The organism is Vibrio sp. CCUG 15886 (assembly GCF_028570825.1).
GTDB classification, from domain to species: Bacteria; Pseudomonadota; Gammaproteobacteria; order Enterobacterales; family Vibrionaceae; genus Vibrio; species Vibrio vulnificus_B.
The window spans coordinates 1-57,671 of record NZ_JAQQBT010000003.1; the positions used below are offsets into that span (position 1 = coordinate 1).

At 46.1% G+C, this 57,671-nt stretch carries 48 protein-coding genes and 1 riboswitch (1 of these 49 running past the window's edge); of the genes, 24 read left to right on the plus strand and 24 right to left on the minus strand.

What is annotated here, in order from left to right; genetic code table 11:
* Nucleotides 1–125 precede the first annotated feature (125 nt).
* The 4 genes from PQQ36_RS08595 (at nucleotide 126) to PQQ36_RS08610 (ending at nucleotide 5,279) form a co-directional block, all read left to right on the plus strand.
* Nucleotides 126–896 (plus strand): ABC transporter substrate-binding protein, encoded by a 771-nt coding sequence (locus PQQ36_RS08595; protein ID WP_273660735.1) that lies wholly within the window; start codon nucleotides 126–128, stop codon nucleotides 894–896.
* Nucleotides 897–986: 90 nt separating this feature from the next.
* A complete protein-coding gene (locus PQQ36_RS08600; protein ID WP_011079989.1) occupies nucleotides 987–1,727 on the plus strand; it encodes an ABC transporter permease in 741 nt (246 codons plus the stop codon).
* A gap of 6 nt (nucleotides 1,728–1,733) precedes the next feature.
* Nucleotides 1,734–2,411 carry an ABC transporter permease gene (locus PQQ36_RS08605; protein WP_273660736.1) on the plus strand — a complete coding sequence of 226 codons (678 nt, stop codon included), beginning with the start codon at nucleotides 1,734–1,736 and terminating at the stop codon, nucleotides 2,409–2,411.
* A 147-nt stretch (nucleotides 2,412–2,558) separates the two neighbouring features.
* On the plus strand, nucleotides 2,559–5,279 hold the full coding sequence (locus PQQ36_RS08610) for an ImpA family metalloprotease (RefSeq protein ID WP_273660737.1): 2,721 nt from the start codon (nucleotides 2,559–2,561) through the stop codon (nucleotides 5,277–5,279).
* Nucleotides 5,280–5,360: 81 nt separating this feature from the next.
* On the opposite strand, the gene xthA is transcribed toward PQQ36_RS08610, so the two are convergent.
* Nucleotides 5,361–6,167 carry an exodeoxyribonuclease III gene (gene xthA, locus PQQ36_RS08615; protein ID WP_060531142.1) on the minus strand — a complete coding sequence of 269 codons (807 nt, stop codon included), beginning with the start codon at nucleotides 6,165–6,167 and terminating at the stop codon, nucleotides 5,361–5,363.
* A 215-nt stretch (nucleotides 6,168–6,382) separates the two neighbouring features.
* Between xthA and PQQ36_RS08620 the strand changes: the two genes are divergently transcribed.
* Complete coding sequence (locus tag PQQ36_RS08620; protein WP_273660738.1) at nucleotides 6,383–8,500, plus strand: methyl-accepting chemotaxis protein; 2,118 nt, start codon at nucleotides 6,383–6,385, stop codon at nucleotides 8,498–8,500.
* Nucleotides 8,501–8,562: 62 nt separating this feature from the next.
* Here PQQ36_RS08620 and rsmS read toward each other — a convergent pair whose 3' ends face one another.
* The 4 genes from rsmS to dinG are packed head-to-tail and all read right to left on the minus strand — an operon-like array spanning nucleotide 8,563 to nucleotide 12,175.
* A complete protein-coding gene (gene rsmS / locus PQQ36_RS08625; RefSeq protein WP_011079994.1) occupies nucleotides 8,563–8,730 on the minus strand; it encodes a pleiotropic regulatory protein RsmS in 168 nt (55 codons plus the stop codon).
* Nucleotides 8,730–9,275: a primosomal replication protein gene (locus tag PQQ36_RS08630; protein ID WP_039554264.1), complete on the minus strand. Its 546-nt coding sequence runs from the start codon at nucleotides 9,273–9,275 to the stop codon at nucleotides 8,730–8,732. Before PQQ36_RS08630 ends, rsmS begins: the two co-directional genes overlap by 1 nt.
* Nucleotides 9,272–10,054 (minus strand): TSUP family transporter, encoded by a 783-nt coding sequence (locus tag PQQ36_RS08635; protein WP_011079996.1) that lies wholly within the window; start codon nucleotides 10,052–10,054, stop codon nucleotides 9,272–9,274. Before PQQ36_RS08635 ends, PQQ36_RS08630 begins: the two co-directional genes overlap by 4 nt.
* A gap of 45 nt (nucleotides 10,055–10,099) precedes the next feature.
* A complete protein-coding gene (gene dinG / locus PQQ36_RS08640; RefSeq protein WP_108654240.1) occupies nucleotides 10,100–12,175 on the minus strand; it encodes an ATP-dependent DNA helicase DinG in 2,076 nt (691 codons plus the stop codon).
* Nucleotides 12,176–12,689: 514 nt separating this feature from the next.
* Here dinG and PQQ36_RS08645 point away from each other — a divergent pair.
* The gene (locus PQQ36_RS08645; protein ID WP_011150816.1) at nucleotides 12,690–13,613 is read left to right on the plus strand and encodes a porin; all 924 of its coding nucleotides are present in this window, start codon (nucleotides 12,690–12,692) and stop codon (nucleotides 13,611–13,613) included.
* Nucleotides 13,614–13,684: 71 nt separating this feature from the next.
* Nucleotides 13,685–14,308 (plus strand): YccT family protein, encoded by a 624-nt coding sequence (locus tag PQQ36_RS08650; RefSeq protein WP_273660739.1) that lies wholly within the window; start codon nucleotides 13,685–13,687, stop codon nucleotides 14,306–14,308.
* Nucleotides 14,309–14,345: 37 nt separating this feature from the next.
* Here PQQ36_RS08650 and PQQ36_RS08655 read toward each other — a convergent pair whose 3' ends face one another.
* The gene (locus tag PQQ36_RS08655; protein ID WP_273660740.1) at nucleotides 14,346–15,050 is read right to left on the minus strand and encodes a pseudouridine synthase; all 705 of its coding nucleotides are present in this window, start codon (nucleotides 15,048–15,050) and stop codon (nucleotides 14,346–14,348) included.
* Between the two features lie 300 nt (nucleotides 15,051–15,350).
* On the opposite strand from PQQ36_RS08655, the gene PQQ36_RS08660 reads away from it, so the two are divergent.
* A complete protein-coding gene (locus PQQ36_RS08660; protein ID WP_045596656.1) occupies nucleotides 15,351–17,576 on the plus strand; it encodes an NADP-dependent isocitrate dehydrogenase in 2,226 nt (741 codons plus the stop codon).
* Between the two features lie 86 nt (nucleotides 17,577–17,662).
* On the opposite strand, the gene cspD is transcribed toward PQQ36_RS08660, so the two are convergent.
* On the minus strand, nucleotides 17,663–17,884 hold the full coding sequence (gene cspD, locus PQQ36_RS08665) for a cold shock domain-containing protein CspD (RefSeq protein WP_013571399.1): 222 nt from the start codon (nucleotides 17,882–17,884) through the stop codon (nucleotides 17,663–17,665).
* A gap of 540 nt (nucleotides 17,885–18,424) precedes the next feature.
* Between cspD and clpS the strand changes: the two genes are divergently transcribed.
* Together clpS and clpA are read left to right on the plus strand one after the other, a co-directional pair.
* Nucleotides 18,425–18,745 carry an ATP-dependent Clp protease adapter ClpS gene (clpS, locus tag PQQ36_RS08670; protein WP_011080003.1) on the plus strand — a complete coding sequence of 107 codons (321 nt, stop codon included), beginning with the start codon at nucleotides 18,425–18,427 and terminating at the stop codon, nucleotides 18,743–18,745.
* 47 nt (nucleotides 18,746–18,792) lie between these two features.
* Nucleotides 18,793–21,066 (plus strand): ATP-dependent Clp protease ATP-binding subunit ClpA, encoded by a 2,274-nt coding sequence (gene clpA / locus PQQ36_RS08675; RefSeq protein ID WP_072603519.1) that lies wholly within the window; start codon nucleotides 18,793–18,795, stop codon nucleotides 21,064–21,066.
* Between the two features lie 150 nt (nucleotides 21,067–21,216).
* Here clpA and infA read toward each other — a convergent pair whose 3' ends face one another.
* The 3 genes from infA to aat all read right to left on the minus strand — a co-directional run bounded on the left by infA (nucleotide 21,217) and on the right by aat (nucleotide 22,923).
* Nucleotides 21,217–21,435, minus strand: coding sequence for a translation initiation factor IF-1 (infA, locus tag PQQ36_RS08680; RefSeq protein WP_001040192.1), 219 nt, complete (start codon nucleotides 21,433–21,435; stop codon nucleotides 21,217–21,219).
* A gap of 79 nt (nucleotides 21,436–21,514) precedes the next feature.
* A complete protein-coding gene (locus PQQ36_RS08685) occupies nucleotides 21,515–22,213 on the minus strand; it encodes an arginyltransferase (protein ID WP_011080005.1) in 699 nt (232 codons plus the stop codon).
* Entirely contained in the window at nucleotides 22,210–22,923 is a 714-nt protein-coding gene (aat, locus tag PQQ36_RS08690; RefSeq protein WP_072603521.1) for a leucyl/phenylalanyl-tRNA--protein transferase, read from the minus strand. Before aat ends, PQQ36_RS08685 begins: the two co-directional genes overlap by 4 nt.
* Before the next feature lie 30 nt (nucleotides 22,924–22,953).
* Here aat and PQQ36_RS08695 point away from each other — a divergent pair, with 30 nt between their 5' ends.
* On the plus strand, nucleotides 22,954–23,415 hold the full coding sequence (locus PQQ36_RS08695; protein WP_043921092.1) for a glycine zipper 2TM domain-containing protein: 462 nt from the start codon (nucleotides 22,954–22,956) through the stop codon (nucleotides 23,413–23,415).
* Nucleotides 23,416–23,539: 124 nt separating this feature from the next.
* Nucleotides 23,540–24,826 carry a 3-phosphoshikimate 1-carboxyvinyltransferase gene (aroA, locus tag PQQ36_RS08700; RefSeq protein WP_011150810.1) on the plus strand — a complete coding sequence of 429 codons (1,287 nt, stop codon included), beginning with the start codon at nucleotides 23,540–23,542 and terminating at the stop codon, nucleotides 24,824–24,826.
* 199 nt (nucleotides 24,827–25,025) lie between these two features.
* Here aroA and PQQ36_RS08705 read toward each other — a convergent pair whose 3' ends face one another.
* Nucleotides 25,026–25,274 carry a YciN family protein gene (locus tag PQQ36_RS08705; protein WP_072603523.1) on the minus strand — a complete coding sequence of 83 codons (249 nt, stop codon included), beginning with the start codon at nucleotides 25,272–25,274 and terminating at the stop codon, nucleotides 25,026–25,028.
* A gap of 414 nt (nucleotides 25,275–25,688) precedes the next feature.
* Between PQQ36_RS08705 and topA the strand changes: the two genes are divergently transcribed.
* The 4 genes from topA (at nucleotide 25,689) to PQQ36_RS08725 (ending at nucleotide 32,509) form a co-directional block, all read left to right on the plus strand.
* The gene (topA, locus tag PQQ36_RS08710; protein WP_045596646.1) at nucleotides 25,689–28,313 is read left to right on the plus strand and encodes a type I DNA topoisomerase; all 2,625 of its coding nucleotides are present in this window, start codon (nucleotides 25,689–25,691) and stop codon (nucleotides 28,311–28,313) included.
* A gap of 482 nt (nucleotides 28,314–28,795) precedes the next feature.
* Nucleotides 28,796–30,013, plus strand: coding sequence for a glucose-1-phosphate adenylyltransferase (gene glgC, locus PQQ36_RS08715; RefSeq protein ID WP_045596644.1), 1,218 nt, complete (start codon nucleotides 28,796–28,798; stop codon nucleotides 30,011–30,013).
* Complete coding sequence (glgA, locus tag PQQ36_RS08720; protein ID WP_155394033.1) at nucleotides 30,003–31,460, plus strand: glycogen synthase GlgA; 1,458 nt, start codon at nucleotides 30,003–30,005, stop codon at nucleotides 31,458–31,460. The genes glgC and glgA overlap by 11 nt, the downstream gene beginning before the upstream one ends.
* Before the next feature lie 254 nt (nucleotides 31,461–31,714).
* Entirely contained in the window at nucleotides 31,715–32,509 is a 795-nt protein-coding gene (locus PQQ36_RS08725; protein ID WP_017421987.1) for an alpha/beta fold hydrolase, read from the plus strand.
* Nucleotides 32,510–32,554: 45 nt separating this feature from the next.
* On the opposite strand, the gene PQQ36_RS08730 is transcribed toward PQQ36_RS08725, so the two are convergent.
* The 5 genes from PQQ36_RS08730 to torD form a co-directional block, all read right to left on the minus strand.
* Entirely contained in the window at nucleotides 32,555–32,863 is a 309-nt protein-coding gene (locus PQQ36_RS08730; protein ID WP_045596640.1) for a putative signal transducing protein, read from the minus strand.
* Nucleotides 32,864–32,876: 13 nt separating this feature from the next.
* On the minus strand, nucleotides 32,877–33,554 hold the full coding sequence (locus tag PQQ36_RS08735; protein ID WP_011080015.1) for a TVP38/TMEM64 family protein: 678 nt from the start codon (nucleotides 33,552–33,554) through the stop codon (nucleotides 32,877–32,879).
* 124 nt (nucleotides 33,555–33,678) lie between these two features.
* Nucleotides 33,679–34,272 (minus strand): TfoX/Sxy family DNA transformation protein, encoded by a 594-nt coding sequence (locus tag PQQ36_RS08740; RefSeq protein ID WP_011080016.1) that lies wholly within the window; start codon nucleotides 34,270–34,272, stop codon nucleotides 33,679–33,681.
* Between the two features lie 115 nt (nucleotides 34,273–34,387).
* Nucleotides 34,388–34,476, minus strand: a riboswitch (cyclic di-GMP riboswitch).
* Nucleotides 34,477–34,672: 196 nt separating this feature from the next.
* Nucleotides 34,673–35,677 carry an HTH-type transcriptional repressor PurR gene (purR, locus tag PQQ36_RS08745; RefSeq protein ID WP_039554244.1) on the minus strand — a complete coding sequence of 335 codons (1,005 nt, stop codon included), beginning with the start codon at nucleotides 35,675–35,677 and terminating at the stop codon, nucleotides 34,673–34,675.
* Nucleotides 35,678–35,987: 310 nt separating this feature from the next.
* The gene (torD, locus tag PQQ36_RS08750; protein ID WP_080933890.1) at nucleotides 35,988–36,635 is read right to left on the minus strand and encodes a molecular chaperone TorD; all 648 of its coding nucleotides are present in this window, start codon (nucleotides 36,633–36,635) and stop codon (nucleotides 35,988–35,990) included.
* 235 nt (nucleotides 36,636–36,870) lie between these two features.
* Here torD and torR point away from each other — a divergent pair, with 235 nt between their 5' ends.
* A complete protein-coding gene (gene torR / locus PQQ36_RS08755; RefSeq protein ID WP_011080019.1) occupies nucleotides 36,871–37,584 on the plus strand; it encodes a two-component system response regulator TorR in 714 nt (237 codons plus the stop codon).
* 80 nt (nucleotides 37,585–37,664) lie between these two features.
* On the opposite strand, the gene elyC is transcribed toward torR, so the two are convergent.
* The gene (elyC, locus tag PQQ36_RS08760) at nucleotides 37,665–38,465 is read right to left on the minus strand and encodes an envelope biogenesis factor ElyC (RefSeq protein WP_011080020.1); all 801 of its coding nucleotides are present in this window, start codon (nucleotides 38,463–38,465) and stop codon (nucleotides 37,665–37,667) included.
* Nucleotides 38,466–38,562: 97 nt separating this feature from the next.
* On the opposite strand from elyC, the gene cmoM reads away from it, so the two are divergent.
* The 4 genes from cmoM to mukB are packed head-to-tail and all read left to right on the plus strand — an operon-like array spanning nucleotide 38,563 to nucleotide 45,875.
* Nucleotides 38,563–39,372 carry a tRNA uridine 5-oxyacetic acid(34) methyltransferase CmoM gene (gene cmoM / locus PQQ36_RS08765; protein WP_045621559.1) on the plus strand — a complete coding sequence of 270 codons (810 nt, stop codon included), beginning with the start codon at nucleotides 38,563–38,565 and terminating at the stop codon, nucleotides 39,370–39,372.
* Between the two features lie 2 nt (nucleotides 39,373–39,374).
* Nucleotides 39,375–40,712 (plus strand): chromosome partition protein MukF, encoded by a 1,338-nt coding sequence (mukF, locus tag PQQ36_RS08770; RefSeq protein WP_011150799.1) that lies wholly within the window; start codon nucleotides 39,375–39,377, stop codon nucleotides 40,710–40,712.
* Nucleotides 40,693–41,415, plus strand: a complete 723-nt coding sequence (gene mukE, locus PQQ36_RS08775; protein ID WP_060531158.1) for a chromosome partition protein MukE — start codon at nucleotides 40,693–40,695, stop codon at nucleotides 41,413–41,415. Before mukF ends, mukE begins: the two co-directional genes overlap by 20 nt.
* Nucleotides 41,412–45,875, plus strand: a complete 4,464-nt coding sequence (gene mukB / locus PQQ36_RS08780) for a chromosome partition protein MukB (RefSeq protein WP_225470626.1) — start codon at nucleotides 41,412–41,414, stop codon at nucleotides 45,873–45,875. The genes mukE and mukB overlap by 4 nt, the downstream gene beginning before the upstream one ends.
* 51 nt (nucleotides 45,876–45,926) lie before the next feature.
* Here the strand turns inward: mukB and PQQ36_RS08785 are convergent, their stop codons facing one another.
* Nucleotides 45,927–46,976 carry an AraC family transcriptional regulator gene (locus tag PQQ36_RS08785; protein WP_013571411.1) on the minus strand — a complete coding sequence of 350 codons (1,050 nt, stop codon included), beginning with the start codon at nucleotides 46,974–46,976 and terminating at the stop codon, nucleotides 45,927–45,929.
* Nucleotides 46,977–47,137: 161 nt separating this feature from the next.
* Between PQQ36_RS08785 and PQQ36_RS08790 the strand changes: the two genes are divergently transcribed.
* Both PQQ36_RS08790 and PQQ36_RS08795 read left to right on the plus strand, forming a co-directional pair.
* A complete protein-coding gene (locus PQQ36_RS08790; RefSeq protein ID WP_225470627.1) occupies nucleotides 47,138–48,622 on the plus strand; it encodes a coniferyl aldehyde dehydrogenase in 1,485 nt (494 codons plus the stop codon).
* An 81-nt stretch (nucleotides 48,623–48,703) separates the two neighbouring features.
* Nucleotides 48,704–50,344, plus strand: a complete 1,641-nt coding sequence (locus PQQ36_RS08795; protein ID WP_072615308.1) for a GMC family oxidoreductase — start codon at nucleotides 48,704–48,706, stop codon at nucleotides 50,342–50,344.
* Nucleotides 50,345–50,468: 124 nt separating this feature from the next.
* Here the strand turns inward: PQQ36_RS08795 and PQQ36_RS08800 are convergent, their stop codons facing one another.
* From PQQ36_RS08800 to PQQ36_RS08825, 6 genes are all read right to left on the minus strand, one after another.
* The gene (locus PQQ36_RS08800; protein ID WP_108694368.1) at nucleotides 50,469–51,461 is read right to left on the minus strand and encodes an alpha-L-glutamate ligase-like protein; all 993 of its coding nucleotides are present in this window, start codon (nucleotides 51,459–51,461) and stop codon (nucleotides 50,469–50,471) included.
* 3 nt (nucleotides 51,462–51,464) lie between these two features.
* Nucleotides 51,465–52,970, minus strand: a complete 1,506-nt coding sequence (locus PQQ36_RS08805; RefSeq protein WP_273660948.1) for an inactive transglutaminase family protein — start codon at nucleotides 52,968–52,970, stop codon at nucleotides 51,465–51,467.
* 7 nt (nucleotides 52,971–52,977) lie between these two features.
* Nucleotides 52,978–53,724 carry an ATP-dependent zinc protease family protein gene (locus tag PQQ36_RS08810; RefSeq protein WP_011150793.1) on the minus strand — a complete coding sequence of 249 codons (747 nt, stop codon included), beginning with the start codon at nucleotides 53,722–53,724 and terminating at the stop codon, nucleotides 52,978–52,980.
* 132 nt (nucleotides 53,725–53,856) lie between these two features.
* Nucleotides 53,857–54,828: a tRNA 5-methoxyuridine(34)/uridine 5-oxyacetic acid(34) synthase CmoB gene (cmoB, locus tag PQQ36_RS08815; RefSeq protein WP_011080032.1), complete on the minus strand. Its 972-nt coding sequence runs from the start codon at nucleotides 54,826–54,828 to the stop codon at nucleotides 53,857–53,859.
* Between the two features lie 146 nt (nucleotides 54,829–54,974).
* Nucleotides 54,975–55,712: a carboxy-S-adenosyl-L-methionine synthase CmoA gene (gene cmoA / locus PQQ36_RS08820; RefSeq protein ID WP_013571414.1), complete on the minus strand. Its 738-nt coding sequence runs from the start codon at nucleotides 55,710–55,712 to the stop codon at nucleotides 54,975–54,977.
* 101 nt (nucleotides 55,713–55,813) lie between these two features.
* Nucleotides 55,814–56,680, minus strand: coding sequence for a DUF72 domain-containing protein (locus PQQ36_RS08825; protein ID WP_225470629.1), 867 nt, complete (start codon nucleotides 56,678–56,680; stop codon nucleotides 55,814–55,816).
* Nucleotides 56,681–56,951: 271 nt separating this feature from the next.
* Here PQQ36_RS08825 and aspS point away from each other — a divergent pair, with 271 nt between their 5' ends.
* On the plus strand, nucleotides 56,952–57,671 hold the beginning of the coding sequence (gene aspS, locus PQQ36_RS08830; protein WP_273660949.1) for an aspartate--tRNA ligase. The gene runs 1,059 nt beyond the window's last position; only the first 720 of its 1,779 coding nucleotides appear in the window; its start codon is at nucleotides 56,952–56,954; its stop codon lies beyond the right edge, outside the window.

The window sequence follows — 57,671 nt, forward strand, 5'->3', positions numbered from 1 at the left end:
AACCTAGAACCTAGAACCTAGAACCTAGAACCTAGAACCTAGAACCTAGAACCTAGAACCTAGAACCTAGAACCTAAAAACGAAACACAACATCGCAATACAAAAACAATCACAGGAGTATGGATATGAAGAAGTGGTTACTTGCAGCAACATTGGCCGCAACCGCAGTGTCGGGTATCGCTCAGTCGAAGGAATGGAAAACGGTTCGCTTTGGCATTGAAGGGGCGTACCCTCCATTTAGTTGGACAGAAGCCGATGGTTCCCTAAAAGGCTTTGACGTCGATATGGCGAATGCCTTGTGTGAAGAGATGAAAGTGCAATGTAAGATCGTCGCGCAAGATTGGGACGGCATTATCCCGTCACTATTGGCTCGTAAGTACGATGCAATCATTGCCGCTATGTCTATCACAGAAGAGCGCAAGCAAAAAGTCGATTTCACTGGAAAATACGCGCTGATCCCAAACAAATTCATCGCGAAGAAAGGCGCAGGCTTGAATTTTGACAAACTGAGCGGCGTAAAAATCGGTGTTCAACGCGCAACCACTCACGACAAATACCTAACCGATAACTATGGCAAGAACGTTGATATCGTACGCTACGGTTCATTTGATGAAGCGTATCTTGACCTAGCCAATGGCCGTATCGCCGCGGTTTTGGGTGATGCTTCGGCATTGGAAGAAGGCGTGCTGAACAAAGCGGGTGGTGAAGGCTACGAGTTTGTTGGCCCATCACTAACGGATCCAAAATGGTTTGGTGAAGGTTTTGGTATTGCGGTTCGTAAGCAAGATAAAGATCTTACCAAGCAATTGGATGCCGCTATTCTATCTCTTCGTGAAAAAGGCATTTATCAGCAGATCGCAGCAAAATACTTCAAATACGACGTATATGGCGAGTAATCACTGTTGAACTCTCTCCCTAATTGCCGGTTCGTTCCTGGATGTACCCGGCAATTAGGATTCTAGATTCTAGGGATTAGGAACTGACCTATGCTGGATTTACAAGGATATGAAGCCTCTATCTTTAAAGGGGCCGTGTTAACCATTGAAGTGGCATTACTTTCCCTTGTGCTCGCCATGTTACTTGGCATGTTGGGCGCGCTTGCTAAAATGGCGCCTTATCGTTGGGCGCGTGCTATCGCCACACTTTACACCACCATCATCAGAGGGATTCCTGATCTTGTCTTGATGATGCTGATTTTCTTCGGTGGCCAGATTTTTCTTAACAACTCTCTCTATGCCGTCAATGAATGGCTCAACGAGTGGTTTACATCAAGCGACCCCACGCATGAATGGGTCTCCTACCTTCCTGACTATGTAGACGTGAGCCCTTTTATTGCCGGTGTTCTGACCATAGGCTTTATCTTCGGCGCGTACATGGCGGAAACCTTCCGCGGTGCCATCATGGCGGTCGATAAGGGGGAGCTTGAGGCGGCAAAAGCGTACGGCATGAGCTCGGCGTTGGCGTTTCGCCGCATATTGTTGCCGCAAATGATTCGTCACGCGTTGCCTGGTTTTGGTAATAACTGGCTAGTGTTACTCAAAACGACCGCGTTAGTTTCCATCATCGGTTTAGAGGATATGGTTCGCGTCGGAGCGTTAGCCGCAGGATCAACCAAAATGCCATTTACCTTTTATATGGCGGTGGCTCTGATTTTCCTCTTCTTTACCAGCGTTTCTACGGGCTGTTTGAAAGTCCTAGAACGTAAATTCAGCATTCATACGAGGTAGATGATTATGGACTTTTCATTAATCGTAGAAAGTTTTCCTATCTACCTCGATGGTTTATGGACAACCGCTTGGCTGGTGGCTGTGTCACTGGTGCTTGGTTTAGGTATTGCCATACCGTTGGCAGTGGCAAGAAACAGCCGCAACTATGTGGTGAGTTTGCCTGCTTGGGGCTACATCTACTTTTTCCGTGGTACGCCGTTGTTGGTTCAGCTATATCTCATTTACTACGGTATGGATCAGTTTTTCCCCGTGAAAGATACGCTTTGGGAAAATGCTTGGTTCTGCGCTTTGGTGGCGTTTGTTTTGAATGCCTCTGCGTATACTGCCGAAATCATTCGTGGCGCGATCAACGGTTTGCCAAAAGGGGAAGTGGAAGCGGCAAAAGCCTATGGCATGAGCCATTGGATGACATATCGCCGTATCGTGTTGCCAAGTGCGTTGCGCCGCGCGCTGCCTGCGTACAGTAATGAAGTGATTTTTATGCTTCACGGTAGTGCGGTCGCCGGTATTGTGACGATTATCGATCTTACTGGTGCAGCTCGATTGGTCAACTCGCGTTACTACGCACCTTTCGAATCGTTTCTAACCGCGGGCCTATTCTACATGTCGCTGACGTTTTTGATCCTTTGGGTCTTCAAAAATGCGGAGAAACGCTTCCTCGCATACCTCAGACCATTGAGCTAATTTAGATGGTTCAACAAACTTATGAACGGCACCTATAGGGTGCCGTTATGTTAGGTTAGTTCAAAATCAATCATCGCAATGAGCTCGTTGGTTGTTGTTCTGAAGTCATTAATTACACTAAGAAAAACAAAAAGAACGAGCGAGAAAATGAACAAGATCTTTTATTCCAGCTTGCTGACGCTTGCGGTGACCGCATGCGGCGGTGGTAGTGGTGGCGGTGGTTCAACAGCACAAGTCAAAACGGATGTAGAGCGGGCGCTTGAAAGCGGAAATGCCTTGCTGGTGTCCGATCCAAATGAATTTATTCAAGCCAGTCAGCGTTATGTTGCGCAGACTCAACAACGAAGCGATGCATTGTGGCAGCAATTAGCGGCGAACACGTCCTCTCTTCATTGGGACCCTACCCACGATGCCGCCATTATTCAGTCCACCTACGGCTTTAACCAAGCGGTTTTACAGACAAACAAAGCAATGTCTGATGGATACAAAGACCAAGTATTGACGCTTGGTATTGCGGAAACAAGTTCATCTGGTCAGCGATACGCGTTTTTAGGGAGCAACCCATTTCGCACGGCTCAACGTTTCCCGACATCCGTGAACAGTGACATGGAGATTTGGCTGGATAACCTGTTGGTCTGGCTAAATGGTGGCTCATTGAAGCAAGGGGCCAACGCGGTGATCGCGCAGATGGATCAATCGCATTATTTCCCCGATGAGCAAGCAACACGATCTTGGTTAACCAACCGATACGGAGCGCAGCTTCGCTACAATGATGCCAACCAGTGTGACGGCGAAAAGCTGCTTGCGTGTGTCACGGCAAAGCCTGATTTGCTGATTTTATCCCAGCATACGAACAGTGGGGATTCAGTGGCGACTGTCAAAAGTGCCGTTGAGAAAGCGCAGGCTGACGGTATTCCCATCCTTTATTTGCATTGGGATGGAGGCATGACGGAGCTAGGTAACGCGTTGTTTGACCTTTTCCATGTCCGTTATGTCGGTGATAACTATTGGCGAAAATTGGGTATTAGCCAATGGAATGCCTTATCGCTTAAGGGCTCAATTCCTCAAGAAATTGTTGACCAACAAGCGTTGCTCACCCGTTTGGCCAATGACAGTTTCACTGTGGATCTTACGCAGTGCGATGATAAATCTTGCCCAGAGAGCGCCAAGATGGACAGTGAGTTCTACCTTGCGGCAAACGCGATTCGCAACCATTTATTGTCTTTGGATCGAAGCCAAGTCGATCTGTTTAAAACCGCAGACTACCAATACGAGAAACTGATGGTGCTGCTGGCGGACCGTTATCGTCAGGATGTGGTGTTTCCGATGGATAAATCGACCACCGCATCGCTTGATTTCCTAAAATCCTATTTTGCCGATTATGTCCAATATCATTCTCGCTCGCTCAACCCAAAACAGCCGAATATGGGTAATTTTAGCCGCAGTGAATTTGGTGCTGAGATCGCGCGGATCAGCAAAACGGTTCAGTTGGAATCGAAACGTAACTTCCGCTCTGCAGGCGTGTACGCCTTGCCTGGCGAAACGTTCCAAATCACGCGCCGTGATAGCAGCGCGGTGAAGGTGTCGATTGCGATTAACTCACTCCGCAGTGGGGCAACCCACGAGTTTTCAAAAAACGGTTATAGCCGCCCTAAACACCTCACCTCAACCACTTATGAGATTAAGAGCGGTGAAACGATTCGTTTGACCTCCGCTTACGGCGGGCCGATTCAAGTCCATTTTGATACCAACGATCTCCCCGTTGAATTGCGGTTCACCAATGTGGCGCAACATCCCGTTTGGCGAAGTGCTGAGGATAATGAGCCCTTTGCCGCGCAACTGAATCAAGACCAATTTGATTGGGCAGAGCTGATCACTCCGGGATTTGAAGTCCACTCAAAACGCGACAAAATGCTGCAGTCGATCTCAGCAACAGAGTGGGCGGGAAGTGCTGCTGCCATGGCGCAGGCGACAGAGCGATACATGCACAATTTTCCGCATGCGTTAGCAGGCTTTAAAGGCCCGGGTATTACGGTATTTGAGCAAGTGCAAACCTACGGCGAAAGCAAAGGTTGGCAGGTGGAAACCATCGATATGGTGAAACACATGAATGCCGATCAAGCCACCTGTGGGTATGGCTGCTCTGGCAATCCTTACGATGCGTATTGGGCATTTAGCCCTGTGGGTCATGGCGATTTGCATGAGCTTGGCCATGGGCTAGAAAAAGGCCGTTTTCGTTTTGCTGGTTGGGAAGGGCATTCCACCACCAACTATTACTCTTATTACAGCAAATCTCAGTATTTTATAGACACAGGCAAGGAGTCTCAGTGCCAGTCTCTAGATTTTAAAGGACAATATGAGCTGTTGCAGCAGAGCCGTCAGCAGGCGAATCCCAATGCCTTTATGGCCGCACAAAATCAAACCGGTTGGAGTTGGGGGGCGCGCGTTTACATTCAGATGATGATGGCGACTCAGCAACAAGGCATCTTAAACAATGGCTGGCACCTATTGGGTCGCTTGCACTTGATAGAGCGGGAATTTAATCGCTTGAAAGGAAGTGCTGACTTGTGGGACGCGAGGAAAGAGTCCATCGGTTTTAGCCAGTATTCGTTGGATGAAGCCAATGCGATTAGTAACAATGATTGGCTACTGGTCGCGCTGAGCTACATTACCGAGCGAGACATGCGGGCGTATCTCAATATGTGGGGGTTCACCTTCAGTGATAAAGCGAAGCAGCAAGTGATTACTCTCAATCATCCTGCGATGCCACTGAACTATTTCGTCTCAACTGATATGGGGTACTGCAAGGAGGAATTTGCCGCGCGCTTTGTGCCAGTCGATGGTGTAACCGCTTGGCCGTCGAACTAGCCAGCAGTAAAAAATCATAGAGGAGCCTTAGCTCCTCTATGATTTTAAGTCGATTGCTTTATGTCGATGAACGAATACGGGTTACTCAAAGGTTGCCCAAATAGGCGCATGATCTGAAGGTTTTTCAATGCCGCGCAGCTCGTAATCGATATCGGATTCGCGACACTTGGCCGCTAACGATGGTGTAGCAAGAATCACATCAATGCGCAGGCCACGATTATCGTCAAAGCCTTTTGAACGGTAGTCAAACCACGAGAACTTATCATCCACACTTGGGTGCAGTTTGCGGAACGTATCTTCTAATCCCCAATCCAGTAAGGTTTGTAACCACTCACGCTCCTCAGGCTGGAACGAACATTTGCCCGTTTTTAACCAGCGTTTACGATTCACTTCACCAATACCGATGTCGGCGTCGATCGGGCTGATATTGATGTCGCCCATCACAACTACTTGCTCACCGTTGTCTCTGTGAGTGGTTAGGTATCCCATCAAATCTTTGTAAAACTGGCGTTTATAAGGGAACTTGGTTTCGTGTGCTATGTTGTCCCCTTGCGGAAAATAGCCGTTCAACACCGTCACTTTTTCACCCTTCTCATCAAGAAAAGTCCCAATGATCATGCGCTTCTGATGTTCGTCATTATCGGTTGGGAACCCTTTTTGGATTTCGATTGGCTCTTGTTTACACAGCAGAGCCACGCCGTAATGCGCTTTTTGCCCGTGGAAATAGACTTTATAGCCCATCGCTTCGACGTCTTCGACAGGAAAGGCTTCGTCGTGGACTTTGATTTCTTGCAGACCAATAACATCAGGTTGATGTTTGTCGATCAATGCTTGCAGTTGATGAAGGCGAGCTCGTAACCCATTGATGTTGAAGCTGACGATTTTCATTCTTTATCCTGATTCGTGTTGTTTGACTTGATGTTACCACTCAACTCAATGACTTCAAGAAGAGATAAGTAATCACAGCGATTGATCACATTGATGGTTCGATAGTGTGCTACAACTTCGTAACATTTCTAATTGATATCGAGGTGAATTATGCTTTAATGGAAAGCAAATAAAACGAAAGTTTAGCTCTATTTGTTTGCGAATAAGGATGTACTATGCGAACTCTTTCTGTTCAGTGGAAGATTACCCTGCTGTCGGGTTTCTGCTTGCTAATCACTTCTCTCTCTTTAATTGGCTTTTCTGTCTATAACGCGATTGTAAATCAACAGACGTTGAAGCAACAAAGCACCGCATCTGTTACCTCCAAATCAGAGCAATTAGTGAAAACTCGTGCATTACTCAATGCTACTGAGGTTTCCGAGTTTCTGAATGAGTCGCTATATCGTGCTGAAATGTTAGCGGCGAGTGCTTTGTTTTATAAGACCAATAGTGAAGATAATTTTGGTGAGAGCGAAGTATTGCGCACTGCACTGGATGAAATGGTTCGTAAATCGGTCGTGAATTTCAAAACCATGCAAGGGGCTTATTTGGTTTTTAAACCCAATATGCTTGATGGTGAAGATGCCAATTATGTGAATGCAGAGTATGTGGGGTCAAATGAACGAGGCCAGTTTGCTCCTTACTGGGCCACGGCTAATAATGGCGAGAATGTCGTTGCGAATGTACTTTCGGAAGCGACTTTGAAATCGGATGAAAACGCTGAGCGTTTTTTGTGTCCTCTGAACTCAGCACAAGCGTGTATTACTTCCCCTCGCAAAATGACACAAGATGGTGGCAGCTTTTTGACCACCTCTTTGTCGGTTCCTATCCTCGTTGATGGTGATCCAATCGGTTTTATGGGTATTGATGTGCGACTCGATTCTTTACTGCAAATCGCAAACGATTCCGATAGCAGCCTTTTTAATGGGCAGGGACACATTAGCATTGTGAGTTTAGACGGCACTTTGATCGCCAGTGACGATCGCTCAAAAAGTATTGGTAGTGCTTTTGCCAGCTCCTACGTTTCAGCGAACACATTAACGGATTGGCTTTACAGTGGGGGAGAGCAAGTTTCATGGAGTGACGATGGCGAATGGCTACTTGTCTTTGCTCCCGTCGTCGTTGCCAACCAAACTTGGGGCGTGATCTTCGAAATGCCAAAATCGGCCGTACTCAAAGATGTCGAGACATTGGATCAAATCATCAGCGACAAGGTTTCCTCAGGCATTCAATTTGAGTTGCTGGTGGGGCTTGTATTAGTGGTGCTAGGGCTGTTTACCATCGCCTTTTCCGCCGCCAAGCTAGTGAAGCCGATCAAAGCCGTGGTGGACAGTTTACGTGACATTGAATCTGGTGAAGGTGATCTCACTCAGCGTTTAGTGGTGGGCAACAAAGATGAGATTGGCCAACTGGCAGAGAGTTTTAATGCTTTTTTAGAGAAACTGCAGCGAACCATTGGCAATGTGGCAAAAACGTCGCAACAGCTTGCCGAACAAACAGTGGGAGCCAAACGAGCAGCAGTGGCAACCCGCACTAGCAGCGAATCACAATTTAAAGAAGTCGATATGGTGGCCACGGCGGCTGAAGAGATGACACAAACCGCAAGTTTGGTTGTGCAAAATGCGGAAGTGGCGGTTGAGGCAGCGAATCGAGCCAGTCAATCCGCGAATAGTGGCCGTGAGGTCATTGAGCGTTCTGAACACGAGATGCTGAAGCTGGTGGAACAAATGACCCAAGCCGTTCCTGTGGTGGAAGAGTTAGCCCGCAACAATGGCAATATTACTGAGATCCTGACAGTCATTGAAGGTATTTCAGAGCAAACCAATCTTTTGGCACTCAATGCGGCGATAGAAGCCGCTCGCGCTGGCGAACAAGGCCGTGGCTTTGCCGTGGTTGCAGATGAAGTTAGAAAATTGGCGAGCAGCACTCAAGATTCTGTAGCAGAAATTCGCACTGTGATTGCTCAAGTACAAAATGGCACCACAGCAGTGGTGGATGCCATCAAGCAAGGTAACGTGTTTGCTCAGCATACCGCGACAGAAGTACAAAATGCGGTTGAGCAACTGCAAAGTGTCTTTGAGTCGATCTCTGCAATTAATGATATGAACAGCCAGATTGTAAAAGCGGCTGAAGAACAGATGGCGGTGTCTGCGGAAGTGAATCAGAGCGTGGTCAACATTCGCGATCTCAGCGGCCAGATTTTATCGCAAGCGCAAGAGTCACAATCGGCTGGTGAAACGATTGAAGCACTCTCAGCAGAGCAGCAACAATTGATGGGTCAGTTTAAAGTGTGATGAAAGGAATCAAGCCTCTAAATCAACAGTGCCAGTCATCTCGTTGACTGGCACTGACGTGTTTACGCTTGACGATTGAGCTTCGACTCTAAATCTTGCTGGACAATTTTCAGTGCCGCTAGGGCTGTTGCAGCATCAACGTCATTGCTTTCTAATAGATAGATCAAATCGACCGCCAGTTTAATTTCATCCGGTGCTTGTTCCAGTGGTGGAGGGGAAAGGTCATTCATTACTGATTTTTCTCTCTGTATGTGATCTGATTTTCTATCTTTAGCATCGCTGCCTGGCAACGCGCTAATCGTTGCTCTGTTGCTAATAACGCCTGTTGAGCTTGCGTACGAAGAAATGCAGGTGCGGTATCGAGTTCTTTCTGCTTTTCCAACACCATCTCTTTTAGTCTACGCGTCCACTCTTGATGCTGTGCCAACTCTTGATACAACACATTGATTGGTTTGCGATAATGGCTAGCATGTTTGATTTCATTCTTGCGAATGGTGGTTGTAGAGAGCTCACGTTGAATCGCAGAGAACTGAGCAACCAACTGTTCTGTCAGATATTCAGCACGTTGGGTTGTGAGTCTCTGATCTTTTTGCTCTCTCAGTAACGCATCCAAAGTGGCTTTGGTCTCTTTAACGCAGGGCACTAAGAGGCGCGCTCGGCAAGCAAACAATCGCTCATCAAACAAAGGGGTGTGATGTTCGCCTCTTTGTCTGTCTAACTGAGCGGCCTGAATAGCAAGCTCATCAAGCCGCTGCGCAATATCTTGTAGTTTCATAGCGTGACAAACCAAGCTTCATAGGCCAGTTTCATGGCAAGAATACTGACGACAGTAACAAAAACCGGACGAATAAACTTTGCGCCAAATCGAATCGCAGAGTGAGCACCCACAAACGCCCCTGCCATCAGGCAAACGCCCATGATTAATCCAAGCCCCCAGTTGATGTGCCCTAAGAAAGCGAACATGACCAACGAAGTTATGTTACTGGTAAAGTTCATGGCTTTTGCGAGGCCTGAGGCCAGAAGGATATTGAGTTTATAGAGTGCCATTGAGCTGACGGTCCAGAAAGCGCCAGTGCCTGGTCCCGCGACACCATCATAAAATCCTAGTGTGGCACCTTGCACAAATTGCTTTTTATTCAGCATTGGGCATGGCTCGGGAGTGGTGCTGTTGTGTGCCGATTCGGGCGTTTTATGCCAAATGGTATAGATAGCTGCGGCTAAAATGATCAGTGGCAGTATTTTCTCTAACCACTCGGTGCTGATGGCATCGACAAAGAGTGTGCCCAATGTGGCACCTACCAAAGTAGCTGCAAATGCGCGAAGCCAGCACTGAGGCTTAAACAGGCGTTTGCGATAGTAAGTAAATGCGGCAGTAGAAGAGGCAAACGTCGCGGCAAGTTTGTTTGTTCCTAGTGCAATATGTGGCGGTAAGCCCAGTGAAAGAAGGGCTGGAACGGTGAGCATTCCCCCTCCACCTGCAACGGCATCGATAAATCCAGCGATGAAAGCAACCAAAGCAAGGACAACAAGCATGGTTGGTTCTAATAATTCCATAGGGTTAACGTTCTTCTAGTTATTAATTGTGTAATGCAGCAAGTTCTATTTTTCAATGATTCGTTTAAAAGGAGGCAGGGAGTCCAGAATCGCTTTGCCATACCGCTTCGAAATCAACCTCTTGTCGAGGATGGTGACTGTACCAGAATCTCGCTCTTTGCGCAGTAATCGTCCTACCGATTGAATCATCTTCTTACTCGCTTCTGGGACAGTGATCTGCATAAATGGATTACCTCCACGAGACTCAATATATTCTGAATGCGCTTGTTCTACTGGTGAAGTTGGGACAGCAAAAGGTATTTTGGTGATCACCAAGTTTTCCAGAAGCTCGCCGGGCAAATCCAGCCCCTCTGAAAAGCTACCTGTACCAAAAAGAATGCTTGTTTCACCTTTTTCTACTAGTTCTTTATGTTTTTTTAGAATTTCTGTGCGTGATGTTTCGCCTTGCTTTTGCAAAGCCCATCCTCTTTTTACCAATTCTGTTGCTAAACCTTCCGCAACTTGGTTCATTTGCCAATAAGAAGAGAATAAAACCAAGTTTGCCTGTTTGTCTTTTAAATACTTAGGCAAAATCTCGATAAGATATTCCGTAAACTGCGGTGCTTGCGGTTCGTATTTGAGGGCAGGTAGGTGCAACTCTGCTTGGTTTTGATAATCGAAAGGTGAGGCCAAAGCTAGGAATTGGACTCCCGATTCCTCACGCATATCAATGCCTGCTTGATGACAGAAATATTGAAATGAGTTCAGTGCTCTCATGGTTGCAGAAACCAACAATGCGCCGACGCAGCGACTCCAGATTTGTTGGTCCAGTTGCCAGCCTACCTCTAAAGGAGAGACACTGACGATAACGTCACCTTCGCGATCCGGATGTTTTTCAAGCCAGCGAGCAAGAGGTGCACCTTTTTCACGGGTCGGTTCTGCCATCAATCGCCACACTTGTGACAGATTTTCAGTTCGTTGAATATAGAAACCCAATTCAGCCAAAGCGGGCTCGGCAGTTTTTGCGGAAAGTTCGCCATCTTTAACACGCTCGGCGACGAGATCGGCAATTTTAGCGACCGCTTGATGGGCTTTCTGGCTGAAAATTTTGAGCTCTTTTGCCTGCTCTTCTAGCCACGAAGGGAGTTGGCCATGCTCAAATCGATAGGTGCCTTCCTCAAAATTCGCTGGGTCGAACTGTTTTGCAAGCTGTAGTAAAGAGGGAATCACCACTTGCACGGATTCTTGAAGCTCATTGCGAAAGCGGCTAACGCGTTTTTCATCCGCCAAGGCTGCAAACTTGCTGCTGTTTTGGTTTAAACGTTCTAACCAAGCGGCCGCGCCTTTAAGGCTAGATGCGGCAGAGGCATGATCTCGAGCAACGTGAGGAAGGTGGTGCGCTTCATCAAAGACATAAATGGTATTTTCCGGTTCAGAGAGGATAACGCCGCCGCCCAAGTCTGCATCAGCCATGACTAAACTGTGATTGGCGATAATGACATCGTGCTTGTCGAGCTCTGAGCGTGCTTTTTGAAAAGGACAGTGGCGATGGATAGGTAAATTGTTATTGCAGCTATGTTTGTCGCTGACAATCAATTGCCAGAGGCTGTCATCAATCGGTTTTGGCCAACTGTCTCTATCGCCATCCCATTTCCCCTTGGCTAAGCTCTGATACATCGTGGTTAACAGCTCTATGTCTTTCTTTTTGGGTTTTGTTTCAAACATCGCTAGCTGGCCACCGTCGACGCCACTGGCGCTAGCGAGTTTTTCGGCACAGCAATAGCGTTGTCTACCTTTCGCTAAAACAAAAGAAAAGTTTAAGTCTGAAATTCTTCTGTACAAAGGCAGGTCTTTATTCAGCAATTGCTCTTGTAGAGCAATTGTTGCAGTTGAAATCACCACTTTACGGTTGTTAAGTACTGCCACTGGGATTGCAGCCATAAGGTAGGAGAGTGATTTCCCGATCCCCGTCCCGGCTTCCGCAACAAGAATGCGATTTTTTTTGTGATAGGAACCGCAAAGTGTTTTTGCCATCTCCGCAACGAGATAGTTTTGCGCTCGGCGAGGGATAAAGTTTTCAAGCTGGTTTTGAAGGTTTTGATAGCTGGTGCGAATAGAACTTTGAATTTTACTGGTTAGCATACTGTGACCCATGTTCAGACCCACGGATTCTAGCACACATCTCTAAGCGAGGCGTATCTCACGAAATTGGATCCTTTTAATTTAAACCTAGATCTCCTTCACAAAAAAAAACTGAACCTTCATAAGGTTAGATTTAATTCATCAAATAAAAAATATAAACCGCCGCTCTGGGGGATTGCTAAGAGTTTTATTCTTAAATTTGTCTTTAATTTTTAATATTTAAGGATTTTATTCCGAATATTTGCTTGTAACGATTTGTGTAAATTAGGCCTATTTTGCTTAGAAGTTACTCGAAAAAAAGCATGTAAACAATGCAAGTTGCTGTTTTTAAATGATTTGATATTTTTTTATGTTTGTTTTTTAGGAAATTTGACAGTCAGAATAATCTTTTGCAATCTAACAATCGAAATTTACAGGTGCTGGTTAGCTTTCTCAGGATAGGTAAATCAGTATCAAAAAAACAAAAGGGAACCGGGCAAGGAACTCCCAAACTAAGAAAAGGCAGTGGATTATTATGAAAAAGACTCTAGTAGCTCTAGCAGTTATGGCATTTGCGGGTTCTGCGAATGCAGGTTTTGAACTGTACAAGAAAGACGCAGTATCTGTAACAATGGGCGGCGATATCGAAGTTCGTTACGTTAAAGATAAAGCGAAAGACTCTGAAATGAAGCAACAGATTCACGACGCAGACGTTAGCTTTGATGTTCGTTACGCAGTAAACGACGAAGTACAATTTGGTGGTTTCTGGGAATTCCAAGACACTGGTTCAACCAACGGTGATGCATATGTTGCTGCTTACGCTGGTGCACACACTTTCAAAGTTGGTCGTCTATGTTCAGTTCTTGATGATGCAGGTATTGGTTCTGACTACGTGTTTGGTCTAGATGCTTTCTTTAACGGTACAGATCAATTCTGTGGTGAAGAAACGATGCGTTACGACTTTGATTCTTCCGATTTTTACGCATCAGCAGCAATTCGCCAGTTCCGTAATTCTAAAGAGTTGAACACAGACTCTCGCCTATTCGATGCTAAAGTAGGCTACCGTGGTCTTAAAGATTTCGATTTCACAGCGTTTGTAGGTTCTGCTGAGATCGGTAAAACAGCAGTAGCAACTCACGATGAGACTCTATGGTCACTACAAGCTCGTTACAACGGCGTAGAAAACCTAGGTCTAGCAGCTGCTTACTACGCAACTGAAAATGATGGCGTAGATGCTGATAACATCGCACTAGCTGCAACTTACAAGCTAGACGTAGTTAAACTAGCTGCTGGTGTTAACTTTGCAGATTCTGACGCAGCAAACAGCGACGTAACTAGCTGGTATGTAAACGCTGGTTACCCTCTAGCACCAAGCGCAACTCTTTACGCTGAAGTTGGTGGTAATGACGCAGATAACACAGAAACTGCTTATGCAGTTGGTGTTAAAGCATCATTCTAATCCACACGGATTTATTTATACTAAACACCCTCAGATGAGGGTGTTTTTTTTTGTAATAACCGGAGATAGTTATGCTTAGAGTACTAGGTTTAGCAGGCATGCTGATGTCGTTCAATATTCACGCAGCGATGATCTCGCCAGTTTCTGGAGTGAAGATTCTATTTGCTAATGGAACGGAAGTGGATGAGCCTTTAGAGCCGATGGAAGTGGATGCCAAAAGCGCTCAACTTGTTGTTCGCTATGCAGCAGAGCTTGGCTCAGGTAGTAACCAAAAGGTTTTTGACTCCGCTCCTTTCGTCATAACCATTGACAATCTCAGTGAAGATATCAAGTTGTATCCACCGAAAGTATTTAGTTATGAGCAAGCAAATCGTGAGTTCAACACATCACCTAAATGGCGCATTGAAGGCGTAAGTGGTAAAGAAATTTCCTACAGCCAAGAAAAGCTAAAAGGGAATGAAGGATTTATGCCGTACTATGGCATGGAAGCTCTAATCGCCAAGCACAATGAAGAGCGAGGAATCGTATTTTCAGCAGGGGTTGTAAAAGCAGAGGTAGTAACAATGGATAAGATGGTCGAAAAGCCCGCTACCACTAAAAATGCAGATGCATTAGTCCAACTCCAACACTGGTATAAACAAGCATCGACTGAAGAGCGCAAAGCTTTCCGCAAGTGGATGGTGGATCAAGAGTAATCGTATTTACGTTACTGCTTAAGTTAGGGCATTAGCCCTAACTTGGTAAGGAAATTTCCTTCCACTCGCCGGGTTGAAGATCTTGTAACGTCATTCCTCCCATCGAGTAACGTACTAGCCTTAAAGTCGGGAAGCCAATATGGGCCGTCATGCGTCGCACTTGACGATTTCTTCCTTCAATAATCGTAATGGCTAGCCAAGTGGTGGGGATTGCAGCACGAAATCGGACAGGGGGATTTCTTTCCCACAACTGAGGATCTTGGATAATCTCCACTTTAGCGGGTAACGTCAGCCCATCTTTCAGCTTAACACCACGGCGAAGAGGTTCGAGTTGTGCCTCGGTCGGAGCGCCTTCTACTTGTACCCAATAGGTTTTAGGCGATTTGGATTTTGGCTGAGTCAGTTTGGCTTGCAGTATGCCATCATTGGTTAACACCATCAGGCCTTCACTGTCACGATCTAATCTTCCCGCAGCGTATACTTCTTTGACAGGAATGAAGTCTGCTAACGTTTTTCTACCTTCACCATCGGTAAATTGGCTGAGCGTGTCATATGGCTTATTGAAGATAATGAGTTTACGCTCTGCCAACGACAAAGATTTTTTGCTCTGTTCATTGTTCTTCCGCTTTACACTATGTCTTTTTGGCGAGCCAACAGATTGAGCTTGTCCGCTTTGTTTAAATCGCTTGGTCGCTTTTTGCTTGTTCGAGCGTGGAGAAGTGCTGCTAGAACGGAATGACATGTTAAGTACCTTGCAAAAATGTAAATGAAGTGTGTGTATAAGTTTTAACTTTCGACGGAATCGGATATGATCTGCGCGCCTTATACTAACAATAGCGCACAGAATAATAGACTATTTTGCGTAATTTGTTTAATTATAAACGTGCACTCATGGATTTAGAGAAACTAACTCAAAGAGTAACAACAAAGAGTGCCAAACGGCGGTTTGCACTAGGGGAGATACTGATACTCAGTGAAAGTGCAAAGCGCGTCAATTCCACTCATCTCAGCTTGCTGAGGTGTTAAAAAATAGGGAAATTTCATGCCTACAGAAAAACCTACAATTATTTACACCATTACTGATGAAGCACCAGCGCTAGCAACGTACTCATTGCTGCCGATTATTCAATCTTTCACTGCTTCTTCAGGCATTAACGTTGAAACTCGCGACATTTCTCTAGCAGGGCGTATTATCGCCAACTTCCCAGAGCACCTAAAAGAAGAACAACGTATTGGCGACGCGCTTGCAGAACTTGGTGAGCTGGCTCAGACGCCAGAAGCGAACATCATCAAGCTGCCAAATATTTCAGCATCAATTCCTCAGTTGAAAGCAGCGATTAAAGAGCTTCAAGACAAAGGCTATGATCTGCCAAATTACCCAGAAGAGCCGAGCACTTATGAAGAAGAAGCAATTAAGGCGACTTATGATAAGATTAAAGGCAGTGCGGTAAACCCTGTACTTCGTGAAGGTAACTCGGATCGTCGTGCGCCGCTGTCAGTGAAGAACTATGCAAAGAAAAACCCGCATTCAATGGGGGCTTGGAGCTCAGATTCGAAGTCTCACGTCTCGAGCATGACGGAAAAAGATTTCTTTGGCAGTGAAAAGTCCGTGACAGTAAACGGTGCAACAAATGTGCAAATTGAATTTGTTGCTGAAGATGGTTCTAAGAAAGTCCTAAAGAAAGCATTTGCACTGCAAGATAAAGAGATCATCGACTCTGCCGTTCTAAACAAAAATGCACTTGTTGCGTTTTTCGAGAAAGAAATTGCAGAAGCTAAGCAACAAGATGTTTTGCTTTCGCTTCATATGAAGGCAACCATGATGAAGGTGTCAGATCCTGTCATTTTTGGTCATGCGGTCAAAGTTTACTATAAAGACGTTTTTGCTAAATACGGCGATCTTTTCGCTAAGTTGGGTGTTGATGTAAACAACGGACTTGGTGATGTATACGCGAAAATTGCAGCCTTGCCACAAGCACAAAAAGAAGAGATTGAAGCTGCAATTGCTGCGGTTTACGAATCTCAACCAGCGTTAGCAATGGTCGACTCTGACCGTGGTATTACCAACCTGCATGTACCGAGTGATGTGATCGTTGATGCATCTATGCCTGCAATGCTGCGTGCCTCTGGCCAAATGTGGGGTCCTGATGGCAAGCAAAAAGACACCAAAGCACTGATTCCAGATCGTTGCTATGCTGGCGTCTATCAAGCCGTTATCGATTTCTGTAAAGAGCATGGTGCATTTGATCCGACAACAATGGGCAGTGTACCAAACGTTGGTTTGATGGCACAAAAAGCAGAAGAGTACGGCTCACACGACAAGACCTTTATCCTCGATGCCGCAGGCACTGTTAAAGTCGTTACAACAGACGGCACTGTTCTGCTTGAACAAGCAGTCGAAGAAGGTGATATCTTCCGTATGTGCCAAGTTAAAGACGCTCCAATTCAAGATTGGGTGAAACTGGCTGTCACGCGCGCAAGAGCAAGTGGTGCTCCTGCGGTATTCTGGTTAGACGAAAATCGAGCTCACGACGCCGAGCTTATTAAGAAAGTGAATGCCTACTTACCGAATTATGATACAGCAGGTTTAGACATTAAGATCTTAGCACCGGTAGATGCGTGTAAGTTCTCACTAGAGCGTATCAAAGCAGGTCAAGACACCATTTCTGTGACTGGTAACGTACTACGTGACTACTTAACCGATTTGTTCCCAATTCTAGAATTAGGTACATCGGCAAAAATGCTCTCTATCGTTCCACTGATGAACGGTGGCGGCCTATTTGAAACCGGAGCTGGCGGTTCTGCACCTAAGCACGTACAGCAAGTTCAGAAAGAAAACCATCTTCGTTGGGATTCACTCGGTGAATTTTTGGCGTTAGCGGCTTCACTGGAACATTTAAGCGTGGTGTCTGGAAACGCTAAAGCAAAAGTACTGGCTGATGCATTAGACGCTGCGACAGGCGAGTTTTTGGATACAAACAAGTCTCCGTCTCGTAAAGTGGGTGAGTTAGACAACCGCGGTAGCCATTACTACTTGGCTGCGTACTGGGCGAAAGCGTTGGCAGAGCAAACCGCAGACGCTGAATTGGCGGCTGAATTTGCTCCAATTGCAAAAGCACTTGCGGAGCAAGAGGCAGTTATTGTCGCTGAGTTAAATGGTGCGCAAGGTGCACCAGGTGATCTTGGCGGTTATTACCTATTTGACGATGCTAAAACCTCGGCTCTGATGCGACCAAGTCAATCCTTAAACCAAGTGATTGAAGCTTAATGCAAAAAACAAAACCCGCCGAAAGGCGGGTTTTTCAATAAGAGCTAAAGCGTTGCTTAAAAGTGAATTTTGTCGCAATACCAGTCTTACTTCGTTGCTTGTACTTCGAGTGGAACGACGCTGCTAGCGTGACACCCTTTCGGACCTTTCTCAATCTCATACGTGACTTGTTGGCCCGCTTTCAGTGTACGATAACCGTCCATCTGAATCGTTGAGTAGTGGGCGAAGATGTCGCCTTCCTCTTGATCTGAACAGATAAAACCAAATCCTTTGGCGTTATTGAACCACTTTACTGTACCTGTAGCCATGCTATACATCCCTCATGCATTTTGTTACTGATGTTGTTAGCCAATCTTTAGCCTGTGTAACAGACTGATGGCAAATTTGCTTTTAAGCTAAATTTAAGAATTTCGTGTGATGGATTTTTGGCAGTTAAACTTTTTTGCAAGTTTCGCGTTTTGCGAAGCGAAGCACTAAGTGAAGAAAAATTCATCAACACCAACCAATGTAGTCAATGATTTTGGCTAGTCAATAGTAAAAATGTATTAATAACAACATAATCGCAAACAGATCACTTTTGGGTTTAACATTTTTGCAAAAGTTTCTTTGTTGAGTGATTGAGCTTTTCCCTAAAATGAGTTGACGTCTGATGGCAAAAGCATCAAACAGTTGCAGATAAATAGCCTTGTCTCATCTTTTTATTTGCAGCCTGCTGTGGCGTGAATTAGTCTCTAAGTAAGGGAAATTACACGCGAAGGCTAACTGACTACACCGAGCTTGGTGCTTATGGTAAAGTGTTTGCAGGTATCTGACTCTTTGTTGAAAGTCCCAAGTGTTTAATAGAAGCCATGAGTAAAAATTTTGAATGGATCACTCCAGATTCGGATTTACTGGAGAAAGAAATAACCCAGATTCAACCGCCCAAGAAGTACAACGTGGTGCTAAACAACGATGATTACACCCCGATGGATTTCGTGATTGATGTTCTTGAGCGTTTTTTTTCGCATGATTTAGATAAAGCTACGCAGATCATGTTGAAAGTTCACTACGAAGGGAAAGCAATTTGTGGCACGTATAGTGCAGAGATTGCTGAAACGAAAGTAGCGCAGGTAACGATGTATTCAAGGGAAAATGAACATCCGTTGCTGTGTACGATGGAGCAAGCGTAAAGATAAGACTTGCTCGAGCAACCAAGTTGTTCTCACAGGAGGTACTTATGCTTAATAAAGAATTAGAGTCGAGCCTGAATGGCGCTTTCGCTCGTGCTCGTGACAAACGACATGAGTTCATGACTGTTGAACACCTCCTACTCGCATTGTTGGAAAACAATGCTGCGAAGGAAGCTCTTTTGGCGTGCAAAGCCGATCTCAATGCTCTGCGATATGAACTGGATGTGTTCATTGATCAGACAACTCCTCTTATTCCAGACAATGATGAAACTCGAGAAACTCAACCTACATTGAGCTTTCAGCGAGTGCTTCAACGAGCTGTGTTTCATGTTCAGTCTTCCGGTCGCAGTGAAGTAACTGGCGCAAATGTGCTGGTTGCTATCTTTAGTGAACAAGAATCGCACGCGGCTTATCTATTGAAGAAAAATGATATTTCACGATTGGATATCGTGAATTACATTTCTCACGGTATCACGAAAGCATCTGGCGCGAGTGATGACTCTTCTTCGTCAGATTCCTTCGGCAGCGATGCGAGTAGTGAAGAGAATAGCTCAGAAGAACGCTTAGAAAGTTTTGCTACCAACCTCAATCAAGTTGCGAAAGATGGCCATATTGACCCTCTCATTGGCCGAGATAAAGAGTTGGAACGTACGATCCAAGTACTTTGTCGTCGCCGCAAAAACAACCCACTTCTCGTTGGTGAAGCGGGGGTTGGTAAGACAGCCATTGCAGAAGGATTGGCGTGGAGAATTGTCGAGGGCTCGGTACCAGACGTTATTAAAGACAGCGTCATCTATTCCCTAGATATTGGCTCATTGCTGGCGGGAACCAAATACCGTGGCGATTTCGAGAAGCGTTTTAAGACCATTCTTAAGCAATTAGAGAAAGAAAAAGACGCCATCTTATTTATTGATGAAATTCACACCATCATTGGTGCTGGCGCGGCTTCTGGTGGCCAGGTTGATGCCGCAAACTTGATTAAACCGTTATTAAGTGGCGGAAAGCTACGCTGTATCGGTTCTACTACCTATCAAGAATACAGCAACATTTTTGAGAAAGAGCGTGCTTTGTCGCGCCGTTTCCAAAAAATCGACGTTGTAGAGCCTTCGCTAGATGATACAACGAAGATTTTGATGGGGTTGAAATCTAAATACGAAGCGCACCATGATGTCCGCTATACCAACAAAGCGCTGAGAGCTGCGGTTGAACTCTCTGCGAAGTACATTAATGAACGTCATTTGCCGGATAAAGCGATCGACGTGATTGATGAAGCGGGTGCACGTAGTCGCCTGACGCCAGCGAGTCGTCGTAAGAAAACGGTTGGTGTGGCAGATATTGAAGCCATGGTAGCTAAAATGGCTCGTATCCCAGAAAAATCGGTATCCTCTTCGGATAAAGATATTCTCAAGAGCCTTGATGACAAGATGAAAATGTTGGTGTTTGGGCAAGATGCGGCGATTGACGTACTTTGTGAAGCCATCAAGCTCAGCCGTGCGGGATTAGGCGCAGAAAACAAACCTGTGGGCTCTTTCTTGTTTGCTGGCCCTACTGGTGTTGGTAAAACTGAGGTCACCGTTCAGCTGTCGAAGCTACTTGGGATTGAGTTATTACGCTTTGATATGTCCGAGTATGGTGAGAGACATTCAGTGAGCCGTTTGATTGGTGCGCCTCCAGGTTATGTTGGCTACGATCAAGGTGGTTTGCTCACGGATGCGGTGATCAAACATCCTCATGCCGTTGTGCTGCTGGATGAAATTGAAAAAGCGCACCCAGATATCTTCAACCTACTGTTGCAGGTGATGGATAACGGCACGCTTACCGATAACAATGGTCGTAAAGCGGATTTCCGTAATGTCATCTTAGTCATGACCACCAATGCTGGTGTCGCAGAGACTGAGAAGAAATCGATTGGTTTGATTCAGCAGGATCATAGCCATGATGCGATGGCGGAAATTAAGAAAGTCTTCACTCCAGAGTTTCGCAATCGTCTCGATAACATCATTTGGTTTAATAGCCTTAATGAAGCGATTATTCATCAGGTGGTGGACAAGTTTATCGTTGAGCTACAAGTGCAGTTGGACGCGCGTGGCGTTTCTTTGGAAGTGTCTGAAGATGCTCGTCACTGGTTGGCAAACAAAGGTTACGATAAAGCTATGGGTGCCCGACCAATGAGCCGAGTTATTCAAGATAAACTGAAAAAACCGTTGGCAAATGAACTGCTGTTTGGTTCGTTAATTGATGGCGGTACGGTGAAAGTAACGTTAGAGAAAGATGATTTGAATTTTGAGTATCTGACAACGCGTGAAGAAGCGGTTCATTAAAAGTAAATAATAAAGCGAGCTAAGGCTCGCTTTATTATTGATAGCTTACAAAAGCGCGCGACTTAGGTGCTTCTGTAAGCGACATGATTCTAGTCAAACAAAAAGCGGAGCATAGCGCTCCGCTTTTTGTTTGACTGCGATAATCAGAGATTAACGAGCACGGAAGACGATGCGGCCTTTCGATAGGTCGTATGGAGTCATCTCTACAGTTACTTTGTCACCCGTTAGAATACGGATGTAGTTTTTACGCATTTTGCCTGAAATGTGCGCAGTTACAACGTGGCCGTTTTCAAGCTCAACGCGGAACATAGTGTTTGGTAGAGTATCAAGAACAGTGCCTTGCATCTCAATTACGTCTTCTTTAGCCATTTAATCCTCTTAGAAACTTGGCGAATCTTGACGGTTACATAAGCCGTCAAAATGTAAAAAAGTAAAGTTGGGGCGTATTCTACCCTTGCCAACGCTGATTTACTAGTTTTTGGTGGCGATGAAAGCGAACTTTATAGTTCATCGCTGGGCACTCGTCAATCTGATAGCCCAAATAGAGCCACTGCTTTTTCTCTTCTTGACAGAATTCCAATTGAAATAACACGGCCAGTGTCCCCAAAGATAGCTCATGTTCTGGTTCGAAAAAGGTGTAAAAAGCACTGGCGCAATGATCCATGATGTCTGTCACTGCGACAGCGATTAAGCGTTGTCCTTCATAAATGTGGAGAAACTGCGTGGTTAGCCATTGATTACGAGAAAAGTGAGCAAAGTCATCTTTTTTCGGGGGATACATGGTTCCGTTACGATGTCGAGCAACAATGTATCGACTGTAGAGATCGAACCAGTTTTCATCCATATTCCGCTTCATCGACCAGCTAAGGGAGCGTGCTTTGGCCAGCAAACGCTTTTGGCTGCGTGAAAGTTCAATGTCGGGTACTGATATGCGAATGGGTTGGCATGAGTGGCAGCTATCGCAATGAGGCTTGTATATGGTATTGCCACTGCGACGAAATCCATTGGCTAACAGAACTTCATAATTGTCAGCCGTGTGCATATCCGCCTCAAGTGCCACAGCGACTCGTTCTTTTCTCTCGGGCAAATAACTGCAAGGGTGATTGTCTGTGAGCCCTATTTTAATTTGATGGATATCTGAACTCATGCATTGTGCCTCTTCAACCATTGGGGTGAGAAACAACCCGACGTTACTCTCTGTTGTTTTAAGCATAGCAGCCGTTGGAGAAATTCCTCTCTCGGCAACGTAAAAGCCCCCAATGAGTGCAAATGAGAATTCATCACCTGGCAATCGATCAGCTTGCCACCATGCTCGCTGAAATGACGGCAAAAATACCATAATGCAACTTTAGATGCGTTGGTTTCGAGGCTAAACATCGATTCGCCACAAAACAATTCTCCTATGCTAAGGCCATAGAAACCGCCAATGAGTCTTTGATCTTGCCAAACCTCAACCGAGTGACAGACACCTTGCAAAGCTAATGAGGTGTAGGCCGCTTGCATCTCATCATTTAACCAAGTTTCTTCCGCTGGTCGTGTGTTGCCACATAGCTTAATGACTTCTGGCGTCGCATGATTAATGCTGACTTGGTATTGAGCCTTTCTCTGGAACTTTTTAAGGCTTTTAGCGGGTAAGAAGGTGTTTGGATCAAAAACGGCTCGCGTTGATGGACTCCACCACAAAATCGGCTCTCCCGGCCCGTACCACGGGAAAATACCATGGTGATATGCTGCGATCAGTCTTTCTGGAGTGAGGTCACCACCAAAGGCCAATAAGCCATTTGGATCGGCTAATGCCTTTTCTGCAGGAGGAAAGTCTAAACTTTTACTATCAAGTTCTGTCAGATAGATCGCCATGTGAGAATATCTATAGTCCGGTTTGAGGAGATGTTTATGAAAAAATGGTTGTATTGCCTGCTGTTTATGTCGTTTCTCGTGCACGCAAACTATGAGAGGAATGTAGCAAAGCCAGTGAATAAAGTCATTTATGGCGAAGTGGAATCGGTTCGATACATTTCTCAACAGGAGATTATGCGATCTCAAGCCGAAGGATGGAAAACATTACTTGGTGCCACGATAGGTGGTTTAGTTGGAAATCAGTTTGGAGGAGGGACAGGAAAAGAGGTCGCAACAGCCATTGGCGCAGTAGCGGGCGCTGTCATAGTACAAAACCAAGGTCAAAGTGAATACCGCATTGAATATCAACTGGTTGAACTGTTGATTGAGACTGAAAAAGGGCAGTTGATTAATGTTATTCAGGATGTTGATAAGAATATGTTATTCAACCGTGCGGATAAGGTTCGGATACTTTATTTTGATGATGGAGTTAGGGTTGATTTAGCACTTTAGATTTGAGTAATTATTCACTCATTTACACTGGTTTTATCGGTTCTTTTTCGTTAGTCTGAAGTCACGAAGAATAAGTTGAAGTCCCCATTTTAAGGAAAACGGGACTCAAGGATTAACTCAATTAATGGAAAGCCTTACGTTACAACCGATTAAAAAAGTCAATGGTGAAGTGAACCTGCCTGGTTCAAAAAGTGTTTCTAACCGCGCCCTGTTATTGGCTGCCCTTGCTAAAGGCACAACTCGACTCACTAACTTGTTAGATAGTGATGATATCCGTCATATGCTGAATGCGCTAACGAAGCTTGGCGTGCATTATGAGCTCTCTGCCGACAAAACCGTTTGTGTTGTGGAAGGCTTAGGCCGTCCGTTTACAGCAACTGAGGCTCAGGAGCTGTTTTTAGGCAACGCCGGTACAGCGATGCGCCCACTTGCCGCAGCGCTTTGTTTGGGCAAAGGGGAGTTTGTACTGACGGGCGAACCTAGAATGAAAGAGCGCCCTATTGGGCACTTAGTGGATGCCTTAAGAGAAGCGGGTGCTCAAATCGAGTATCTTGAAAACGAAAACTACCCACCGTTGAAAATCAACGCAACAGGCTTACAGGCGGGAACTGTCAATATTGACGGCTCTATTTCTAGCCAATTCTTGACTGCATTTTTGATGGCGGCGCCGTTAGCACAAGGTGAAGTGAAAATTCATATTGTCGGTGAACTCGTTTCAAAACCTTACATCGATATTACACTGCACATCATGAAGCAATTTGGTGTGGATGTGGTCAACAATGCCTACCAAGAATTTATTATTCCAGCGGGTCAAAGTTATGTTTCGCCTGGGCAATTCTTGGTGGAAGGTGATGCCTCGTCTGCGTCTTACTTTCTTGCTGCTGCCGCAATTAAAGGTGGCGAGATCAAGGTAACAGGAATCGGCAAAAATAGTATTCAGGGAGACATCCATTTTGCTGATGCTCTTGAGAAAATGGGGGCCGAAATTGAGTGGGGAGAAGACTACGTCATCTCTCGCGTTGGTCGCCTAAAAGGCATCGACATGGATTACAACCATATCCCTGACGCGGCAATGACCATTGCTACCACGGCTCTTTTTGCCCAAGGCACAACAGCCATTCGCAACGTGTACAACTGGCGTGTGAAAGAAACCGATCGATTATCTGCAATGGCAACGGAGTTACGTAAAGTGGGCGCGGAAGTGGAAGAGGGTGAGGATTATCTGATCGTTAATCCGCCACAACAACTCACGCATGCCGCCATTGACACTTATGATGATCATCGTATCGCGATGTGTTTTTCCTTGGTAGCGCTGAGCGACACTCCTGTGACGATTAACGATCCGAAGTGCACGTCAAAAACATTTCCGGATTACTTTGACAAGCTGGCTTCACTGAGTGAGTTAGCGTAAGAATAAAAGCCTTGGTGAAATGCCAAGGCTTTCTTTTCTCCGTTCAACGTGAAGTTCTTGCGGTGTTGGCTACGCACGCTTGTTGGAACGTTAGTCAGAGTTGGTACATAGTAAATCTATGCTGATGGAGATTTACTCGCTTGCCGGCTAACTTCAACGCCAACTCGTTTATGGAAATGTTGGCGTATCAGTGGGGAGATTATTTGTTGAGAGTAAACTCTTTCGACAAATGGTGTGCGAGATACTTAAACATGTTGAAAACCGACGTGGTATTGGCTGTTGGTAGTCCGTCATGGTCTAAGAAATATTCACCTTTAAACACCAGTACGCCATCTTTTTCGTCGACGCTGGTTGCTCTCATTCCCTCTATGTAATCGTCATGCTCTTGGATGATGTGGTTGGCAATTAATAGCAGTTCAAATTCAGAAATGGATTTCTTATCACTCATTTTCTTAGTGCCTTTACTATGATTTACGAGCGATAGTCTAGAGTCTTGACGGGCGAATTCAATCGCTATTAAAGAATTCGAGACAAAAAGCAGACGGTTGCTTGATGCTGATCAGTAAACGTTTTGTGACATGCAACAGAAAAATTAGGTTTTTATTAGCAACAAAATTCATCCGTTGCTTAGTATACGGCGGTCTACAGTTTCCGCATTTTGTCGACATGAGCAAAAATCGTTGTCTATTGTTTAGCGATGAATTGTCGAGCAAACAAATTCGAAATGTAAAAAAGCAGTTGATCTTCTTTTCATCTCGCACAATAGTAAAAAAAGAAGCAATGAAATAGTACAACGTACCGATTACTTTTCTCGTGAAAACGAAAAGTAATGTGATCATTTTTTAAGGACGTTAGAGTCAATATGGGTAAATCGCTCGTTATAGTGGAGTCGCCAGCTAAGGCTAAAACGATCAATAAGTATCTTGGAAAAGACTTTGTGGTTAAGTCGAGTGTTGGCCATGTACGCGACTTGCCTACAGCAGGTCAGAGTACAGGCGAAAAAGCGGCTGCCATTTCTACTAAGGGTATGAGCGTAGAAGAAAAGGCTCGTATCAAGCAAGAGAAAGATCGTAATGCACTGATCAAGAAAATGGGTATAGACCCATATCATGATTGGGCTGCAAATTATCAAATTCTGCCAGGCAAAGAAAAAGTTGTCAGCGAATTACAAAAGCTAGCTAAAGACGCAGATTTTGTTTATCTCGCAACCGATTTGGACCGCGAGGGGGAAGCTATTGCGTGGCACCTTCGTGAGATCATCGGTGGCGATGAAACACGCTATAAACGAGTCGTTTTTAACGAAATTACTAAGAATGCGATTCAGCAAGCATTCCAAAAACCTGGCCATCTCAATATGGATGGGGTTAACGCACAACAAGCGCGTCGATTTATGGACCGCGTTGTGGGCTTTATGGTGTCCCCATTACTGTGGAAGAAAGTGGCTCGCGGCTTGTCTGCAGGTCGTGTGCAGTCGGTCGCTGTGAAGCTTTTGGTAGAACGTGAACGAGAGATCAAAGCGTTTGTACCAGAAGAATTTTGGGACATTCACGCCAACACACTGACGCAAGAAACGATGCCATTTAAGCTTTTGGTTGCTCAAAAGTCTGGTGATGCTTTCCGCCCAGTCAATGAAGCGGAAACCAAAGCAGCACTGGCGGTTCTGCAAAAAGCACAGTTTGAAGTTTGTAAGCGTGAAGACCGTCCTACTAAGAGCAAACCTTCAGCACCGTTCATTACCTCAACGCTACAGCAAGCTGCCAGTACACGTTTAGGTTACGGCGTTAAGAAAACCATGATGTTGGCTCAGCGTCTGTACGAAGCCGGTTACATCACCTATATGCGTACTGACTCGACCAACTTAAGCCAAGAAGCGGTAGAAGCAGTTCGTGGGTACATCAGTGATGAATTTGGCTCTCGCTACTTGCCAAAAGCACCATTGGTTTATGGTAGCAAGCAAGGGGCACAAGAAGCACACGAAGCGATTCGTCCTTCAGATGTCAACGTCAAAGCAGATGCTCTAGAGGGTGTTGACGCTGACGCACACAAACTTTATGCCTTGATTTGGAATCAGTTTGTCGCCTGTCAAATGACTGAAGCTGAGTACGACTCAACGACGGTGAGCGTTAAAGCCGCAGAATATACCTTGAAAGCAAAAGGTCGCATTCTGAAATTTGATGGTTGGACTCGCGTGCAGCGCCCACTGGGCAAAAATGAAGATACGATCCTTCCAGCGGTTCAAGTGGGCGATAAGCTAAACCTTGAGTCCTTAGAGCCGAAACAGCACTTTACCAAGCCGCCGGCTCGTTTTACCGAAGCCGCTTTGGTTAAAGAGTTAGAGAAGCGCGGCATTGGTCGTCCTTCAACTTATGCCTCCATTATCTCGACTATTCAAGACCGTGGTTACGTAAAAGTGGACCAGCGTCGTTTCTACGCCGAGAAAATGGGTGAAATCGTGACTGACCGTCTTGATGACAGTTTCAACGATCTGATGAACTACGACTTTACTGCTCGTATGGAAGAGAAGCTGGATAAAATCGCCGAAGGCGATGTTAACTGGAAAGACGTTCTGAATCAGTTCTTTGCAGACTTCACCACAGATCTTGGCCGCGCCGAAGAAGACGAAGCACATGGCGGTATGAAGCCAAATCATATTGTTATGACGGATATTCAATGTCCGACCTGTTCGCGTCCAATGGGCATTCGTACTGCGTCTACTGGGGTTTTCCTTGGCTGTTCTGGTTACGCATTGCCAGTGAAAGAACGTTGTAAGACGACCATTAATCTTGGTGATGAAGAAGGCATCATCAACGTTCTTGAAGAAGACGTTGAAACTGCTGCGCTTCGAGCAAAGAAACGTTGTCCTATCTGTGAAACCGCGATGGATGCATACCTGATCGATGATAAACGCAAGATGCACGTATGTGGTAACAATCCAAACTGTGAAGGTTACTTAGTCGAGCATGGTGAGTTTAAAGTCAAAGGTTATGACGGCCCTGTGGTTGAGTGTGACAAGTGTGGCAGTGACATGGTGCTCAAAAACGGTCGCTTTGGTAAATACATGGATTGCACAAGTGAGACCTGCAAGAACACGCGTAAGATCCTGAAAAACGGTGAAGTAGCGCCACCAAAAGAAGATCCTGTGCATTTCCCTGAATTGCCATGCAGCAACTCAGATGCGTACTTTGTGCTTCGTGATGGTGCCGCTGGCTTATTCCTTGCCGCGAGTAATTTCCCGAAATCTAGAGAAACGCGTGTGCCGTTGGTTTCTGAGCTGGCTCGATTTGCTGAGCGTCTGCCAGAGAAATACAAACACCTTGCACAAGCGCCGACGCAAGATCCTGATGGGGTCGAGGCGGTTGTTCGTTTTAGCCGCAAAACCAAAGAAAACTATGTACGCACTGAAGTCGATGGAAAACCGACCGGTTGGACAGCGCTCTATGTTGATGGTAAATGGGAAGTGACGGATAAGCGCAAAAACGCGAAATAACCGAGTTTGATGAAGCAGCCAACATTGGCTGCTTTTTTTATCTCTATCACTCACCAATTGGCTCTGCTTGTCTCCCATGACGAGTGCTGGTGACACAGGCGATATCTATGAGATCTCTTTGTCATCGCTCTTTCATATGTCTGACTTATTCTGTTCACATGCGCTTAAGAATGTGCGTGTCGGAAATGTGTAACGCAGCTGTTCGGGATATGTAAATAAACACCTGTTTGAGTGTGACTTAGGTAACGACTTCCCAACGCAACAAATGCATGCAGCACACAATACCCTATTTGAAATTGTAATTTGTTGGAAGTGCGATAACTTATACGAAACTTGTGCAATATTAATGTAATGCCTTGATCAACAATGATTCGGCTTAAAGAATTCAAGGTTTTGCACAAGGGATAACAATTTGAGCTCAGTGTCCCCCCACATAGTGAACTCACTGAGTCTTCTAGCTATAACGAAATGGAGAACAACGAATGGCTGGTGTTTTGGGAATGATTCTTGCTGGCGGTGAAGGTTCAAGGCTACGTCCTTTGACGGAATCTCGTAGTAAACCTGCGGTGCCTTTCGGCGGTAGTTACCGCTTAATCGACTTCGCGTTAAACAACTTTGTGAATGCTGACTTGATGCGTATTTACGTATTAACGCAGTTTAAATCTCAATCTCTGTTCCATCATATGAAAAAAGGGTGGAACATCAACGGTATTACTGATCGTTTTATTGATCCCATTCCCGCACAGATGCGCACTGGCAAACGTTGGTATGAAGGTACTGCCGACGCTATCTACCAAAACCTACGTTTTATGGAGCTGTCTGAACCAGAACAAGTGTGTATCTTTGGTTCGGATCATATTTACAAGATGGACATTAAGCAGATGCTTAGTTTCCACAAAGAGAAACAGGCCGCATTAACCGTTTCTGCTTTAAGAATGCCATTATCAGAAGCGTCGCAGTTTGGTGTGATTGAAGTCGATGCAGAAGGGCGTATGGTGGGCTTTGAAGAGAAGCCTAAAGCGCCAAAATCGATTCCGGGTGATCCAGACTTTGCCTTGGTTTCAATGGGTAACTATATCTTTGAAGCGGATGTATTGTTTGCCGAGCTGATCGAAGATGCGGACAATGAAAATTCATCTCACGATTTTGGTAAGGATATTATTCCAAAAATGTTCCCACGTGGTGATGTGTTTGTTTATGACTTTAGTCTGAACCGCATTTCTGGAGAAAAAGAGCAAGTCTATTGGCGTGATGTCGGCACGATAGATGCGTACTGGCAGGCGCATATGGATCTGCTGAAGAAAGATGCACCTTTCTCGCTATACAACCGCAAATGGCCGCTGCACACCTATCAGCCTCCGTTGCCTCCAGCGACGTTTACCGACTCAGATAACGGGCGTGTACAGATTATTGATAGCCTAGTCTGCAATGGCAGCTACGTACGTGGTTCACGTATCGAAAAGTCTGTGCTAGGTTTCCGTAGTAATATCGCATCAGCCTGCGATATTAGCGAGTCTATTTTATTGGGTGATGTCAAAGTTGGGGAAGGCTGCGTGTTACGCCGTGTTATTGTTGACAAGGACGTAGATATCGCGCCTGGAACGCAAATTGGTGTGAATTTGCAGGAAGATAAGAAAATCTTCCATGTCTCTGATGACGGTATCGTTGTTATTCCAAAAGGAGCAAGAGTTGGCTACTAACCCTTTGTCGATTCTGTTTGTAGCATCGGAAGTCGAAGGTTTGATCAAAAGTGGTGGCTTGGCGGATGTTGCCAAGGCACTGCCTGAAGCTTTAGTGAACCTTCAGCATGATGCGAGAATTGCCATTCCGGCTTATACCGCAATTCCAGATGTGTGTGATGATGAAGTCATCCTCGATACACATCTAGAAACCTGGCCACATACTCATTATCAAGTCAAAAAACGTTTCTTAGGTGACAATCCTGTCTACTTAATTGCGTGTGGGCATTATTTTGACCGTCCGTCGATGTACGCTGAGAATAATCAGGCGTATACCGATAACGGTGAGCGCTTTGCTTTTTTTAGTGCTGCTTGTTTGGATATGTTACCAAAGATTGGTTTCCAGCCTGACATCGTGCATGCCAATGATTGGCATACAGGCTTAGTGCCATTTTTGCTTAAGCACCGTTACGGTCAAGATCCGTTTTTTGCACAAACAAAGAGTATTTTGTCTATCCATAATGCGGTCTTTAAAGGTGTCTTTCACTATGATGAGATGCAATGTTTGCCTGAATTTCATTGCCGAAATGTACCCGATGCTGCTGTCAGCTCTACGCATATGACGATGCTGAAAGCTGGGGTTATGAATGCGGATAAAATCAACGCAGTGAGCCCAACTTATGCAGAGGAACTGAAAACTGAACTTGGCAGTCACGGAATGGCTTGGGAGTTTCAGCAACGCGCGGGTGATCTCGTCGGGATTCTAAACGGCTGCGATTATTCTGCATGGCATCCAGATACTGACAGCTATTTACCCATCAACTACAAAGCAACTAAGCAGAGCATGGTGAGAGGGAAAAATGGCTGTAAACGTGCGCTTCAAGAGCAAGTCGGCCTACCTATAAAGGACGTCGCTATGTTTGGTATGGTGTGTCGCTTGACGCATCAGAAAGGGGTGCATTACCTATTGCCAGTATTAACTGAGTTCCTGAAGTTGGATGTTCAGTTGGTTTTGGTTGGGACCGGTGATCCGTTGCTTGCTGCGCAATTACGTGATGTTGCAGCACAGTTTGGTGAAAAGTTTGTCTTTGTTGAAGCTTATAACAATCAACTCGCACACTTAGTTGAAGCTGCATCCGATTTCTTTTTAATGCCTTCAGAGTTTGAGCCTTGTGGCTTAAACCAAATCTATAGCATGGCGTATGGCTCCTTGCCGATCGTGAGAGGCGTTGGGGGTCTAAAAGACAGTGTATGTGATTACGATGTGAATCCAGAGACTGCGACAGGATTTGTGTTCTATGAGCCCACAGCGCAAGCGTTGTTGATTACCATGCAAAGAGCGTTGTTACTGTATGCACAGAACCTAACAGAGCTTCGACGAGTTCAGCTGTACGCGATGGAACGAGATTTTTGCTGGAGCAAGGCAGCAGAGCAATATGTGGAGTTGTATCGTTCTGCGCTAAAATAGAGTAAAAGTTCTGAAATATGAATGGAAAGGCACTGATTATGGTGCCTTTTTACGTTTTTTAACCGAACTCAAATAGAATTTGAATTGATATGTGGTAGGATTCTTGCCTCCCATTCTTACTATGGTGATTCATTAACTATCCTTGTGGCTGAAGTCCCCATTTCGATTGGATTGTTCTTTGATACATCACCATTGCAAGTGGGTCAGCTATACTGTTTAAACCTTTTAGTTTTCTCTTTTTTTGGCGTTGTTTTATGGCTCAAGCGTTACTATTTCACAAAACTTATCTCCATCCTACCAGCCAAGAGTGGGTGGTTTTTGTGCATGGTGCGGGTGGCAGTTCGTCCATCTGGTTTAAGCAAATTAAAGCGTACAAGCAGCATTTCAATTTGTTATTGGTTGACTTACGTGGGCACGGTAAATCCAATCAACTATTAAAAGAGTTGATCAGTAACCGCTATACCTTTGGGGCGGTGACGCAAGATATCCTTAAGGTGCTTGATCATCTTAAAATTCACTCCGCACATTTCGTTGGGATGTCTCTAGGGACGATCATTGTCCGAAATCTAGCGGAACTGGCGGGGGAAAGGGTTAAATCCATGGTGCTTGGTGGTGCGGTAACGCGTCTCGATGCGCGCTCTCGTATCTTGGTCTCTCTAGGTAACTTTGGCAAGCATGTGCTGCCCTATATGTGGTTGTACAAGCTGTTTGCCTACATTGTGATGCCGCAAAAAAATCAGCAGGAATCACGTCATCTCTTTATCCGTGAAGCGAAGAAGCTGTGTCAAAAAGAGTTTAAGCGCTGGTTTATACTCGCGGCAGAGGTCAATCCATTGATGCGTTATTTCAAAGAGCGTGAATTGCCAATCCCAACGCTATATTTGATGGGAGAGCGTGATTATATGTTTATTAAACCCGTCAAAGAGATGGTTGCGGCTCACACCCAGAGTGAGTTGCTAGAGATAAAAAACTGTGGCCATGTGTGCAATGTGGAAAAGCCCGACGAGTTTAACCAGCATTCGATCGATTTTATCCAACGCCAAATCTAATAAAACAAGAGGAAGGCTAGTGCCTTCCTCTGTCAATTGTGCTCATTACTCAAGCACTTGCCCACAATACCAGCAAGCTCCAAATTGACCTTCTATTTCTTCTCCGCACTGTGGGCATTGCCAATTTTGATGTGCTACTTGCTGCTCACGATAGCTGTCTAATATCGCTTTAGCAAAATCGACTTTCTCAGGTTCTAATAGCCAAATGTATGGATTGGTATCCTCAGTTGCTGGTAACTCACCTCTCAAGCCAAATAAACCCTCACCTCGAACCTCACATTGTACCGCTTCATTCATCAGTAACTGGCACACGATATGCGCTTCTATAGGAGTGTTGGCGGTGAATATCTTCATAAGTGAATTCCTTTTATGAAGAGAGTTGAGGTCTAAATTTACTCATGATCCATTTTACAGCGATAGGAAAGACACCCAGTAACGCAAATGAGGCTAATACTGTTGGTGAAAGTATCCCCGACAACGAGTTGATGTCGGCCAATTGTGTCCCCGCATTTAGGTAAACAGCCGTGCCAGGTAGCATGCCGATCTGGCTAGTAAGATAGTAACGACCAATGGAAATTGGTGTTAAACCCATCAGCAAGTTAATAAGGAAAAATGGGAAGACTGGGATCAGGCGTAACGAAAATAGATAAAAGGCGCCATCCTTTTCAACGCCTTGGTTGATCGCGCTAAGTTTGTCTCCAAAACGTGCCTGCACCCAATCTTTTAGTAGGTAGCGACTACTCAAAAATGCGATGGTTGCTCCAATGGTGCTGGCAAATGAGACAAGCAGTAGGCTATACCAAAAACCAAACAGAGCAGCGCCCAATAGTGTGACGACGGTTGCTCCTGGTACTGAAAAGGCGGTAAGACCAACGTAAATGACAAAATAGCTTATTGAAGCAAACAGAAAGTTTTCTTCAATAAAACTGTTCAGGGCAAGTTGTTGTGCTTTAGCGTTGTCGAGTGTGAGGTATTGACTAAAATTAACCGCCAATAAAATAATGGTCGCGATAAGCAAGATTCCGAATACGAGTTTTTTGTTCATTCAATTTTTCTCCAGATAGCTTGGTTATCAGACCTGATTGAGACAGAAAATCTTTCAAACGATATAAAAAAACCACATCATTTTGATGTGGTTTTAATCTATAAGAAATAATAAACGTGCTTGTCTACAAAGACAATTTATTCACTAATTCGTCTCGACGTTGCTGAGGAATCACACTCCAGTGCGTACCATTGATGGCTCCCTCTAACGCCCAAAGCAGCTCTAAGCTCACGGCACCACTGTGGGTGTTTTTAATCGCTTCGTATGCACGAACCGCGCCTTGAGACTCCAACTGCTCGACTGTTTCTATTCCCGCCTTTTTAAGCATTCGTTCGGTGGCTAAACGCAGGTTAGGCAGGTCTTTTAATCGTTCAGGTTTTGCTGTTGCTTGCTGTTGTTTATCGTTATTAGCACTGGCCAATGCACGTTTGGCTACGTTGAGTAGTGCATTTTGGTCTTGCCATAGCGCGTCTGAAATCGCGTAGTACTTAGTGACAACAGGGAAACCACGCTTAGTATAAACGTATGGTTTGAGTCCTTGCTTTTCAAAAAGTAATGTTGATTTTTGATCTGCGCGAATATGAAGCTGGTCTTTCACCACAAGTGCGAACATGGTCTCATCTGCAAAAAGGCCGAATCCGCCAAACATTGAGCGAGATTTTATCGCACCAAGTTGCTCAAAAAGCTTCATTGAATCTTTGAGTATCGGTTTATCCATGATGTGTTATCTCGGTGTAATTACTATTACGCCACCAAATCAGGTCCGAGAGATTAGCAAACCAATGCAAATACAATGTCATTAATGGGTAAACTTGTTGTTATGCATTTTTGCCATCGGTAACCCCGCTACCTACCAAAAAACGTCTGGTTTAGGCCGGAGGCTTTGCGTCCCACTTTTTCAAATGGTTTGCCCTGTGCGTGACTCTAGAAGGATACGATTTCTATTGAAGTAACATCACATTTTCAAATAAAAAATGTGACATTGGTTCAGATAATAGTTGCAGTTAAGTGAATGAATGCTCGATTTTAAGAACTTAACAGAATTTGACTTAACAAATCACTTACTAAGAATGAAAAAAAAGCATCCAGATTTGGATGCTTTAGAATATTAGTCTTAACTAATTGATTTTTTTGACGGTATCACGAACCACTAACTCGGGATGCATTTCAAACACGCGTTTGTCATGCTCTTTGTCCTTAATGCGTTCGAGAAGGATCTCAAATGCATTTTTACCAACACGGCGTTTTGGCTGGTGGATGGTTGTTAGCGGTGGTGAGAAGTATTCCGCCAACTCAATATTATCGTAGCCGATAACAGAGATGTCTTCAGGAATGCGAAGGCCTAACTGCTGAAGGCGGCTCATCAAACCCAGTGCCATGGTGTCGTTGAAGCAGAAGACCGCAGTTGGGCGATCTTGCCATGACGCGATCTTGTCAGCAGCCATCACAGCCGTGTCACATTCAAAGTTTCCTTCAAGGATCCACTCGTTGTTAACGGTAATATTGGCTTCCTTCATCGCACGTTTAAAGCCTTGGATGCGCTCTTGGCACGCGGCTTTTTCAAAGTGGCCACTCAAACACGCGATTTTTGTATGGCCGTTATCAATCAGGTACTTAGTGGCCAAGTAGCCACCTTCTTCTGAGTTATCGATAATTTTATCGGCTTGTGAGCTGATTGGACCCCAGTCCATAATCACTTTAGGAATATCTGCATGCTTATCAAGCATTTCTCGGAGCTCTTCGGTGAGGTCAGAACACATCACCAAAATGCCATCTACGCGCTTTTCCGCAAGCATACGAATGTAGTCACGTTGCTTCTCGTAGATACCGCCCGTATTACAAAGAATTAGCGTATAGCCTTGGCGGTAACAGTAGCTTTCTACGCCATCAATTACTTCAGAAAAGAACAAATTGGTCGACTGTGTGACCAGCATACCAATAGTACGAGTGGTGTTGCACTTTAGGCTACGCGCTACTGCGCTCGGTGCGTAGTTGAGCTCGTCAACCGCTTTCATGACTTTTTCTTGAGTGGCTTCTGCAACAAAACGCGTTTTGTTGATTACGTGCGACACTGTGGTCGTGGATACTCCAGCGAGACGCGCGACATCTTTAATTGTGGCCATAGGTATTGTCCTGTCTAAGGTTGCATTTTGAATCTACGATTCTTTGTTGCAACACAGTTTGCTACCTTTCTCCGAATTCGCTTTGTAAGGAAGACACACTAGAAAAGCAGCAGCTTAGCTTTAAATAAACACAAAAACCGCTGTATTTCAGCGGTTTGCATTAAAATCATATTTTATCGATTGCGGTCTCAATTTTAGACCGAGACGGCAAGAGTGGCAACCTACTCAAACGGCGAATAGTGTATCCGCGTTCACACTTTAGTGGTTAAAGTGTAACCGAGTGTTTGCTCTATTGATAAGGGCGTAATTATTATCCAACTAAATAGTCGCTGTCCAGCATACAAAACGCAACAAGTAGTTTTATTGCACTGTTATAGAAACCAAACTCATCATATTCTGCTGCTCGTTGAGAGAAGCTAGGTAACCAAGAGAGCAACATTTCTTGAATAAATGCGTTTTGCTCAATGAAGGCTTCTTCCATGTGGCGATCTTGTTCAAGCTCATTTGAGCGAATGATAAGGTTGCCAAGAAAGTCGAGCATGATAGCTAAGTGATCGGCCGGTTCATTCAGTTGTTGATTGACCTGCACACCATGTTTTTTCAGCCAAGTGTCCATTTTTTGTGCTGGTTCGCCATTGAGTAGGCCATCTTTTGTTAGATAAATAGATGCGTATGGAAGTGCGCCGTGTTTTGCGGTTTTCAAAAATAGGTCACAAAAATCTGCCGCTAATTCCAATTGCGCATCTTGACGGTCAACAAGACGATTGAGTGCATCGACGAAGGCGTTAACGGATGGTCTCAGTGCATCGTTTTCAGCCAATCCAGTTAAAAACGCTCTAATTTCCATGCTTTGATATTTATCGAGCTCTTCCTGTGTCAGCTCTTTGGCAAATAAGCTCGAAAGCCACCAATATATTTCCGCACGTTTTTCATTAAAGGCTTTTATCTCTTGCATCATTTATCGCTCCTAAATCAATCTCCTATAAGTGTAACCAAAAAAAATGAATAACAATAACGCCTATTGTTAAGAAAAATATAAATATATTTGAGCTTGTTAATGGCTTGATATTAAGCTTGTTTTGAATCAATAAAAATCAAGATACTTGCATTTCAAACGAAGTATGACTAGAAATGTTACTAGTTATGAATAGAATATCTGCCCGTGTAGACAGAAATGACATGAAGTGGTGTAAATGAGCTATCACGTATTAGTCGTAGAAGATGATGTAGTGACTCGCAGTAAACTTGCGGGTTATTTTCAAAAAGAAGGTTACACAGTAAGTGAAGCGGAAAGTGGTGCCGAGATGCGTCATATTTTGCAAAATAGCTGCGTTGATTTGGTGATGTTAGACATTAACTTACCAGGTGAAGACGGCTTGATGCTGACCCGTGAACTACGCAGCCAATCGGACATTGGCATTATTTTGGTAACCGGACGCACGGATAGCATAGATAAAATTGTTGGTTTGGAGATGGGGGCAGACGACTACGTCACCAAACCATTTGAGTTACGTGAACTGCTGGTTCGAGTGAAAAACTTGTTGTGGCGGATTTCGCTTGCGCGCAGTGGTGGTTCAAAACATCAAGACGCGGAAAACGAAGACCATATTGTCCGTTTTGGTGACTGGACCTTCGATATTCATCGTCGAGCGTTGAGCCACAATGGTGAGCCAGTGAAGTTGACCAAGGCAGAATATGAGCTGCTGGTGGCGCTTTCGTCTTACCCAAATCAGGTACTAAGCCGTGAACGCATTCTCAACATGATCAGCCATCGTGTTGACGCGCCAAACGACAGAACGATTGATGTTTTGATTCGTCGCATGAGAGCAAAAATGGAGTTTGATCCTAAGAACCCACAAATTTTTGTGACCGTACACGGTGAAGGCTACATGTTTGCAGGCGACTAGGCGTGGCTTAGAAAGCCAAAATTAACAAACAAAAAAAGAGCGGATTAAGCTCTTTTTTTGTTTCTGCAGATCATGATTCATCATTTTGATGCGCGATTCTCTGCCATGATTTGTTCGTCAGTAAGAAGCAAATCTCGCATGCCTTGCCATAGCTGGCCGAGGGTTTCGTACCAGTAGCGCTCAGTTTGCTCGAGGTAGATGGCTTTAGGGGCATATCTATCCCAGGCTTGAGAGATGTTCTTTTGCGCAAGGTAGTTTGTTGGCGCAGGTAACGGTGTTATGCCAGCGTCATGAAACTCTTTCATTGCACGTGCCATGTGACTGGCAGAAGTAACCAAAACCAGCTGTTTCTGACGCACAAATGCCGCTGCTTGTCTCGCCTCTTCCCAAGTATCTTTGGCATCTTCAAGAAGAATAATGTCTGATTTCGCGACACCCAAAGCCAAAGCCACGTTTGCCATCATGCGCGCATGGCTGGTTTCTGAGCCGCCCGCATAGCCAGACAGAATCAACTTTGAGCCCGGATACATCTTTAAAATACGAATCCCTTCCGTCAAACGCATCAACGAAGCACGGCTTAACTCAGACGTAGGGGGGATTTGATCATCCACCACATGGCCATTGCCCAATACCATGACGTAATCGACGGTTTGTACTTCGGGTAGAAATACAGAGTATTGCCTTTCTAATGGCATTAATAACTTGCTGGCAACGGGTTGGAAAGAAACCAAGAATATCCCCAAAAAGGAGAATAATATGATGAAACACCCCGTTTTTTGTCTGGTGCTAAACATAATCAGCATCAGACCAGCTAAGCCTATTAAAAGTAGTGCTGGCAAAGGCATTAACAGTGCCGAGAGCACTTTTTTCAGCTCAAACATACAGAAATAGTCCGAAAAAACATCACTTGATAATAAAAATAAGAGAATGCCTCTTTATATCTGCTTTCCTTATGACAGAATAGCAGCACGATTAGATATGATAACTCAAGCTGCTGTGAACCAAGACCGTAATTTCGACGATATTGCCCACAAATTTGCAAAAAATATTTACGGGTCAGACAAAGGCGAGATTCGCCAAGTGATTGTTTGGGAAGATCTTCAACAATTGTTAGCCACCTTTGGCGAGGCCAAACAGCCTCTAACCGTATTGGATGCGGGGGGCGGGTTGGCACAAATGTCACAAAAGCTTGCCAAACTCGGACATCACATTGCCTTATGTGATCTATCTTCTGAAATGCTGCAATTAGCAGAGCAGGATATTGCAAAAAATGGCTTGCTTGAGCAGTATCGGCTGATCCATTCTCCGGTACAGAAGATTGGTGAGCACCTAGCAGAGCCCGTCGATGTGGTGATGTTTCATGCCGTGATGGAATGGTTGGCGGATCCAAAATCCGCGTTGGAAACGGTATTAGAACAAGTCGCACCGGGTGGCGCCGCGTCTATTATGTTCTACAACCACCATGGCTTGGTTTATAAGAATGTGGTTTGTGGCAATATCCCACATATTCTTGAGGGTATGCCTCATCGCAAGCGCTTTAAGCTGCAACCGCAAAAAGGCCTAGAACCTCAATCTGTTTATCAGTGGATTGAAGACGCAGGTTTTGAAATTTATGGAAAATCCGGTATTCGCTGTTTCAGTGATTATATAGGGAACAGACAGAATATGGGTGATTACCAGTATGAGGATGTGCTCGAGTTGGAACGACGTCTGTGTCGCCAAGAGCCTTACCTCTCGCTGGGCCGATACATTCATGTGTGGGCTAAGAAGAAAGATAAACAGGAATAACAATGAGTGAGACAACTCTCAATGCTGCAGAGCAACCAATCGATGAATTGGTTAGTTGGGTTAAGCAGCACGATTTCTCATTGAACCTGACCACCGAGCGATTGGCGTTTCTCATCGCCATCGCTGTATTAAGTAACGAAAGGTTTGATGAAGAGTTGGGTGAAGGTGAGCTGCATGATGCGTTTACTATCGTCACTCGACTGTTTGAAGAAACGGGTGAAGCCTCAGCGTTTCGCGCCAACAACGCCATCAATGAGTTGGTTAAGCAGCGCCTGATCAGCCGCTTTACCAGCGAAATGACGGAAGGTGCCAGTATCTACCGTCTTTCGCCGTTGGCGATCGGCATTACCGACTACTATGTCCGTCATCGAGAATTCTCCAAGCTTAGATTATCGATTCAACTCTCCATGGTGGCTGGCGAAATGGCGAAAGCCATTGAAGCGGCCAAGCAAGGCGGGACGGCAGGGCATTGGAAGAAAAATGTCTATGCGGTGCTGAAATATTCTGTGGGTGAGATTTTTGATCAAATCGATCTCAACCAACGCGTGATGGATGAGCAACAACAATCGGTTAAACAGCAAATTGCCGATCTGCTGAACAAAGATTGGCGTGAAGCGATCAACAACTGTGAGTCACTGCTTTCAGAAACCTCGAACACGCTCAAAGAGCTGCAAGATACACTACAAGCGGCAGGGGATGAGCTGCAAACTCAGATCTTGGATATTCAAGAGTTGGTCTATGGGGATGAAGAACTCGAGTTTATCGAAGAAACTCTGTTTGGGTTGCAGATGAAGCTCGATCGCATCACCAGCTGGGGTCAACAAGCCATCGATCTGTGGATCGGTTACGACCGCCATGTTCACAAATTTATCCGTACCGCGATTGATATGGATAAAAACCGAATCTTCAGTACTCGTCTACGCCAATCGGTCAAAGATTACTTCGACATGCCATGGTATCTCACTTACGCAGATGCGGAACGTTTGAGCGATTTGCGTGATGAAGCCTTAGTGCTGCGTGACGATGAAGTGACCGGACAAGTGCCACTTGAAGTGGAATATGAAGAGTTTCAACAAGTCAATGATGAGCTTGCCGAGCGTATCGGCGAGATGTTGCGTCTCCATAAAGATAACGGCAAGCCGATCGATCTCGGCATTGTTCTCAAAGATTATCTCGCGCAGCACCCTCGCACTCATCATTTCGATTTAGCTCGTATCGTTATCGACCAAGCGGTGCGCATGGGTTATTCCGAATCGGATTACCAAGCGATTCAGCCAGATTGGCAGGCAATTAACGACTACGGCGCAAAGGTACAAGCAAATGTCATCGACCGATATTAATGAATACATGCCAGAAAATCTGGCCAAAGCGATTTGCAACCCGCTGTTTCCAGCATTGGATAGCATGCTACGTGCAGGTCGTCACATCTCGAGTGAAGATTTAGATAACCACGCACTGCTGTCGGATTACGAAGTTGAGCTGTCGGCTTTTTATCAACGTTACAACACCGAATTGGTGAAAGCGCCAGAAGGTTTCTTTTACCTTCGTCCGCGTTCAACCTCATTGATTGCCCGCAGTGTGCTCTCTGAGCTGGACATGTTGGTGGGTAAGGTGCTCTGTTTCCTTTACTTGAGCCCAGAGCGTTTGGCGCATGAAGGTATTTTTACCAATCAAGAGTTGTATGAAGAGCTGATCGCACTGACTGATGAAAAGAAACTGATGAAATTGGTGACCAACCGTGCGTCGGGGTCTGATCTCGACCGTGAAAAGTTGTTCGAAAAAGTACGCACCTCATTAAGACGTTTACGCCGTTTAGGTATGATCATCAATGTGGGAGACAGCGGCAAATTCAGTATCAGTGAAGCGGTGTTTCGTTTTGGTGCGGATGTGCGCGCGGGAGATGATCTTCGCGAAGCGCAATTGCGTTTGATCCGCGATGGTGAAGCGGTGGTTCACACTCAAGAGCCGACTCAGGCAAGCCTACTGGCTGACGAAGAAGAACAGGATTATAACGAGCAAGCTGAATTAGAAGGTGAAGCATGATTGAAAGAGGTAAATATCAATCGCTGACCATGGTCAACTGGAACGGCTTTTTTGCTCGTACCTTTGATATTGATGGATTGGTCACCACCCTGTCAGGGGGCAATGGTGCAGGTAAATCAACCACGATGGCAGCGTTCATTACCGCGTTGATTCCAGACCAAAGTTTGCTGCATTTCCGTAACACAACCGAAGCGGGCAGCAGCCAAGCCTCTCGCGATAAAGGTTTGTACGGTAAGCTACAACCGGGTGCCTGTTACGCGGCATTGGATGTGGTGAACTCACGCAATCAACGCTTACTGTTTGCGGTGAAGCTACAGCAAGTGGCGGGCCGTGACAAAAAAGTGGACATCAAGCCGTTTGTGATTCAAGGCTTGCCAAGTCATGTGAAGCCAACGGATGTGCTGATTGAATCCGTCTCGGCCACTCAGGCGCGCGTTCGTCAAATCAACGAAGTGAAAGAGAGCGTTGCTCAGTATGAGGGCGTTCAGTTTAAGAGCTTCTCTTCGATTGTCGATTACCATGCACAGATGTTTGAGTTTGGCGTTATTCCGAAGAAATTACGCAACTCGAGCGACCGTTCTAAGTTCTACCGCCTGATTGAAGCTTCATTGTATGGCGGTATCTCGAGTGCAATTACTCGTTCGCTGCGTGACTACCTGTTGCCACAAAATGGTGGGGTGAAGAAAGCGTTCCAAGATATGGAATCGGCACTGCGTGAAAACCGTATGACGCTGGAAGCGATCAAAACGACGCAAGCTGACCGCGATCTTTTCAAGCATTTGATCACGGAATCCACCAATTATGTGGCGGCAGACTATATGCGTCACGCCAATGAGCGTCACAAGAAGTTAGAGCAAAGTTTGTCACTGCGCTCTGAGCTCTTTAGCTCACGCGAGACACTGATTGAGCAAAACCGCTTACTGAACCAAGTTCAGCAAGAGTTGGAAATGCTGATTGAATCAGAATCGGCATTGGAGCAAGACTACCAAGGCGCTTCTGACCATTTGCAGTTGGTGCAAAATGCTTTACGTCAGCAAGAGAAAATCGAGCGTTACCAAGAAGATCTTGAAGAGCTGAATGAGCGTCTTGAAGAGCAATCCATGGTCGTGGAAGAAGCGCAAGAGCGCGTCTTAATGGCCGAAGAGCAGTCTACCGTCGCAGAAAACGAAGTAGACAGCTTGAAAACGCAGTTGGCCGATTACCAACAGGCGTTGGATGTGCAGCAGACTCGCGCGCTGCAATATCAACAGGCAGTTCAAGCGCTAGAAAAGGCCAAAGTGCTTTTGTCTGACAGCACGTTAACCGCTGAATCTGCGCAAGCCTTGGTGGCGCAGTTAACCCAAAGCGAAGCAGAGCAGACCCAAGCCTTGTTGGCGCTAAAGCACAAATTGGATATGTCCTCCGCGGCCGCACAACAGTTTGAAAATGCGCTGAAATTAGTGCACAGCATTGCTGGTCAAGTTGAACGTGCAGAGGCTTCTCGCCATGCGAAAGCGGCTATTCAACAAGCGCGTTCCGCGCAGCAAGTGGTGCAAAACGAAAACCAATGGCGCGCGCAGCATCGTGACTTAGAACGTAGCTTGAATCAGCAAAACCAAGCGCAAGCCTTGGTCGCGGAATACCAAAAAGCACACCAAGTTACGCTTGATGATGAAGTGATGTTTGAGCAAGAGCGTGAACGTCATCATGCTCAACTTGACTTTCTTGAGATTGCGTTGGAAGAGAATCGCGAATTGCGTAGCGAGCAGCGCCGTCAGGAGCAAGATTTACAAAGTGACATCACGCAGCTTCAGGCGATCGCGCCAAAATGGATTGCGGCCAATGATGCACTGGAAAAACTGCGTGAGCAAAGTGGCGCAGAGCTGGCGGATAGCCAATCGGTGATGTCACAAATGCAGCAAGTTCTTGAGCAAGAGAAACAGCTTTCTCAAGCCAAAGACAAGCTGGCAGAGCGTCGCAGCCAACTGGAAAGTGAAATTGAACGTCTGGCCTCTCCTGGTGGTTCTAATGACCCACGTTTGAAAGGTTTAGCGGATACGCTAGGCGGTGTCTTGCTTTCTGAGATCTATGACGACATCACCATTGACGATGCGCCTTACTTCAGTGCGATGTACGGCCCTGCACGTCATGCGATTGTGGTGTCCGATTTGTCGGGCATCGAAGAAAAACTGGTGGAACTGGATGACTGCCCTGAGGATCTTTACATCATTGAAGGCGATGTGGATGCCTTTGATGACAGCTCAATCAAAGTGGAAGAGCTAGAGGGCGCAGTGTGCGTGCGTTTGAACGATCGTCAAATGCGTTACTCTCGCTTCCCTGTGATCCCGCTGTTTGGTCGCGCAGCACGTGAACAACGTCTAGAGCTGCTGCGTAGCGAGCGCGAAGAAGTCGTTGAAAAGCACGCGAAAGCGGCATTTGACGCGCAGAAAATGCAGCGTCTATTCCAAGCGTTTAACCAGTTTGTGGCGGAGCACATTCAAGTGGCCTTTGCCGCGGATCCTGAGCAAGCACTTGTGATTGCGCGCGATAAGCGTAACCAACTGACGCGCACTTTGGCTGAGTTGGAAGCGAAAGAGCAGCAGATGCGCAGCCAAATCCAAAACAGTAAGCAAGCGCTTACCATGCTGGATAAATTGGCACCGATGATGGCGGTGATCAGCGATGACACCATCGGAGAGCGCTTCGCGGAACTGGAAGAGAAAATTGCTCAGTTGGTCGATGCGAAGCAGTTCTTAAACGCACACGCCAAAGCGGTTGAGCAGTTAGAAAGCCAATTAGCGGTACTTGACGCTGATCCTGAGCAGTTCGATGCACTGGAAGCGCAATATCAAAGCGCAGATAGCCAATTGCAAGCGTTGAAGAAGCAAATTTTCGCCTTGTCGGATTTGGTTGAACGTCGCCACTATTTTGCTTACGCCGATTCGGTTGATCTGCTTAGCAAGAGCAGCGAGCTGAGTGAACAGCTAAAAGCGAAATTGGTGGAAGCGGAACGTGCACGTAGCCGTTACCGTGATGAGCTCAAGCAGCAGCAAGAGCAGATGAACCAATACAACCAAGTGTTGGCCTCTCTAAAGAGTTCATACCAAGCGAAGTTGGAAACGGTTCAAGAATTTAAGCAAGAGCTGGCAGAGTTTGGAGTCAGTGCCGATGAAGGGGCGTTGGAGCGCGCGATTCGTCGTCGTGATGAACTTCACGAGCGTTTGCACACCTCACGTAGCCGTAAGAGCGAGTACGAACGTACCCTTACTTCAACAGAGCTGGGCATGAAAGAACTCGCCAAGCGCTTGAAGAAGGTGCAAAAAGAGTACGTTGAACTGCGTACGTTTGTCGTTGCTGCGAAAGCAGGCTGGTGTTCAGTACTGCGTTTGGCGCGTGAAAACGACGTTGAGCGCCGTCTACATAAACGTGAGCTGGCTTACTTGTCGGCGGGTGAACTGCGTTCCATGTCGGATAAATCATTGGGTGCTCTGCGTCTTGCGGTTGCCAACAATGATGATCTGCGTGATGCACTGCGACTCTCTGAAGATAATGCGCGTCCTGAACGCAAAGTCTTGTTCTACATTGCGGTTTACCAGCACTTACGTGAGCGTATTCGCCAAGACATCATCCATACCGATGATCCGGTCGAAGCGATTGAAGAGATGGAAGTGGAGCTGGCTCGTCTGACCGAAGAGTTGACCATGCGTGAAAACCGCTTGGCCATCAGTTCTGAGTCGGTGGCGAGCATTATTAAGAAAACCATTCAACGTGAACAGAACCGTATTCGCATGTTGAACCAAGGTTTGTCCAACATCTCGTTTGGTCAGGTGAAGGGAGTTCGACTCAATGTGAAAGTGCGCGAAAGCCATGAAGTGTTACTGAATGGTCTCGCCACGCAGCAAGAACAGCATAAAGATCTGTTTGAAACGGCACGTTACACCTTCTCTGAAGCGATGGCGAAACTGTTCCAGCGCGTTAACCCGCACATTGATATGGGGCAACGTTCACCACAAGTTTTGGGTGAAGAACTGCTGGATTACCGCAACTACCTTGAATTGAGCATTGAAGTAAACCGTGGCTCTGATGGTTGGCTACAAGCGGAATCGGGTGCACTGTCTACTGGTGAAGCGATTGGTACTGGCCAATCTATTCTCTTGATGGTGGTGCAAAGCTGGGAAGAAGAGTCACGCCGTCTGCGCAGCAAAGACATCGTACCGTGTCGTTTGCTGTTCCTTGATGAGGCGGCGCGTCTGGATGCGAAATCGATCTCAACACTGTTTGAGCTTTGTGACCGCCTCGATATGCAACTGCTTATCGCTGCGCCAGAGAACATCAGCCCAGAGAAAGGCACCACTTATAAACTGGTGCGTAAAGTGTTTAAAGATCACGAACACGTGCATGTCGTCGGTTTGCGTGGCTTTGGCCAAGAGCAGAAACCGAAGAGTGAAGCGCAACAGATGATCGAAGAGTTTGAAGCGTAAACTCAATAGCAATAAAACCAAACGCCCGCGATGATCATCGCGGGCGTTTTTTTATTGTTGATGAAGCTCAGGGCGAGTCAGCGCTTGCTGGCGAAATTGCTTCGGTGACGCACCGCTCCATTTGCGAAATGCGTGGCGGAAATTGGCGCTATCGGAAAAACCAACACGCTCTGAAATCTCTTCAATGCTCATTTTCGTGGAAGCAAGGTAGTGGCGGGCAAAATGGAAGCGCACATGATCTAAGATTTGTTGGTAGCTACTCTCTTCTGTTTTCAAGCGACGGCGAAGGGTTCTTGAGGACATGCCAAGTTCGGCAGACAAGGTTTCAATAGACGGATAATACCCTGGTCTTTCCACAAACATTTGGGTGATTTTTTCCTTGAGGCTCGCTTTGCCGCTTACTTTCTCTAACATTTCGTCGCACGATTTAAGGCACAGTTGCAGTGTGGCGGTATTGGCCGCGGGAAGAGGCTCTTGCAAACTCCTAGCATCAAACTGCCACTCTAAACGTGGGCTGTTAAACTCGATTTGGCAGTGAAATATTTGCCGATACAGTTCACTGTATTCCGGTTCGGGATAGGGGAATCGGATAATCGTGGAAGGGAAGGGCTTTTGCATCACTTCTTCGCATAAGCTGTGTATTGCAGCAAACCAATATTCACAACAAAACGGCAAAAGAGATTGCAAATCAATCAATTGTTCGGCGCGAAAATAGCCGGTATGGCCTTCGATACCCATGGTCTTTTTGAGCACAGGGCCGGCCAATCGCAGGTACTTAAAACCAATCATCATCGCGTCGAAGAGCGTATTGCTGCTAAATATCGCGTAACCCAGCACGCCAAAATCACTAAATCGGGCTTGCTGACCGACGCGTAGACCTAATCCGCCCTCTTCTGAATGGGCTAAGGCATTGCTAAAAATCGCCAATTTTTGTGCGAGTGTGATGTGCGTGTCCGGAGTATAGAGTTGCGAAACGCTGAGACCACTGCCGAGCAGCAGTGAGTCAATGCTGACTTTTGATTCCAAATAGCGGTTGAGTAGCTGCAGATCTAAAATGCCACAAGCTTGAGCATCCGGTTCATAAACGGCAACGTATTTCATTGTCCCTCTCCATTTCAACGTCATCCTAGCGCGGACTGAGGTGCGATTCAGTCACCTTAAGATAATTTTGTCCGAATATCACCGTTTTTTGTCTTTTTGTAACCTGTGCGTCATGTTATCAAAATGTTGTAATCATTTGCATTGCACCGTGGGAGAGAAACATGAATGTACTGGCTAGGCAAGATAGGGACGTACATCGCGATCAAGGAGTGATGGCAACCCATGACGCCACAGCAAGCGAACTTGCAACGTGGTTTTCCGAATTACAAACGGCTTATCAAGCAGAGCCTAGCGCGAGCTACTTGGTGAGAAAACATCGATTACTGGCGCTAAAAAAACAACTTTCTCGGTATCAAGACGTACTGGCAGAAGCAATGAGTCAAGATTTTGGAGGTCGAAGTCATACCGAGTCCATCATGGCGGATGTGCTTGCGCCAATTCTTGATATCAACCATGTGCTCAAACACTTGAAGGGGTGGATGAAGCCCAGCCGAAGAGCGACAGAGTGGCTGTTTAAAGGCAATCAACTGGAGGTTCGTTATCAGCCGAAAGGCGTGGTAGGCATTATCTGCCCTTGGAATTTCCCGTTGTATCTCTCGATAGGCCCGATGATCACGGCGTTAGCCGCAGGCAATCGCTGTATGATCAAGATGCCACCCAATTGCCCGCAAACCGCGCGACAGCTCCGTCGTATGCTTGCCGAGATCTACCCAACAAATCTAGTTCGTATCGTAGAAGGTACGCATCCAGAAGCGATGGACATTTCACATTTACCTTTTGATCATTTGGTGTTTACTGGGTCCCCCACGAGCGGAAAGATCATCATGGCAAACGCTGCCGCCAATCTCACGCCGGTGACGTTAGAGCTGGGGGGCAAGTCGCCAGTGGTGGTGTTTGATGATTATGAGATAGCAAAAGCAGCGCAGCGAATTGCGCATGGTAAAGGGTTCAACTCTGGGCAAATCTGTATCGCTCCCGATTACGCGTTTGTGCCTGAAGGTAAGCAAGAAGCCTTTGTTGATGCGTTGAAATCTGCCCATCAAAGTATGTACGGTGATATCAAGGCCAATCAAGATTACACCGCGCTAGTCGACGACGCGCAGTACCAGCGATTCCATAGCTTGCTTGAGGATGCGCGAAGTAAAGGAGCGACGATTACCCAATGTCTTGAACCTGGAGAAGGGCGAAAAACGCCGCTGTATATTGCGACCAATCTGACGCCAGATATGCGTATCTGCCAAGAAGAGATCTTTGGGCCTCTGTTACCGGTTCACACCTTTCAGGCCATAGAAGAGGTCATCGACTATATCAACCAACGGCCAAGGCCTCTGGCGTGTTACTTGTTCAGCCATCATCCAAAACAACGTGAAACCTTGCTCACTCAAACCCACAGTGGCGGTGTTACCATCAATGGCTGGGGCTGGCATGTGCTCAACCATTCTGTGCCGTTTGGCGGCATCGGCAATTCTGGCATTGGCAACTACCATGGCGAAGAGGGCTTCCGCGAACTTAGCCACGCACGCACCGTCTTGAAAATGCGTGATTGGTTTCCGATTCAGTTGTTTGCGCCACCCTATGGCAAGTGGGTGCAAAAACTGGTGGTGCGCGTGTTTGCTGGCAAACCCGATCCCACACTCAAAGAGTGATTTTTAAAACAGCTTCAACCGTACTGATGGCGTTGAAAACGTCTTAAAACAGAAATACCCAGTCGAGGTAGAGGAGAGAGCATGAAGGAATATGATTTTATTGTTGTCGGTGGCGGCTCTGCCGGTTGTGTGTTGGCGTCTCGATTGACGGAAGATCCTGACGTCACCGTCTGTTTGCTGGAAGCGGGGGGCAAAGATAGCAGCCCTCTCATTCATACACCGGTTGGCATGGTGGCGATGATGCCCACCAAAATAAACAATTGGGGGTTTGAAACCATCCCACAAGCAGGTTTGAATGGTAGAAAAGGGTATCAACCGCGGGGCAAAACGTTAGGCGGTTCCAGTTCTATCAATGCCATGATGTACGCCAGAGGGCATCGATACGACTACGACTTATGGGCGAGTTTGGGAAACGTCGGTTGGAGTTATGACGACTGCTTACCCTATTTCAAAAAAGCGGAGAACAACGAGATTCATCGTGATGAATTTCATGGCCAAGGTGGCCCTTTGAATGTCACTAATTTACGCTCACCGAGTGACGTGTTGGAACGTTATTTAGCCGCTTGCGAGTCGATAGGCGTTCCACGCAATCCCGACATCAATGGCGCGCAGCAGTTGGGAGCGATGGCCACTCAAGTAACACAAATCAATGGTGAAAGGTGCAGTGCCGCCAAAGCGTATCTTACTCCTCATTTGGACAGGCCAAATTTAACGGTGTTAACTCAAGCGACCACCCATAAAATTCTCTTTGACGGCAAGAGAGCTGTTGGCGTCGAATATGGCCAAAAAGGCCACACGTTTCAGATCCGCTGTAAGCGAGAAGTGATTTTATCTGCTGGCGCGTTTGGCTCTCCACAACTGCTTTTGCTTTCGGGCGTCGGGGCGAAGAAGGATTTACAGCCATATGGTATTCAGCAAGTTCACTCATTACCCGGGGTAGGGGAGAACTTGCAAGACCACATTGACTTAGTTCATACCTATCGTTGCAGTGCCAAGCGCGATACTTTTGGTGTCTCACTTCGTATGGCGTCGGAATTGACCAAAGCGTTACCACAATGGATCACGCAACGGACGGGTAAAATGAGCAGCAATTTTGCTGAGGGGATCGGCTTCTTATGCTCTGATGACAGCGTAGAGATCCCCGATCTGGAGTTTGTTTTTGTCGTGGCGGTAGTGGACGATCATGCGCGTAAAATTCATGCAAGCCACGGCTTTAGTAGCCATGTGACTTTATTACGACCCAAAAGTGTTGGCCGCGTCAAACTGAACAGCGCCAACCCTTACGATGTGCCCCACATTGACCCGGCGTTTTTTACGCATCCAGAAGATATGGACATCATGATCAAAGGCTGGAAAAAACAGCAGAAAATGTTGGAGAGCTCGGCGTTTGATGACATTCGAGGGGAGAGCTTTTATCCCGTTGATGCCTCGGATGACAAAGCGATAGAGCAAGACATTCGTAACCGTGCTGATACACAATATCATCCGGTTGGCACGTGCAAAATGGGCGTGGCAAGTGATCCGCTGGCCGTGGTCGATCATCAGCTCAGAGTTCATGGCTTAGCGGGGCTAAGGGTGGTGGATGCCTCCATTATGCCGACCTTGATTGGTGCAAACACCAACGCACCAACCATCATGATTGCGGAGAAAATCGCCGATGCGATTAAAGCGCACTATGCGGGTTTGGTCTGTGCGGAGAAGGAAACTATGCCAGTGGTTTAACTGTTGCTAAGAGTGTCGTTGTCGACGTTTTAGGATAAAAATACGCCACTGCGTTCGAGTGGCCAACAAGAAAACGCCCGCAATCATCGCGGGCGTGTATCGTATAAGTGACGCAAGAATTGATCTAGCTTGCGCTGCTATCAAAATCTTGTTTTGCGCCAAATTGACGCATTGAATACGCGACGCGCTCTTCCGCTGAGGGATAGACCAGTGGTGCGCCCAAGTTCTCAATATGGTGTAAGCGTGGTAAAAGCCCTGCACCGTTGGCAATTTGAATCGCTAGACCAGGGCGAGCGTTGAGTTCCAATACCATTGGTCCTTCTTCTTTATCCAACACCATATCGGTACCGAGATAACCCAGTCCGGTCATTTCCCACGCACTGGCTGCCAAGGTCAACAAACGTTGCCAATGAGGCACTTGTAAAGTAGCAAGATCTTTTCCTGTGTCTGGATGGTGAGTGACAGGTTGGTTGAACTGCACGGCACGAATCGCTTTCCCCGTCGCAATATCAATACCTACCCCAACCGCACCTTGGTGCAAGTTGGCTTTTCCATCCGACGCGGCTGTTGAGCAGCGCATCATTGCCATCACAGGGTAGCCTTTGAATACGATGATCCGCACATCGGGCACCCCTTCGAAGCTGAAGCCGTCAAAGCAGTTATCAAACTTAATTAAGTTCTCAACCACGGCGACATCGTTTTTTCCACCAAGAGAGAATAACCCCGCTAGAGCATTAGAAATATGGCGTTCGATCTCTTCTTTGTTGATGGTGGAACCCGAAGGTTTGGTGTAAACGCCCTCTTTGTGCGAGGTCACCACAAGGATACCTTTGCCACCACTGCCACGAGCGGGTTTGATAACAAAGCCGGGCCACGTTTTTACCATCTCGTGAATGTTCTTCACATCTGCCTGATTGCTGATCACACCAATCAACTGCGGCACTGTACAGCCCGCACGTTGCGCGATGATCTTGGTTTTGAGCTTGTCATCCACCAAAGGGTATTTGGAACGGTCGTTGTAGCGACCAATATAAGCGTGGTTACGCTTATTCATCCCCATGATCCCTTTGCGTCGCAGCTTCATCGGTGATGTGTACTTAGACAAAAAGGAGAGCATAGATTAATCCTCCACCAATGGCTTAAAGCGGCGCAGTTCTGTAATACGGTATCCAGTGTAAGTACCCAATAGCAAAATTGCCGCCAGTACCACAAGCTGAAGACCGATGAAGTTGAAGGTTAGGTGCTGGATGTATGGGTTAGTCATGCCAAGGTAAACCAATACTGCGGTAAATAATGAACCACCGCCTTGCATTACCACCTCTTTCGCGCCTTCTTCTTCCCACAAGATGGACATACGTTCGATGGTCCATGACAAGATGATCATTGGGAAGAAGGTGATAGAAAGGCCTTCGGTTAGACCAATCTTGAATGCCACGACGGTGAACACGGAAATAATCAGAATAACGGTAATAATGACCGCAGATATCCGCGCAACCAACAGCAAGTTCAGCTTGGAGAGGTAGCTACGAATGATCAAACCCGTACCCACAATCAATAAGAAACCGACAATCCCCGTAACCAGTTGCGTCTGTACAAACGCCACGGCAATCAGTACGGGCATAAAGGTGCCGGATGTTTTCAAACCAATGATGACGCGCAAGAACACCACAATGAGTGCGCCAATCGGCACCAACATGATGGTCTTAAACATCGCTTGTTCTTCGAGAGGTAAGCTGTGAATCGAGAGGTTCAGTAGGCCATCGGCTTCCACTTTGTTGTTGGTTGCCGCTTGCGGTGAAATGTCTTGCGCAATCATGGAGAAATGCACTTGGCTATTTTGACCACCGACCAAATCCAGTAGCGATACGTTAGAATCATCCCATACCAGCAAGTTGCCTTGGTCAGCGTGTTGCTCAGAGTTTGGCGAGAATAGAACCCAAGATTGCCCATCCCACACTTGAATCATTGATTCAATAGTTTGGCGACGACGGCCATCTTCCAAAGCGATGACTCCGACCATTTTGCTTTGAACATCGGCAGTCGAAAGCAGTTTGTAGATGGTGGTGGCACGGTCAGCGTTGTTAAGCAGTAGCGCTGCGTTTTGGCTGTCGGGATCGTTGAGTGTCTTTATCAACTCGCGCGTGAACGTGATGTTATCAGATGAGCGAGCCATCGCACGGTCAATTAAGGCTTTCGCGGCGGTTTGTTCCGGATTAGAGTAGGTCGGTTTGTTGATCGGCTCAGTGGGCGGTTGTACGGTCACTTTTGCCTGTGGGTCCACTAGAAACTGCGTTTTGTAGTAAATGGTTTGCGGGCCACTTGCTTGTCGAATAGACCACTCAGCGCGACGACCCGATGCGGTATTAACGTAAGAGACGCCATAGCCTGGAGACGATGCTGTCTCATTGATCAAGGTGAAGCCATTTTGAGTATGAGGTGCTGCAAGTGAGGCTTTCACCTCTTGACCGCTGGCGTTAAATTCAATGCGCGCTTCAATATCCCAGATCTGGCGGCTTTCGCCGGGTGTCCATGGCACGCCATAGGTTTGATGGCGAAACACGCTGAGTGTTATCCCTGCGACAATCAGCAGGATGATAGAAAGATAAAAGGGAACTCGGGAAGTCATAGCCTACCTATTTTTTCTTTTGTCCGGTTTGAATGTAACTGCGACTAACGTCAACAAGAGCAATATCGCGAATAAACTCACGACCTAAAAGAACGGGATGGCTCATTTGTGAGCGGTCTGCCAATGTAAATTGCGCCTTTTCTTTGATTGCGCCCACTTTGACCCACAGCTCGACGACTGCGCGGCGTTCGGTATCGTCGTTGGTCGACTGACGAATTTTCACATAACGAATCACGGGGGCTTCAATCCAGTTTTGGTCAGTGCCAGGTTGTTCTGGATCTGAGAGGTGGAAGCGAACCCAATCTTTACCATTGCGCTCGAACATTTCGATGTCCACGGCATTGAGTGAAGAGGTGGTTGCCCCGGTATCAACACGTGCATCAAAAGACTGATTGATCGACTCAATGGTCACTTTTTCAATCGCACCCAAGATGATTTGATTTTTGGCTGGTGCTGGTGGCGCGGCAATGACTTTTGGTTCTGGTTTTTTCTCTTCAGACGACGCCAAACTTTGCTGTTGAGTCAACTGAAGATGTTCAACTTGTTTTTGTAACTCGGTAATTTGAGTCTCAAGGCTCTCGATGTAATCGACTTGGTTTGAGGATTGCAGAGTGAGATTCTCTATCTTATTCGTAATACGAGCCTCAGAGTCTTGGAGGGCGGTCAGGGTTTTCTGATGATATTGCTCACCATTGGTTAAAGTACAGCCAGATAACAAAACGAGAGCGAGTACTGGCGTCAATCTTATAAACATTGAATGCCTTAAAAAGTGAATTAGGGGAATAAGTTATTGTAAAGAGGAGTGTAGCGTATAAAAAAGGATGCGTGAAGCATCCTCTTGTTAGGGTTTAGTGATACTCAAATTATTGAGTCAAAACCGTGTCAATTATGGCTTTTTCGCCACCAAAATTGCGCGGCGAGGTGCTGGATAACCTTCCACCGTTTTGCTCGGGTCATTCTGATCGAGATAATCAGGCAGTGAATTGTGAGTCATCCAATTGGTGGTGCGTTGCTCGTCGACGGAAGTGACGTTTTCGTCCACAATGCGCACGTCTTCAAAGCCAACCAATTCTAACCACACTTTTAAAGCGCGAGCCGAAGGGAAGAAATACACATTGCGCATTTGAGCGTAGCGCTCTTTGGGAACCAGAACTGCCGTTTCATCCCCTTCAATCACCAAGGTTTCCAGAATCAATTCACCGCCTGAGACAAGCTGATCTTTCAGTTGAATTAAGTGATCAAGCGGAGAGCGACGGTGGTACAACACCCCCATACTGAAAACAGTATCGAACGCTTCAAGCTTTGGTAGCTGTTCAATGCCCAATGGCAGCAGGTGTGCACGTTGATCGCCACCCATTAACTTACGGATCGCTTCAAACTGAATTAAAAACAGGTGTGATGGATCAATACCCACGCACAGACGTGCGCCTTCACCCAGCATGCGCCACATGTGATAACCGTTACCACAACCGACATCCAGCACGCTGCGATTTTTCAATGGTGAAATATGAGGCAGAACACGGTCCCATTTCCAGTCACTGCGCCATTCGGTGTCAATATGAATGCCGTGAACGGTATAAGGGCCTTTGCGCCAAGGGTGGAAAGTGCGCAGCAAGCTTTCGAGCTTCTTCAACTCGCCTTGATGGAACGGCGTGTCATTGCTAATGGTGACAGAGTGCTTAATGTCTATCTGATCGGGTGCGCCTTCTGGGATCTTATTGAGTGCTTTTAACCAGCGAGGGAAATCACCATGCTCAGCATTTTGCCAATCTGTTAGCTGTTGAGGTAGAACGTTTAGCCATGGCTGAAGACGAGTGTCTTGAGCGATTAACTGGTAAAAATTAGCAAAATTAAACATCGTTTTTCACTGAGTAATAAATTAAAAATTGACACTAAATGCGAAACGTTAAGACTTTCTCGCTTCTCGCTTCTCGCTTCTCGCTTCTCGCTTCTCGCTTCTCGCTTCTCGCTTCTCGCTTCTCGCTTCTCGCTTCTCACTTCTCGCTACTTAATCGCAAACATCGATCCAAAGTTAAAGCATTGGAACCAAACATCGTAGCTGCTGAATCCAATTTGCGCGAAGCGCTCTTTGTGTTGTTTCTTCGAATCTGGACGCATCACGTTTTCAATCGCACTGCGTTTTTGGCTGATTTCTAGCTCACTGTACCCATTTGCCCGTTTGAAGTCATGGTGAAGGTCAATCAACAGCTCATTAGAAACTTGATCTTCAAAAACGTACTTTTCGGAAAGGATCAAAATGCCGCCAGGACGCAAACCTGCGTAGATTTTTTCCAGCAATACGTAACGATCTTCTGGTGATAAGAATTGCAAAGTAAAGTTCAGAACCACCACGGAAGCATTTTCGATATCTATGTTGCGAATATCGGCTTCAATCACGTTCACGGGGGTGTCGCTGCGGTAGGCATTGACGTGAAGCTTGCAGCGCTCAACCATCGCTTTCGAATTATCGACCGCAATGATCTGACAGCCTTCTTGTTTGATGTGGCGACGCATTGAGAGTGTGGCTGCGCCCAGTGAGCAACCCAAGTCATACACATTACTGTGAGGTTTGACAAAACGTTCGGCCAACATACCAATAGCAGAAATGATGTTGCTGTAACCCGGAACCGAACGTTGAATCATGTCTGGAAAGACTTCCGCCACGCGTTCATCGAAGGTGAAATCCCCAATTTTATCGATTGGAGCCGAAAAAATAGTATCTGGATTGCTTTTTGGGTTCATAACCATTCTCTGCTAACAAACTGCCTGTTTTCACATAGGCGGTAAAAAGGCGCGTATTTTAGGGGAATTTCCTCAAGCTGTCATGCATTGCAAGACAAGGCTTAGAACATCTGTATTTGGCTATTGCCACTATTGGCAGGAAAATCAGACAGATTGGGTAGTTTCACCTGTTGCTGTAATTGTTGGTAAAGTCGTTTGGCTAACTGGGGGCCTTCTACGTTATCTGGTGTGTGGATCATTAAATAAGGTTGCTTACCCTCGGTAATCCAAAGGGGTAATTTGCTCAGCCAAGGGGCAAAGAAGGGCAGGTTGCTCTCTAAATCGGGATGACCAATAAAGCGAATCATTGGATGCTCTCCCGTCGCGATGGCGTGAACGGGCACCTTTGGTTTTTTCTGGTGCGCATCGATAACGGCCTCCGTTGTTGCTGGGGCTGCGAAAACCGGACGGCTATCCATGATGATGCGATCAATCTTTGTTTCCATTAACCATTGATTAAAGCGTTTCTCATCCTCTCCTTTCGCAAAAAAAGCCAAATGACGCACTTCGATTCCCAGCGGAAACCCTTCGGGAAAGTAAGAGCAGAAACGTTGTAGCAGCGGTAAATGCTCTGGTGAGAAAGCCGCAGGAAGTTGGATTGTCCATTGGCCAATACGCGGGTGCAGCGGTTCCATGACACTCAAAAACTCGCGTAACAAACCCTGAGAGCCTTTAAGCATCTGCTGGTGGGTAATCTGCTTTGGCAACTTAAAGGTGAAACGAAAATCGTCATGCGTCGCCGCGCGCCAGTTGAGTACGGTTGGTGTATTTGGCGTTGCGTAGAAGGTCGTATTGCCTTCGACAGTGTGAAAGACCTGTGCGTACTTTTCCAGTCGCTCTGCGGGTTTGGTCCCCGAGCCATAAAAGTCTTGTTGCCACTGATTGTGTGACCACATGGTCAGACCCAATCGAAGAGGAAGCGTGTTCATGGTTTCTCGCTGCATTTATTCCTAGCCTCACTGTACGAGAGTTTTGCCGAAATCGGTAGTTTCGCGTTATAATCCCGACCAATTTTTCACATTTGATGTGCTTTTGAGCAGTTGCTGTATCAAAAAGCATCAATGCATGATAAAACGCAATAAATTGTATTCTGACTAGTCGATTTTCACCGACATTCAGCGTATAAATGGACCTTTGCTCTGTTGAGAAAATGACCGACAGAGAGTAGTTAACAATTTTAGAGAGATTGGGAATTTCATTATGCGTACCCATTACTGTGGTCACCTGAACAAGTCCCTTGCAGGACAAACTGTAGAACTTTGCGGCTGGGTTAACCGTCGTCGTGATTTAGGCGGTCTTATTTTTATTGATATGCGAGATCGTGAAGGTATCGTTCAGGTAGTTGTTGATCCAGATATGGCTGATGCGTATGCAGTGGCAAGCCAACTGCGTAATGAATTCTGTATCAAGCTAACGGGTGAAGTTCGCACTCGTCCTGAAAGCCAAGTGAATAAAGAAATGGCAACGGGTGAAGTAGAGATCTTGGCTAAAGGTCTTGAAATCATCAACCGTTCTGACTTGCTGCCTCTCGACTTCAACCAGAAGAACTCGGAAGAGCAACGCCTGAAGTACCGCTACCTAGACTTACGTCGTCCAGAAATGAGTGACCGCATCAAGCTACGTGCAAAAGCGTCTAGCTTTGTTCGTCGTTTCCTCGATGACAACGGTTTCCTAGATATTGAAACGCCAGTACTCACCAAAGCGACACCAGAAGGCGCGCGTGACTACCTAGTACCAAGCCGTGTTCACAAAGGCAGCTTCTACGCACTTCCTCAATCTCCACAGCTGTTCAAACAGCTGCTTATGATGTCTGGCTTTGATCGTTACTACCAAATCGTTAAGTGTTTCCGTGACGAAGACCTACGTGCAGACCGTCAGCCAGAATTCACGCAGATCGATATCGAAACGTCATTCATGACG

What these genes read in the sequence shown, in the direction of transcription:
- glgC (WP_045596644.1), top strand. Translation starts at nt 28,796, where the DNA reads ATGGCTGGTGTTTTGGGAATGATTCTTGCTGGCGGTGAAGGTTCAAGG.
- mukB (WP_225470626.1), top strand. Translation starts at nt 41,412, where the DNA reads ATGATTGAAAGAGGTAAATATCAATCGCTGACCATGGTCAACTGGAAC.
- topA (WP_045596646.1), top strand. Translation starts at nt 25,689, where the DNA reads ATGGGTAAATCGCTCGTTATAGTGGAGTCGCCAGCTAAGGCTAAAACG.
- PQQ36_RS08660 (WP_045596656.1), top strand. Translation starts at nt 15,351, where the DNA reads ATGCCTACAGAAAAACCTACAATTATTTACACCATTACTGATGAAGCA.
- xthA (WP_060531142.1), bottom strand. Translation starts at nt 6,167, where the DNA reads ATGAAAATCGTCAGCTTCAACATCAATGGGTTACGAGCTCGCCTTCAT.
- PQQ36_RS08800 (WP_108694368.1), bottom strand. Translation starts at nt 51,461, where the DNA reads ATGCTCTCCTTTTTGTCTAAGTACACATCACCGATGAAGCTGCGACGC.
- PQQ36_RS08810 (WP_011150793.1), bottom strand. Translation starts at nt 53,724, where the DNA reads ATGTTTATAAGATTGACGCCAGTACTCGCTCTCGTTTTGTTATCTGGC.
- PQQ36_RS08650 (WP_273660739.1), top strand. Translation starts at nt 13,685, where the DNA reads ATGCTTAGAGTACTAGGTTTAGCAGGCATGCTGATGTCGTTCAATATT.
- PQQ36_RS08705 (WP_072603523.1), bottom strand. Translation starts at nt 25,274, where the DNA reads ATGAGTGATAAGAAATCCATTTCTGAATTTGAACTGCTATTAATTGCC.
- PQQ36_RS08645 (WP_011150816.1), top strand. Translation starts at nt 12,690, where the DNA reads ATGAAAAAGACTCTAGTAGCTCTAGCAGTTATGGCATTTGCGGGTTCT.
- PQQ36_RS08655 (WP_273660740.1), bottom strand. Translation starts at nt 15,050, where the DNA reads ATGTCATTCCGTTCTAGCAGCACTTCTCCACGCTCGAACAAGCAAAAA.
- PQQ36_RS08685 (WP_011080005.1), bottom strand. Translation starts at nt 22,213, where the DNA reads ATGAGTTCAGATATCCATCAAATTAAAATAGGGCTCACAGACAATCAC.
- cmoM (WP_045621559.1), top strand. Translation starts at nt 38,563, where the DNA reads ATGATAACTCAAGCTGCTGTGAACCAAGACCGTAATTTCGACGATATT.
- mukE (WP_060531158.1), top strand. Translation starts at nt 40,693, where the DNA reads ATGTCATCGACCGATATTAATGAATACATGCCAGAAAATCTGGCCAAA.
- aroA (WP_011150810.1), top strand. Translation starts at nt 23,540, where the DNA reads ATGGAAAGCCTTACGTTACAACCGATTAAAAAAGTCAATGGTGAAGTG.
- mukF (WP_011150799.1), top strand. Translation starts at nt 39,375, where the DNA reads ATGAGTGAGACAACTCTCAATGCTGCAGAGCAACCAATCGATGAATTG.
- clpS (WP_011080003.1), top strand. Translation starts at nt 18,425, where the DNA reads ATGAGTAAAAATTTTGAATGGATCACTCCAGATTCGGATTTACTGGAG.
- PQQ36_RS08825 (WP_225470629.1), bottom strand. Translation starts at nt 56,680, where the DNA reads ATGAACACGCTTCCTCTTCGATTGGGTCTGACCATGTGGTCACACAAT.
- torD (WP_080933890.1), bottom strand. Translation starts at nt 36,635, where the DNA reads ATGATGCAAGAGATAAAAGCCTTTAATGAAAAACGTGCGGAAATATAT.
- PQQ36_RS08735 (WP_011080015.1), bottom strand. Translation starts at nt 33,554, where the DNA reads ATGAACAAAAAACTCGTATTCGGAATCTTGCTTATCGCGACCATTATT.
- PQQ36_RS08695 (WP_043921092.1), top strand. Translation starts at nt 22,954, where the DNA reads ATGTTTATGAAAAAATGGTTGTATTGCCTGCTGTTTATGTCGTTTCTC.
- PQQ36_RS08635 (WP_011079996.1), bottom strand. Translation starts at nt 10,054, where the DNA reads ATGGAATTATTAGAACCAACCATGCTTGTTGTCCTTGCTTTGGTTGCT.
- PQQ36_RS08630 (WP_039554264.1), bottom strand. Translation starts at nt 9,275, where the DNA reads ATGAAACTACAAGATATTGCGCAGCGGCTTGATGAGCTTGCTATTCAG.
- rsmS (WP_011079994.1), bottom strand. Translation starts at nt 8,730, where the DNA reads ATGAATGACCTTTCCCCTCCACCACTGGAACAAGCACCGGATGAAATT.
- infA (WP_001040192.1), bottom strand. Translation starts at nt 21,435, where the DNA reads ATGGCTAAAGAAGACGTAATTGAGATGCAAGGCACTGTTCTTGATACT.
- PQQ36_RS08600 (WP_011079989.1), top strand. Translation starts at nt 987, where the DNA reads ATGCTGGATTTACAAGGATATGAAGCCTCTATCTTTAAAGGGGCCGTG.
- torR (WP_011080019.1), top strand. Translation starts at nt 36,871, where the DNA reads ATGAGCTATCACGTATTAGTCGTAGAAGATGATGTAGTGACTCGCAGT.
- aat (WP_072603521.1), bottom strand. Translation starts at nt 22,923, where the DNA reads ATGGCGATCTATCTGACAGAACTTGATAGTAAAAGTTTAGACTTTCCT.
- PQQ36_RS08725 (WP_017421987.1), top strand. Translation starts at nt 31,715, where the DNA reads ATGGCTCAAGCGTTACTATTTCACAAAACTTATCTCCATCCTACCAGC.
- dinG (WP_108654240.1), bottom strand. Translation starts at nt 12,175, where the DNA reads ATGCTAACCAGTAAAATTCAAAGTTCTATTCGCACCAGCTATCAAAAC.
- elyC (WP_011080020.1), bottom strand. Translation starts at nt 38,465, where the DNA reads ATGTTTGAGCTGAAAAAAGTGCTCTCGGCACTGTTAATGCCTTTGCCA.
- PQQ36_RS08785 (WP_013571411.1), bottom strand. Translation starts at nt 46,976, where the DNA reads ATGAAATACGTTGCCGTTTATGAACCGGATGCTCAAGCTTGTGGCATT.
- PQQ36_RS08790 (WP_225470627.1), top strand. Translation starts at nt 47,138, where the DNA reads ATGAATGTACTGGCTAGGCAAGATAGGGACGTACATCGCGATCAAGGA.
- purR (WP_039554244.1), bottom strand. Translation starts at nt 35,677, where the DNA reads ATGGCCACAATTAAAGATGTCGCGCGTCTCGCTGGAGTATCCACGACC.
- PQQ36_RS08610 (WP_273660737.1), top strand. Translation starts at nt 2,559, where the DNA reads ATGAACAAGATCTTTTATTCCAGCTTGCTGACGCTTGCGGTGACCGCA.
- PQQ36_RS08730 (WP_045596640.1), bottom strand. Translation starts at nt 32,863, where the DNA reads ATGAAGATATTCACCGCCAACACTCCTATAGAAGCGCATATCGTGTGC.
- cspD (WP_013571399.1), bottom strand. Translation starts at nt 17,884, where the DNA reads ATGGCTACAGGTACAGTAAAGTGGTTCAATAACGCCAAAGGATTTGGT.
- PQQ36_RS08605 (WP_273660736.1), top strand. Translation starts at nt 1,734, where the DNA reads ATGGACTTTTCATTAATCGTAGAAAGTTTTCCTATCTACCTCGATGGT.
- PQQ36_RS08795 (WP_072615308.1), top strand. Translation starts at nt 48,704, where the DNA reads ATGAAGGAATATGATTTTATTGTTGTCGGTGGCGGCTCTGCCGGTTGT.
- cmoB (WP_011080032.1), bottom strand. Translation starts at nt 54,828, where the DNA reads ATGTTTAATTTTGCTAATTTTTACCAGTTAATCGCTCAAGACACTCGT.
- PQQ36_RS08740 (WP_011080016.1), bottom strand. Translation starts at nt 34,272, where the DNA reads ATGGATAAACCGATACTCAAAGATTCAATGAAGCTTTTTGAGCAACTT.
- PQQ36_RS08620 (WP_273660738.1), top strand. Translation starts at nt 6,383, where the DNA reads ATGCGAACTCTTTCTGTTCAGTGGAAGATTACCCTGCTGTCGGGTTTC.
- PQQ36_RS08805 (WP_273660948.1), bottom strand. Translation starts at nt 52,970, where the DNA reads ATGACTTCCCGAGTTCCCTTTTATCTTTCTATCATCCTGCTGATTGTC.
- PQQ36_RS08595 (WP_273660735.1), top strand. Translation starts at nt 126, where the DNA reads ATGAAGAAGTGGTTACTTGCAGCAACATTGGCCGCAACCGCAGTGTCG.
- clpA (WP_072603519.1), top strand. Translation starts at nt 18,793, where the DNA reads ATGCTTAATAAAGAATTAGAGTCGAGCCTGAATGGCGCTTTCGCTCGT.
- cmoA (WP_013571414.1), bottom strand. Translation starts at nt 55,712, where the DNA reads ATGAACCCAAAAAGCAATCCAGATACTATTTTTTCGGCTCCAATCGAT.